Consider the following 54,367-nt stretch of genomic DNA (forward strand, 5'->3'; position numbering starts at 1 on the left):
GTCGATAGGATCAGGTCGTGATTTGACATTTGCGGCGCGGAACTGGATGGAGGATGGCCGGGCGAGGATAGAAATCGCGCCCGGCCGTTCCTGTCTACTTCTGTGCTTCGGCCGCGTCGGCCATCGCATTGGCGCCGTCCTCGGGTGACATGTCGGGCGTCGCTACGAACTCGGTAATGGCGTCCATGATCGCGCCGCGCATCTTCTGCGGGATGGTCATGTTGTGCGCCATCGAGCGGACCAGCGTGCCGTCCTTGATCGAAGCCTGCAGATCCTTCTGTGAGAGCTGCTGGCACGGATTGAAGCCCTTCGACAGATCGATATCGAGACGCGCGGGGATCGAGCCCTTGGCCTGGTTGAAGACCGTCTGGAAGTCGGGCGACAGGATCAGGCTGGCAAGCAGCTTCTGGCCGTCGATGTAATCCTGATCCTTTTGCTTGAAGAACACGACCGAGTCCGAGTTGAGGATGAAGCCGGGTTTGCCCCAATCGGTCGGTGCCTGGGCGCAGACATAGTCGGTGCCTTCCTTAAAGCCGGCGGCGGTCAGCAGGCCGATCGTCCAGTCGCCCATGATGTGGAAGGCTGCGTCGCCCTTGCCCACGAGCGCCGACATCGAATCCCAGTCGCGGCCAACCATGCCCGGATCCATGTACTTGCTCGTCATCAGGCGCATCTGCTGGAAGGCCTTGACCATCCCCGGGCTGCGCATGGATTCGACATCGCCCTCGACGAAGGCCTTGCGATAGAGACCGATGTCCTGGCCGTAGAGCACGACCTCGAACACCGTCGAATCCGTCCAGTCGGCCGTCGAATGCGAGATGCAGATCTTGCCAGAGGCGACGATCTTGTCGCAGGCTGCATTGAACTCGGCCCAGGTCTTGGGCATTTCCGTCACGCCGGCGGCCTGCATGACCTTCGGCGAGGCCCACAACCAGTTGATGCGGTGGATGTTCATGGGGGCGGCGACCCATTTGCCGGTCGGCTTCATCACCGGAAGCAATTCCGGCGCGACCACTTTTTCCCATCCTTCCGAGGCCGCCAGCTCGTCGAGGTCAGCGGTCATGCCGGTCTTGTTCCACTCGGCGATTTCCGGACCTTTCAGCTGCACGGCGGGCGGGGCATTGCCGGCGATCACGTCGGCACGCAGCTTGGCCAGCGTGTTGGCCGTGTGACCGGCGATCGAGGTCTGTTCCCATTTGCCGCCCTTGGCGGTGAACATCTCGCCGAGCTTGGCGATCGCCTGGGCGTCCGAGCCAGTCGCCCACTGGTGCAGCAGGTTCGTCTTGGGCTCGGCTAAGGCTGCTCCGGCGACAAAGGTGCACGCAACGGCGGCCGCGAGGGCGGTCATGACGCATTTCATAGTTTCACTCCCATATGGTGTTGCACGGTTCGTATCGACCGCTTATGGCCGCGGTTTGAAGCCGCCGCCGGCGAGATGCGTTAATCTCAAGTTCTTTCCAAGATGACATATTGGAGCTATCAGTCAACGATGTTTATGTTGGCCCATGACAAAACCTTCGCTTAGAACCTGGCTGATCGACAGGCCGTCCGCATCGCCGGAGAGCATGATTGTGCGCTGCCTGAGTGAACGCGGCGCCCTCTCGGCGTCGCAGATCGCACGCGTCACCGGCCTGGCGCGCTCGACGGTCTCAACCGCGCTCAATGGCTTGAGAAAATCGGGCATGGTGATCGAAGCCCCGACCAGTCGCGAGGGAATCAGAGCTATTGGCAGGCCAGCCGCGGCCGTGACGCTCAATCCGACAGCCGGTACCTGCGTCGGAATTCACCTCGGACTTCAGCAGATACGACTGATCGTTGCCGATGTCTCGCATTCCGTCATTGCCGAACAAACTATCCCCATGGCACTGGACTACCAACCGCAGCAGGCGGCCCAGATGGCCAAATCGGCAATTGCCCAATCTTACGAGGAAAATGGTCTGCCGATGGCGGGGCTCCTGGGGGTTGGGATTTCCGTCTCTGGTCCTGTCAGCCGCGATGGAGTGGTCCTGCGCGCCAGCATCGTTCCAACATGGGCCGGCGTCAACATACGAGATGTGTTCGGACCCGTGCTGGAGCGGCCGATCTTCGCCGACAACGAGAGCAACTGCTCGGCCATTGCGGAGCTGATGTGGGGCGCGGCAATCGGCCACGACGATTTCGTCCTGTTCAAGATCGATCTGGGGGTCGGTGGCGCCATTGTCCAGCATGGCCGGCTGGTGACGGGCATCGCCGGCGGCGCCGGCGAATTCGGGCACATCAGCATCGATCCCGGCGGCGATCTTTGTCGGTGCGGCAATCGCGGATGCCTGGAGCTCTATGCGAGTTTTGCCCGACCACTGGAACAGATTTCGCGTGTCATGCGGCGGCAGGTCACCATGGACGATGTCATCATGATGGCCAAGGAGGGCGACGTCAGGGCGTTGCGGATGATTGAGGATACCGCCGAGATCGCCGGCCGGGGTCTCGGCTTGATCGGCTCGGTGCTCAATCCGCCGCTCATCATCATCGGCGGCCAGATGGCGTTGGCGGGCGACATTCTGTTGACGCCGCTGATCGCGTCCTACGAACGCCACACGCTCATCAAGTCCCGCGATATCGCTCCGGCCCTGCGCACGCGAATAATCGTTGGCAAGCACACCGAGAACGATGCATTGCTGGGCGCGGTCGGACTCGTGCTGAGGCATCAGACGAAGGAACTGTCGCTCGGCTGATCAATCCAACAAACTGCCCCGCTACCCCATGCTGCGGGGAGGTGAGGAGGATCAACTCCTCGCGCTCGAAGGGGGAGCAGCTGCCCCTGGAACAATGTCGGTGTTTTGGGCCACCTTTATCCGCCAGCCCGACTGTTCTTCCTTCACAACCAAAAGCAGAATGCCTTTGCGTGTACCGGCCGGTGAGCCATCCGGAGCAAATGCACCGGTCAGGGTCCACGCATAATGTACCGATGCAAGGCCGGGAGCTAATTCAACAACCGACGAGACAAAACCCTCCAATCGGCTGTCACGAAACATCGTTTCATGCGTTGCGCGGTGCGCCCCCTCGATCTCGGCGCGATTCTTCCACCACATTCCCACGACATTGACGAAATTGGCCTCCTCGGAGAACAGCGCTGCGAAATCGTCCATATCGTGCCTGTTCCACGCATCGGCAAAGGCCGTCGCGATATCTTCAGGTTTGCTGACCACCAGTGCCATGGCGAAAATCTCCTTGCATTTCTGCTGGCTTGCGGTTTCAAGCATAGCACGGTCGCTATCAATTACAGGTCCCGCCGCACGCTTCTTCCGTGGCTGCGAGACAGAACAGCCATGGGACCTCCGCACAGTCAACTGCGAAGACCGTCACGGATGGACGAGAAATAGCGGTCGGTTCCTACCTGCCCGCCCTTCAGCGCAACCTCCAGCCCGTCAATCGCTTTGACGTGCGAATGAGCAACGCAAAGTGGGGAACCAGGCGAGGCGGGCAGAGGCATCCTGACGGTCAGAGCGTCGACGCCCATTTGTCCAAGCGCATGGCTTGACGTGTCACCGCCGGCAACGACCACGCGCCGCAAGCTCTGCTCGTCAGTCAATTGGCGCAGCAGCGCACCAAGGCCGCGGCCAAGCTTGTGGCGGGCGCCGTCCTGCCGGTCGATTTCGGCGCCCCTGTCGGCTGCAGGGCCAAGCGCGGTGTAGAGGATGACGCTTCGTCCGGCTCGCAGGCTGGCGCGGCCGCTTGCCGCCGCACGCGTGATCGCCTGCTGCGAAGCCTCCGAAACCAGTTCGACAGGATCGACCTCGATGCCGTCGAAGCCGTCGCTCAGGGCATGCCGGATCTGTCGTTCGGTGGTCGGCGAGCAACTGCCCGACACGACGGCGATCCGGTCGGCAGCGCCTGGCGGCGTGAAGCCTGGTCCGGCGCCGACGATGTCATTCGACGCCCATTCGGCCAGCAACGCATACTCGACGCCGGACGAACCGGCGACAAAAGAGCCGCCCGGCTTGCGCATGCGCCATATCTCCTTGCCTGCAAGGGCCTGGGTCTCGCGACTGTCGACGTCGACAAGCACGATGGCCGCGCCACGGTCCACGAAGCGATCGAATGCCTGCGACCGCTGCTCCGACTGCAGTGTCGCAAGGTCAATCAACCCCGACGTGAGATCCGTCTGCCGCGACAGATGGATCAGCAGGTCCGATTCATCCATCGGCGTCGTCGGGTGGCGGCTCATCACCGGATGGCGGTCGATGCGGAAATACTGGTCGCGATAGGCCGCGAACAGATGGCCGAAGGCGGTGTAGCGCTTGAGCTGCGGCGCGCCGACCAGCAGCGGCACGCTATCCTGTTTGAAGACCTCGCGGCCGATCTCGATCGCCCGGCCGATGCTGCCGATCGTCGGGCTGGAATCGAAGGTCGAACAGACCTTGTAGTGGCAGATTTCGGCTTTCAGCGTCTTCAGCCAGGCGAAGGCGTCGCGCAGATGCGTGTCCATCCAGTGCGGCGTCTCGCTGCGGCTGGTGCCGGCCAGCCCGACCGCCTGGCAATGCTTGAATTGGGCAAATAGAGCCTCGTCCGGCTGCCTCATGAACAGCACCGTCGGCACGCCGCCGAGCTCCAGCGCTTCCATGACGTCGGTCGAGCCGGTGAGGTCGTCGCCATAATAGCTGAGCAGCAGGTTATGCATGACCTCAGGCCGCCTTGCCGTCGCCGAACTTTTCGATCGACCGTGCCAGTTCGCGATGCTTCAGGGCGAAGTTCGCCAGCGGGACGCCCTCGACCGCCGCTTGCCAGGCTTGCTGGACGGCGCGCACGCCGGCGCCTGGCCCGTCCGGATGGCTGACGATGCCGCCGCCGCAGAGATAGAGCAGGTCGACCGTGCGGCCGGTTCGTTCGTAGGTCTCGGGCGCCTGCCCGCCCCACTGGCCGGAACCTGCGACCGGCAGCGAGCAATCATCAGGCGAAAAGATCGGCGTCGTCACTGCCTTGAAGGATTCGATGAAGGATGCATCCGGCTCCCAATATTTCGAAGCGATGCCGTTGATCTGGAACTGGTCGACGCCGAGCAATCGCCAGAACTGCTGCCAGACCTTGAAATCCATGCCGAGGCCGGGGTGGCGGGTGAGGATGTCCCAGCCGTTGCGATGGGCGTGCAGCACCAGGCTGGAGCGTTTCCTTAAGTAGGCCATGCCGCCGAAGCCGATGGAGTTGATGTTGATCACCGCGCAATTGCCGCCGGCCTTCGCCACCAGATCGTGGTTGCGCATCATCTCGTCCGGGTCGGCATGCGAGATGCCGAAGGCATACATCACCTTCCTGCCGGTCTTCTGCTCGTGGTCGAGGATCAGCGGCATGATCGCCTTCACCCGCTCGGCCAGCGGCGAGTAGGCCGGGCTCATCAGCTTTTCGTCGTCCTTGATGAAATCGACGCCGGCCTCAATCAATTCGCCGACCATCTCGGCTGTCTCATGCGGCCGCAGCCCCAGCGCCGGCTTGACGATGGTGCCGATGATCGGGCGTCCCACGATGCCGGTCAGCTTGCGGCTGCCGGCGACGCCGAACTGCGGGCCGGGATGGGCGCCGCGATAGTCATCAGGCAGCTGCATGTCGACGATGCGGATGCCCGACAGGCCCTTGATCGAATAGGTGCCACCGATGGCGATGGTCATCAGGGCCGAAAGGTCGGTGCCGATCGCGTCGAACGGGAATGCGATGTCGACATCGGCGCGCTTGAAAGGTCCGCCTGCCTCGGGGATGGACGGTTGCTGCGCATCGGGCAGATGCCGGATCGCCAGCACTCGCGCCGCCACGCGGGCCTTCAGCTCCTCGGTTTCGCCGGGCAGGGCGACGAAGGTGCCGGTCGACTGGTCGCTGGCGATCTTGGCCGCCAGCGCCTCGATGTTGCCTGACGTTTCGATGCGATAGGTGAAGGTGATCATGGGAAAGCCGGCCGGTCGAAAAGGGTCCGAAAAAAGTTTCGTCACGTCTGAAATCTGGTATAATGAGTACATAAGTATTGCAAGCAAATATCCCACTTCGCGCAACGGGGGCGGGCAAAGGTGCAGGCATTCCGGGAATCGCACCGGCAGTGCTAAACAGGAACCGGGCCAGGGAGTGATTCGTCACGATGAACCGTTCGGAGCCGATCGTCCGGCGCAAACTTTCCGACGAAGTCTTTGCAAGGCTCAAGCAGCTGATCACCAGCGGCGAGTTGCAGCCGGGCGACGACATGCCGTCGGAGCGCGAATTGATGGAGCGCTTCGAGGTTGGCCGGCCGGCCATCCGCGAGGCGATGCAGGCGCTGAGCAATATGGGCCTCGTCGCCATCTCGCATGGCGAGCGGGCCAAGGTGCTGCAACTCACCGCCAAGTCGATCATCAAACAGGTCGACGGCGCGGCCAAGATCATCCTGTCGTCGTCGAAGGACACGCTCGAGCACCTCAAGACCGCGCGCATTTTCTTCGAGCGTGGCATGGTCAGGGAAGCCGCCGAGAAGGCCACCGTCGAGGATGTGCAGCGGCTCAAGGCAACCGTCGCCGAGCAGCGTGCCGCGCGAGGTGATTCCGAAGCCTTCATTTCCGCCGACATGAAATTCCACACCCAGATCGCGACGATATCGGGCAACCCGATCTATGTCGCCGTCAGCGAGGCGATGCTCGGCTGGCTGAAGGAATATCACACCGAAATGCTGATCTGGACCGGCAAGGAACAGTTCACGCTGACCGAGCACGAAGAGATCATCGGCCGCATCGAGAAGAAGGATGCCGATGGCGCCGAGAAGGCGATGATCAAGCATCTGGAGCGCTCGCGCGCCCTCTATGTGATGAATTCCGAAAAGTAATCTGATTCAGCCGATCCGCGCGATCGCGTAGGGTGTCATCACAAGATGGCCTCGGTCAAACTCCGAAAGGTCGACCGCCACGTCGCTTGCCGTCAGGTTCGTCAGCCATACGACTGTCTTGCCCGAGGGTGAACGCCCGGCCAACGCCATTACCCGGGTCTCATCGCTCGTTTTGGCCGTGACATGTTTAAGGCCAGCCAGTTCGCAAAGCCCCTTGATGGCCTGGAAGATCGGCCGGGGTGACCCTTCCGCAACGGGTTCCCCAGATCCCGCCAGCACGCCGAATGGCCCGGTGAATCCCGACAGCGTCAGCATCTCCAGGCCGGCCGGCGCGACCCGCGCGGCATAGCCGATCGTCCAGGCGGCGGCGAACTGGCCATTGTGGCGCGGATCGCGGTTCGCCATGGCGATGCGCTCTCCCCGCGGATTGTCCTTGGTGGCGCCGCCATAGGGGTTCTGCCGCATGGCAATGGTCGAGGGCCCGATCCGGTAGGGCCTGTCGCCGAAGATCGCCCGCGCCGACCGGGTGATGAACGGCAACGCCTCCAGCGACTGCATGACGCTGAGATCGTCGGCGGCATGCACGATCGGGCACGTGCAATGGCTGACGAAATCGAGCAGCCCGGCCGGGACGCGCTTGCGGTTGAGCTCGGTGAAATAACTGAACATGCCGCCGCCAAGACGGATATCCGGGAAGGCCCGGCGCGCGGCGGCGTAGACATCTTCCAGCGGCGGGCAGGGCGGCCAGGCGCTGCCTGGTGGTGTCGATTGCCGATCGACCGAAGGCGAGACCGCTATGGCATCGAGCCGCAGGCCCGCCCGGCGCACCAGGTCGATGATATCGGAGAGTTCGGCATCGAGATCGCCGCTGCAGGCGACCACGCATTCGAGCGTTGTGCGGGCGGGATAAGCCGCGGCGAGCCGGGCGAAAGAGCGCAAGGCATCGAGCCCATGGCCGCCCGTCGGATCGTAATGAAGCAGCAGTTGCTGCGGGCCGAGCGCCGACAGTGCTGGGAGGTTCGCCAGCGCTGTCTCGACATCGCCGGGATAGAGGATCACGCCGACATCCGGAAGCGCCGGACCGGGCTCGCCGAGCGTAACGCGGATCGGGCCAGATGGCTCGGTGGTGGCCGGCGTCTTGTCGTCGCCGGCAATGCGTAGGCTGATCGTCTGGCGGTTGGTTTCGCCGGCCGGCAATACATAGGGCCAGGGCAGCGTCAACGGCCGTACATAGGTCTTGTAGGAAGCATCGGACCAGTTGCGCTGGTCCTCCATTTCGAAGACGTCGCCTTCCATACGGCATTGCGCGGTGACGCCGGGCCGCACTTCATGCGTGATGGCGCGCAAATCCTTGAAAGGCTGCCAGGGATCGATCAGATCAGGCAGTCTCGTCGCCACCACGCTGCCATCCGTGTGCTCGACCATTACGGGGCTGCCGGCGAGGCCGGCGATTGGATGCAGGATGCAGAAGCCGCAGCGGTTGGTCTCGAAATCGCTTTCGGGCAGCGCGTTGACGTCGAAGACCAGCTGCCCATCAGAGGAGCCTTTGATGGTGGCGTGGAAGGCGAGCCGGCTTCCGCCAGGCCCGGTGCAGCTTGCCGCGTAGCTGACGGAGAAAGCATCGGCACCCTGATCGATAGTCAAGTCCGTCAGCGCTGGCTCATAGGTGCCCCAGTCGCGGTCACGAACGACATAGGCGATGGCACGCAGCACCTCCGCGCCGCCATGGCGTATTGTGCGCAGATTGCCGTTGACGAAATCGGCACTGAGCGGGCCGGCGATCAACCGGACCGGTTCGGTCTCCGCCGCGTGCGTGCCGCAAAGGAGGAAGCGATCCTTGGTCATTCCAGCAGGTCGTCGATCCGCACCGGTTGCCGGCTTGCGGCGCCGGTATAGGCAGCCTCAACCAGCGCGAATGTCTTGAGGTTGTCGGCGCCGGAGGTCGCCGGCCCCTTGCCTGATGCAATGCAGTCGACCCAGTGCCGCTGGATCGCCAGCACGCTTTCCTGAATGTTGTGCCATGGCCGCGAGGCCCAGGGCAGCAGCGGCGGCGAGACGTCTGTGACAGTGGTTCCGCTCTTGCCGGTGACGGTCAGCTGGTATCCCTGCGCCAGCCGGAGCGTGCCGTCGCTGCCGTCGATCTCGATCAACGTTTCGGGAAACGGCTCGACGGCAAGCCTGGTCGCATAGCTGCAATCGACCACCGAAATGGCGCCGTTCTTGTGATCCATCAGCATCGTGGCGACATCCTCGCCGGCGATGGCGGGATTGATGCGCGCGGTGCGCGCGGTGAGGCTCTTTACGTCGCCCAGCAGGAAACGGGCGATGTCGAGGATATGGATGCCGAGATCCTCGACGATGAAGCGTTTTCCCGTCGCCAGGTAGGGCTGGCCGGAAAAAACGTCATAGGCCGAGCGGAAGGAGATACGCCCGAAGAAGGGCGTGCCAATTTCACGGCTGTCGAGCATGGCGCGCACAGCCTGGACCGGCGACTGCCAGCGGAAATTCTCATGCACCATCAGCGGCACGCCGGCCTCGGCGCAGGCCGCGACCATTGCCTTGGCGTCGGCCAGCGTCGGCGCGAAGGGCTTCTGGCAGATCACCGGGACGCGGTTGGCGGCCGCCATCTCGACCAGCGGCCGATGGCTGGCCACGGTGGTGGCAATGTCGACGAAGTCGAGCGTCTCGGCCGCGAACAGCGCGGCTGCATCGGTGTAGCGCCTTGCCACACCGAACTGGTCGCCGACGATCCTGAGCCGCTCCGGATCGCGGTCGCAAATGGCTACGATCGCGGCGCCCTCTATGTCATGCCAGGCATGCATCTGGTTGACGGCGAAGAAGCCGCAGCCGATCAGCGCTCCGCTCAAAGTCGCCATGATCAACCCGCCTTTGCCATCTGCATCAGGGTGACACGCTGCTGAAGCCGGCGCTGCGCCTGGTCGACGACGACGGCGACGATGATGACGAGGCCCTTGATCACCATCTGCCAGAACGAGCTCACCCCCATCATCACCAGCCCGTCCGACAGGATGCCGATGACGAAGGCGCCGACGATAGTACCGCCGATCGTGCCGCGACCGCCCGACATCGAGGTGCCGCCAAGCACCGCCGCGGCGATGGCATTCAGTTCGAAGCTCTCGCCTGTCGCCGGGTGCGAGGCCATCAGCTCCGACGAGATGATCAGGCCGACGATCGCCGCGCAGAAGCCGGAGAACATGTAGACGAACATCTTGACCATGTTGACGCGCACGCCCGAAATGCGCGCCGCGCGCTCGTTGCCGCCGACGGCGAAGATGTGGCGGCCGAGCGGCGTGTACCGGGCGAGATAGGCAGCACCCAGCGCCACCACGATCAGGATCCAGATCGAGACGGGCAAGCCGACGAGCCGACCCGCGCCGAGGAAGCCGAAGCCGGTGGTGCCGAGCTCCGGCTTGCCGACCAGATTGGGGAAGGTGCGGCCGTCGGACGACAGCAGCGCCAGGCCGCGCGCCACATAGAGGACGCCGAGCGTGGCGATGAACGGTGCGACATTGAGCCGGGTGATCAGCAATCCGTTGACGGCGCCGATCAAAATGCCGACCGCCAGGGTGATCAATGCGATCTCCACCACGTTGAAATAGATGGTGTAGCCGATCTGCAGGTCGATGCCGTTGAGCACGAGATAGCCGGCCACCATGCCGCACAGGCCGACGATCGAACCGACCGAAAGATCGATGCCGCCGGTGATGATGACGAAGGTCATGCCCATGGCGAGGAAGGCGTTGAGCGCCACATGCTTGGCCATCAGGATCAGATTGGCGGCCGAGAGGAAGTTCGGCGCCGCGATGGAGAAGAACACCAGCACGGCAATCAGCGCGATGAAGGTCCTGAGCTTCATCAGCGTCAGCAGCGCGGAGCCGCTGGAGGCCGAGGAGTGAGTCGCCCTGGCCGGAATGTCAGTCATTAGCGTTGCTCTCCAAATTCTGGGGCAAGATGTGCGGGGCGGGTCCATGGCCGAGCGCCGATGCGGCGACAATCGCGGCTTCGCTCGCCTCGGCGCGATCGAACATGCCGGTCAGTTTGCCATTGCTCATCACCGCGATCCGGTCGGACAGCGCCATCACCTCGTCGAGATCGGAAGTGGCGAAGAGGATGCCGAGCCCATCGCGCGACAACTTGCGCATGGTGCGGAAGACATCCGCCTTGGCGCCGACATCGATGCCGCGGCTCGGCTCGTCCATCAACAGCACCTTCGGTTCAGTAAGGAGCGCCTTGCCGATCACCACCTTCTGCTGGTTGCCGCCTGAAAGCGACGAGACTTCCTGCGCCGGATCGCCGACCTTGATCGAAAGCTCGCGCACCATCTGCCTGACTCCCTGCCGCTCTGCGCCGCCTCGGATATGGAACAAGCGCACGAAACGCGACAGGCTGGCCAGCGTCAGGTTGCTGGCAACGGATAAGATCGACACCAATCCCTCGCGTTGGCGATCTTCCGGAATCAGCGCCAGCCCGCGCCGTATGCGCCGCGTCGTGTCGCGTTCCCTGATATGTTTTCCGTCGATGAAGATCTCGCCGCTGGCATGGCCGTGGCGGCCCATGATGCAGTCGAACAGCTCGCTGCGCCCCGCGCCCATCAGGCCGTAAATGCCCAAAATCTCGCCGGCGCGCAGCGACAGCGAGACATGGTCGACCGCCAGTCCGCCGGTGACGCGCGGCAGGCAGATGTCCTCGGCTCGGAAGATCTCCTCGCCGGGAACATGGCCGTCGGCCTTGGCGAAATCCTTGGCGTCCGAGCCGATCATCTGCCGCACGATCCACTGCGTGTCGACGTTCTTCACCTCTTCCTGGCCGGTGATGCGGCCATCACGCAGCACGGTGATGTAATCGCCGATGCGGATCAGCTCCTCCAGCCGGTGCGAGATGTAGACGATCGCCACGCCGCGCGCCTTGAGGTCGGCGATCACCTTGAACAGGATCTCGACTTCCGCCGCACTGAGCGCCGAGGTCGGCTCGTCCATGATCAGGATGCGTGCGTCGAGCGAAACAGCCTTGGCGATCTCGACCAGCTGCTGCTGGCCGATGCGCAGATCCTCAACCAGCATGTCCGGCCGGATACCAGCTTCGAGCCGATCGAGGAATTCGCCGGCCCGCCGCTCCTGCGTCTTGCGGTCGATCTTGCGAAACCGGTTGGTGATCTCGCGCGTGGCGAAAATGTTCTCGGCGACCGTCATGTTGCCGAACAGGTTCAGCTCCTGGAACACCATGCCGATGCCGCGGGCCACGGCATCGCCGGAGGAGGAGAAGGAAACCTCGTTGCCGTCGAGCATGATGCGCCCGGCCGTCGGCTGCTCGACGCCTGCGATGATCTTCATCAGTGTCGATTTGCCGGCGCCGTTTTCGCCGACGAGCACATTGACCGCGCCCTTGCGCACCTCGAAATTGGCCTGTTTGACCGCGACGGTGCCGGCATAGACTTTCGAGACGTCTTCCAGCTTCAGGATGACGTCATGACCAAGCGCCGCGCTCATGGCTTGGGCCCGATCTCGGCCTCCGCCGGGGTCACCAACGGCAGGTCCTGGCCGCCTTCGATCGTGTAGGCGCCGAGCACCTTGGCGGTGCGGCCCTCCAGCGCTTCGCGCGGCAGCTTGGACAGCGCGGTCTTGTCGGCATAGGCATTGAACGCCTTGCCGAACTGGGCGAAGTCGATCTGGTTGGTGAAATCGTTGAACTGAACGAAATCGAGGCTGTCGCGCAGTGCGGTTCCGCGCATCGCCGGCCCGATCTGGACGCGCGCATCCGCCTTGCCGTCGCCGTCGACGTCGATATCCATCGTCGCCGCGCGCGACTGCGTGTTGGCGGCGACGATCTTGCCCTCGACGCGGACCGCGAAGGTCCATGGCGCATTCGCCTGCTTCTTGGGATTGCCGTATTTGGCGCCCGCCGCCGCCGGATCGGTCTTCGCCAGAGCATGGACCTCGGCAAATGCCCCGGCCTTCCCTTGCAAATAGGGGATGACCTTCGAAGTCCAGATATCCTCGACCATCTTGTCCGGGTTAAAGCCGGACGCGTTGCCTGCAACCCCTTGCGCCGATGGCGTCGGCAGGACCTTGCAGGCGCTGAGGCCGACGCCGGCGACCAGCGCGAGGATCGGCCAAGTTGCCTTAATCGGCCGGATCGGCTTACTGAGCATGGCGGTCAAAGCTTCCCATTGAAATGGAGGCGAGGGACGAACCAAGGTTCGCCCCTCGCTGTTTGCGTTGCGCCGGCTTAGTTCTTCAGCGCGAAGGTTTCCAGCTTGGCGGCATTGTCGCCATTGATGAGCACGCAGTCCATCAGCTGCTTTTCCTTCTCGGGCGACTTCTTGTTCTTGATGAAGTCGTTGGCCTGCTCGACCGCCATCTGCGCTTGGGCGTAGGCCGGCTGCAGCACCGTCGCCTTGATGCCGCCTGACGTGATGGAGTCGCGCACGTCGTTGGAGCCGTCGAAGCCGACGACGATGACATCCTTGCGGTTCGCCGCAGCGAGCGCCGCATTGGCGCCCATCGCCATCGTGTCGTTGCCGGAGATCACGCCCTTGATATCGGGATTGGCCTGGAGGATCGATTCCATCTTGGAATAGGCCTCGGTCTGGCTCCAGTTGGCCGACTGCTGCGCCACCATCTTGAGGTCCGGATAGTCGTCGATGACGTCGTGATAGCCCTTGGAGCGGATGCCGGCATTGGTGTCGGATTCCTTGCCCACCAATTCGACGAAGTTACCCTTCTCGCCCATCAGCTTGACGAATTCCTGCGCGCCCAGTTGGGCTCCCTGGTAGTTGTTCGAGACGATCTGCGCCACGGCGACGCCGGTGGCATTGATCTCGCGGTCGATCAGGAAGGAGGGGATGCCGGCGTCCTTGGCCTTCTGCACCGCAGCGACGGTGGCGTCGGCGCCGGCATTGTCGAGGATGATGGCCTTGGCGCCGCGTCCGATCGCGGTGTCGATCAGCTCGGACTGCTTGTTGGCGTCATCGTCATGCACCAGCACCAGCGCTTCGTAGCCGAGTTCCTTGGCCTTTGCCTCGGCGCCGACGGCTTCCGCCTTGAAGAACGGATTGTCGTGCGAGGGGGTGATGATCGCGATCAGGTCGGCCGCGAAGGCCGGCGCAGCCGTGCCCAGTGCCAGTACGCCGGCGAAAGCCGCAAGTGTCATTCTGCGAGTAAGTTTCACTAAGTCCTCCCGTTAAGAACATGGGCCTCGACCAGTCGAGGCCACTGTCTTCATTTGAAATCGTCAGACAGGGCGGGGCAAAACGCCGCCTGCATCGGCAAAGCCGTTTGCCGGCTTTTCGACCGAACCGATTTTCGCGCCCGTCCCCGCCATCCTCCGCTCGTTCCGATGCCTCCTCCCAGCGGAGAAGGATCAGTCCCGAGTGCGTCAGCAGCTTAGCCAACTGGTATAATGAGTCAACCACTAATTCAGATGATCTGTATCTAACCGCGCACCTTGCTGCGGCGAAGGGAAATGCGCGCCTCAGGTGATGCGCTGGATGCTGGCGGCGATTTCCTCCGGCTCGAAGACGCGCTTCCAGTCATCGCGCATCAGCACCGGCTTGCCGAACTCGATGGCCTTGTTGCAGGCATCGGAGAACACGCCCTTGGTCTCGCCGAAGATGACGGCGCCGAGCACATTCATGTGGCCGAGCAGGAAATCGAGCGCGGCCTGCCGGTCGACGCCGCGCGCCACGACCTCGTCGAGCGCTTCCTTCATGACGACGAGCAGCGAAGCGCAAACTGTCTCCGAAAGGCCGGGCTCCAGCAGCGCCATCTGCTCGACCGTGACCCGGTGCGAGCGCATCACCGGCGCCCAGATGATCTGCGCGATCTTCTCACCCTTGGCGTAGTCTTCCTCTGGCCCCTGCATCAGGGCGCTGACGAAGTGCTGCTTGGCCTTGACGCCGCCGAAGAAGTCCTTCTTGGCGGCCATGTCGGTCTCGTCGTTGAAGATCGGCGGATGGCAGGGATGGGTCACGAAATAGGTAAGGTCGGGACGATCAGGCAGATGGCCGGCGAAAGGGGCCGCCGCATCGAGCACGATCACCATCGTGCCGGACGAAAGCTTGCTTTCGATGCTGGCGGCGACCTTGCCTATATGCGTGTCCGGCACCGCCAGGATCACGACTTCGGCGTCCTTAAGCGCCTCGTCGGCGTCGACCGCATCGAAGCCCAGACCGGTTTTCAGCCGCTCCTTGCCGGCCTCGCTGATCTCGACATGGCGGATCGTGTAGTCCGATCCGCGAAAATTGGTCGACAGGCGGTAGCCCATTTTCCCGCCCGCACCAAACAGCGCAATCGTTGTCATCTGGCCTTGCTCCTTGAATTCTGGACGATCGTCGCGCGATCGTCATCTTATATACTGGTATGATCACTCTACCATATTTTGGCAAGCGGAATTGTCGGCCTGCTGGTCACTCCGGCAACGACGCGGCCGCCTTTGCCTGCGTCTTCGGCGTCGCTCCATCTGCAGGCTCGGCAGTGGTGCGCCGCGCCAATGCCTGTCGGCCGGCAAGCGCCAGGACAAAGATGACGACGATGCCCTGGACGATGTCCTGGGCGCCAGGCGGCAGCCCGATAATCTGCATGGTCGTCACGATCAGGATGAGCAGGATGCTGGCCCACAGGGTGCCGAGCGCGGTCGCCGAGCCGCCAAAGATCAGCGTGCCGCCGAGCACCACGGCGGCGATCGACTGCAACAGATAGGGCTGGCCCATTTCGAGGAAGGCGCCGCCGATATAGGCGCCGAGCAGCAGGCCGTCGAGCGAGGCCAGCACCGACGAGATGATGAAGGCCGCTGCGATCACCCGGCCATTGCTGATGGCGGCGAGCCGGGCGGCCGCGCGGTTCTGGCCGACCGCCGACAGGAGCTGCCCGAACACGGTGTAGCGCAGCACGAAGGAAGCCGCCGCTACGCCGAGGATGGCGATGATGGCCATGATCGGGACGCCCGAGATGCGGCCCGTCGCCAGATCCTTGAGCGCCGGGCTGACGGCAAAGCCGGGGATTGCCTTGTTCGACAGCAGCGTCGCGGTCGCCAGTACATAGCCGGTGGCGAGCGTCGCGATGATCGCCGGAATGCCGAGGCCGACGACCAGCAGCGAATTGAGCAACCCGACCGCGAGGCCGAGCAGGACGGCAGCCGTGACGCCAATAGCAAGGTTGGCATCCTGGCCCTTGATGGTGAGCAGCGCGACGAAGGCGCTGAGCGTGATGACCGAGGCGACGGAAAGATCGATATTGCCGCGCCCGGTGGTGACGACGAACATCTGGCCGATGCCGACGACGGTCAGGAACGAGGCCGACAGCACGATGCCCGACAGGCTGGACAGGCTGAACCGGTTGGTGACCACGGAGAGCACGAGCCAGAGCAGGAGCACGCCGATCGCTGCCCAGATCCAGCGGTTTTTCTGGGCCCAAACAGTGAAGGCGGACAGCGCGTTCATTGTTCGCTCCTGCGGTCCGCGGTCAGGCCGCGCAACGTCAGGAGCGCGATCAGGATCAGCCCTTGCGTCGCGGCGTTGAAGTCGCTGCTGACATTGAGCGTGCCGAGCAGTGCGCCGATCAGCGACAGCGTCACCGCGCCGGCGATGGCGCCAACCGGCGAGACGATGCCGCCGAGCAGCGAGCAGCCGCCCATCACCACGGCGGCGACGCTGAGCAGCGTGAACGAATTGCCGGAGTTAATGTCGCTCGCCGTGTTGATCGCCGTCAGCGACAGGCCGGCGGCCGCCGCGAACAGCCCGGCGATGAGATAGCGCACCAGCGCGTAACGTGTTGGCGACCAGCCCGAGCGGATCATTGCCGTCGGATTGTTGCCGAAGCCTCGCAGCACCACGCCGAGTGGCAACCGGTCGATCGTCAAGACCACCAGGGCAACAGCCGCGATGAGGATGATCGATGTCGGCAGGAAGTCGAGCGACCAGCCGAACAGCGCCGTAAGCCATTCAGGGCTGGCGCCGCCTGGCGTCGGCTGCAGCGCATAGCCCAGCCCCACCCAGATGAAGGAGGCGCCGAGCGTGACGACGATAGCTGGGATCTTGCGTGCCTGGATCAACCCGCCGAGCCCGGCATACACGGCCACCGCCGCCAAAACAGCCAGCGCACCGAGCCATGGCTGGTCGTAGAGCAGCGTCGCGCTGAGCACGCTGATCAGCCCGGCGAACGCGCCGACGCCGAGATCGATTTCGCTGCCGCCGACGATGAACATCTGTGCCGCCGTCACCAGCACCAGCGACAGCGCTGGCATCAGCAGCAGATCGAGGCCGAAGATCGAGGCGACCGCCGGATTGGCCGAGATCATCACCGCCAGCACGGCGGCGAGGCCGATGAAGGGGGCTGCGTTCACCAGCCTGCGGACAAGCCCGGCGGCGCCGGCCTTGGCCTGCGCGGCGTCGATGCGCTTGTCCGCCTGTTGGACGAAAGACGCCCCGACGATCGCCGCTTCGGTGATCGCCTCACCGGTCAGTTCCTTGACGATCCGGCCGCCGGCAAAGATCAGCACGCGGTCGCAGGCCAGCAATTCGGCGTCCTCGGTCGTGTGCCAGACGAGTGTCCGCCCGCCGCGTGCGATGTCGTTGCAGAGCCGGTAGAAATCTTGCTTGGTGGCGATGTCGACGCCGCGCGTCGGATCGTCGAGCAGGATGATCGGCGTATCGGCGACGAGCGCGCGGGCAACCAGCGCCTTCTGCTGATTGCCGCCGCTCAGCTCCAATATGTTGGACCCGAAGCGATTTTCGTCGAGCCGCAGCCGACCTGCGGCGTCGGCCGCGGCCTCGCGGTTGTGGCGATCCGAGACCAGGCCCAAGGACGGGCGGCGCGCAAGGCTGCCGATGGAGATGTTGCCGAGCACGCTCCACAGCGGGAACACGCCTTCCTTCTGTCGGTCGCCGGCAATGAAGCCGGCCTCGCCGGTTCTCGTGACGGCGGCATCCTTTGCTGGATTGGGCTTGAAGATGGCATGCAGCAACTCCTTCTGGCCGCTGCCCTCGAGCCCCGCCAGCCCGACGATCTCACCGCGCGCGATCTCGATGTCGCGGCCGAGTTCGGATGTCAGCGACCCGGACAGCCGCACCAATGCGCCCCCGGTGCTGGCGACGATGGCGCCATGCTGGTGGATCGAGTTGGCGTCGCCGCCCATCAACTGCACCAGCTTGCTGAACGACGTATCCGCCACGTCGCCGCGCCAAGCCGTGCGTCCGTTGCGCAGCACGACAACCTGCGCGGCGATGTCGATGATTTCCTGCAGCTTGTGGCTGATGAAGATGAAGGCGAGGCCAGCCTTGGCTCGCTCGCGGATGAAGGCCCTTAACTGCCTGGAGCGATCGAGATCAAGCGAGGAGGTCGGCTCGTCGAGAACGATGAGCCTGACGCCGGGCGTGGCGGCGGCGCGTGCGATCTCGACCATCTGCCGTTCGGCGATGGAGAGTTGGCCGACTTCCGCGTCCACATCGATGCCATTGCCGGGGAATACGGCATCCAGCGCCGCGCGTGCACGGCCAAGGTAAAGCTTCCGCCAGCCGGGCCGGCTTGTCGCGTCCTGTGGCGTCTCCAGAAAGAAGTTCTCGGCCACGGAGAGGTTGGCACACAGCGACAGTTCCTGATGCACCATGCGGATGCCGCGCCCTTGCGCTTCCGCCGTGTCGTAGTCGGCGAAGCTCAGCGTCTGGCCGGCGAACGAGATCGAGCCGAGGGTCGGCCGCATCGTGCCGCAAAGAATGCGCATCAGCGTCGATTTGCCGGCGCCGTTGCCGCCGACGAGTCCGATGATCTCGCCGGCCGAAACGGCGAGGTCGATCTCGGCGTTCGCCAGTGTCGGCCCGAAGCTCTTGGTGATCTGTGAAAGCGAGACGATTTCCTGCCGGATCGAAGCGGCGGGTGCCATGGCGGCTGCACGCTTCTGATCGGCAACGGCAAGGTGGGACATTCGTCCTCCGTTTCTTCACGGCCAGGGATCGGGCGCTTTCGGCGTCCGATCCCTTATTCTGGTCGGGTTACTTGCTCAGCAGGTTCTGCTTGACCCAGTCGAGCGAATAGCTGGGGCTGATGATCTGGCCGGCCGGCAGCTTGGCGTATTCCTTGAGGTTGCTGGCATCGACGGTTGCGACGGGCATGATCATCATCTTGGGCGCCTTGGCGCCCTTGAGCAGGGAGAGGCCGAGCCAGAAAGCGGCGCCGCCAATGCCAGGCGTGGTGTTCATCGAGACCGTCTGGTAGCCGTTCTTGGCGTTCTCGTCGGCCCACCATTTGACGAAGTCGGTACCGCCGCCGCCCTCGATGATCGGCATCTTGTCCTTGTACTCGCCGCCATACTGGACGAAGGCCTGAGCGATGCCGACATCGTCACTGCCGCCCTGGCCGAGCACCGCATCGACATGCGGCAGCGAGGGCAGCACATTGGCGATCGCCGCTTGCGCCACCGAGGCCGTCGCCTGGCCATAGACGGTCGCGGCAACCTTGATGTCCGGATATTTCGCCAGGACCGACTGCTGCGCGTTGAACATGTCATTGTCGGGCGCCGAGCCCTTCACGCCACGAACCTGGATGACGTTGCCCTTGCCGCCGAGCATCTTGAACACGGCTTCGGCCTGGGTCGCCTTGTAGCCCTTGAAGTCGAAATTGAGCTGGTAGTTGCAGGGTGCCGAGGCGACTGAATCGAAGGAGACGACGATGATGCCGGCCTTGCAGGCTTTTTCGATGACGCCGTTGACCGCGGTTTCCGAGGCGGCGTCGACGGCGAGCACGTCGACCTTCTTGAGGATCAGTTCGGCGATCTGACTGTTTTGCTGCGCCACCGAGCCGTCGCCGTTCATGACGATGTAGTCGGCGATCTGTCCCGCGGCCTTGGCTTCCTTGGCCGAAGCCTCGAACGCTTCCACCATCTGGTGGCGCCAGGTGTTGCCGTAATAGGCATTGGTCAGCGCGATGACCGGCTTGTCCGACGACGCCATTGCCGGCAGCGTCACAACACTGATCAGCGCGGCGCTGGCCAGCGCCGCCACGATTGAACGTTTCATTGTATCTCCTCCCAGAAAGACCATAGGACGCAGCGCATCTGCTGAGGATCACGCTATGTCAGGTACATATTATACCAGCATACCAAATAGACAAGCGCTTTGCTGCCTGCTGGGGTTCGGAGGCTGAAAAGCGTAAGGCCCACCAATTTCGTCGAATTGGCATGTCGTCTGGTCAGACAATCCCGGATCCCGAGGGTCAGGTCGGAACTTCCTCCCATGCGAAACGTCCGCTTTCGCCATCCCGAAGTCGCGAAGCTCTCATTCGGCTTGCGTCGTCAGGCCATGGCTTGAACAGCGGCTGCGGCCATGATCGAACCGCGCCAGACCGGCGCCAAGCGACGGAACCATTTCGGCGGACAGGTCGCCATTTCGAATTTCAATGGTGCGGATCATCAACCTCAGATGGATCGGCATTGGCGGTGGGGACGCGCTGTTGGTGGCGGCCCTTGCGGGCGATAGCGAGAAGGTCGTTCGAGGCGATGCCGATCAGCGCTTTCATCTGGTCGTGAGCGTCGTCGACCCTACGCATGCGGATTGCTTCCAGCACATCGCCATGTGCGCTGAGCGTCTGCTGATAATTGGCGGTGGCCGATGTGGTCAGTCGGAAAGAGAAGCTGAGTGCGGCTGCCAGCATATTGCCGAGATTGGCGAAAACCGGGTTGCGGCTGGCGCGCAGGATAGCGGTATGAAAGCGGACATCGGCATCGAGACAGGCCGCGAGGTCGTCCTCCGGCGCAATGCGCATGGCCTCGTAGGCGGCTTCGATCACCGCGAGATCGCCCGAGGTCGCCATCCTGGCCGCAAGCTGGGCGGCAGCCGGCTCGATGACCAGCCGCGCCTCGATCAAGCCGCGGACGAAATCGAGATCAGGCTCGATATCGCGCATCCATTCGAGGACCTGCGCGTCAAGCCTGTTCCATTCGCTCGACGCGCGCACACGCGTGCCAGCCCGCTTGCGCGCCTCGATCAGTCCCTTGGCCGAAAGTGTCAGCAGCGCATCGCGTAGCGCCGTGCGGCTGGCGCCGTAGATGACGCACAGTTCAGCCTCCGTCGGCAGGACCGCGTGCTGCGCGTAGGTGCCGGCGAGAATGCGCTGTCCGAGATCGCGCGCGATGCGATCCTTCAGGGACAAATTGGCGCCATCCCCGGCAGGAAGGTCCTGCTTGCCTTGATCGCTTGCAGCGGTCGCCGCGTCCATCGTCATGTCCTGTTCAAGTGGTACTCGGCAATGACCACAGCAAGGATCAGCAGTGAGCCTTTTGCAAGCAATTGATAGAAGGTCGGCACGGACGTCAGTATCATTCCGTTGTTGAGCACGCCAATGATGGCGACGCCGAGCAGCGCGCCGACAATCGTGCCCTTGCCGCCCTGCAAGGCACAGCCACCCAGCACGGCCGCGGTGATAGCCTCGAGTTCCAGGCCCTGGGATCCGGATACGGGCTGACCCGAACCGGTACGGGCAGCCAGCAGGATCCCGGCCAATCCGGCGGCGACACCGCTCATGATGTAGATGCCGACGCGGTAGCGGTTTATGTTGATGCCGGAGAAGCGGGCGACAACGGGATTGCCGCCGAGCGCGTAGATGTTGCGGCCGACAATCGAACGCGCGAGGAAGAGGTGGAATGCGATCGCCGTCAGCACCAGAATCCAGACCAGCAACGGCAGGCCGAGGATGCGTCCAATGCCTATGAACCGGAACGTGTCGCTGAAGATGGCGATCGACTGGCCGTCGGACATGATGAAGGCAATGCCGCGAAAGATCGCCATGGTGCCGAGCGTGGCAATGACCGCGTTGACTCGCCCATAGGTGATGATGATGCCGTTGACCAGACCGGCAAGACCACCAAGCATCAGGCCGGCAACGATGCCGGCCGCCGGCGACCCGGTCGCCTGGATGGCCATTGCCGTCGAGACCGTGGTCAGACCGACGGTGGCGCCGACGGCGATATCGAGACCGCCGCCGACGATGACTACGGTCTGGCTCATTGCCAGCACGCCGAGAATGGTGATGCCGAGACCGATGTTGAGCAGGTTCCGGCTGGAGAAGAACACATCACCGCGTAGCGAACCGAAGATGACAACGAGAATGGCGAGTGCCACCAGAAGGCTGATGTTGTGAACGCCAAGGCGCTCCACAAGGCGCGCGGAAGCGCCCCTGGCATCGGTCTGCGCTTTCGATGCGCGAAGCTCGAGGCTGTTCATTGAATGTGGTCTCCGGGCGCTGGTGCGGATTGCGGCATGGCGTGTTTGAGGATCGTCGCTTCGTCGATGTCGGGGCGGGACAATTCGGCCGTGATGCGGCCGCCTGCCATGACAAGAACCCTGTCGGCGAGACCGATCAGTTCCGGCATTTCCGAGGAAATCAGGATGATGCCAATGCCGCTTGCCGCGAGTTCATCGATCAGCCGATAGATTTCCGCCTTGGCGCCGATATCGATGCCGCGCGTCGGTTCGTCGAGAATGAGCAGCATCGGCTGCCGGGCAAGCCAGCGCGCCAGAACGACCTTCTGCTGATTGCCGCCCGACAGTTTCGAAACCTGCTCGTCGAGGTTGGGTGCCTTGATCGACATCTTGGCTGCCAGCGGCGAGACAATCTCCAGTGCCTTGCGCCGGTTGAAGAAGCCGAAGCTCGACGTCTTGTCGGGCACGCAAAGCGAAGCGTTGTCGAGAATGCTTCTGAACAGGAGCAACGCCTCGTGCTTGCGGTCTTCGGGAGCAAAAGCGATGCCCGCGACGATTGCCGCATGCGGACTGTTGGGGAGAACGGGCACGCCATTCATGGCTATGGTGCCGGCGATGCGCTGGTCATAGCCGACAATCGCCTTTGCCAGTTCGGAGCGGCCCGCACCCATGAGGCCGGCGATGCCAAGCACTTCGCCGCGACGAACCCTGAGGCTGACATCGCTGACGCGGTCGGTGGTCAATCCCGCCACGTCCAGCAATTGTTCGCCGGACCGCCAGGTCTCGCGGGTGAACAGATCGGCGATGTTGCGGCCGACCATGAGCTTGGCGATGGTCTGCTCGCTGGCGCCGGCCGCCGGCGAATCGTCGACCAGCCTGCCGTCACGTAAAACGACAATGCGGTCGGCAAGGTCGATGATCTCGTTCAGCCGGTGCGAGATGTATATGATCGACGTGCCTTCCTCGCGCAGCCGGCGGATGACGGAAAACAGGCGACGCGCTTCGTCATCGGTCAGTGACGAGGTCGGCTCATCGAAGGCGATCAGCCGGCCGCCGGCACGGATGGCGCGCATGATCTCGATCATCTGGCGTTGTGCCGGGCCGAGCGTGCCGCAGAGTTGGCGTGGCCGCATGTCCTGCTGCATGCCGAAGGTCGCAAGCACCCGGTCGGTCTGCTCCTCCAGTTTGCGCCAGTCGAGCAGGACGCCTGCCAGGCGCGGCAATTCGCCGACGAAAATATTCTCGGCCACCGTCAGGTTCGGCACGATCTCCGGCTCCTGATGGATGACGCGGATTCCGGCCCGGTGGCTGTCGCGCGGTTCGCCGAAAACGATCGGCGTCGCGCCGTGCCGCACAGTGCCGTTGTCGGGCCCGAAGACGCCCTCGAGAATGCGCATCATCGTCGATTTGCCTGCCCCGTTCTCGCCGACCAGAGCGAGCACCTCGCCTGGTCGGAAGGCAATCGAGACGTTGTCGAGCGCCTGCACGACGCCGAAGCGTTTCGATATGCCATCGAGCGAGAAGAAGTCCGATTGCGTCAAAGCTCACTCCCGAGGATCGATCCGTGTTCGGTGGCATCGCAGCCAGCGAACCTGCCAACTGGAAGCGTCATGCGCCCTGGGGACGCATGACGCAGGTTCGGCTCAGTGGCAGAGCTTGGCCTTGTAGTCCGATGCAAAATTGCCGGCGGTGATGTATTCCGGGTCGGTGAAGGACTGAACGGGCAGCTTCGTTCCGTCCTTGATCGAGGCCAGCAGGATCTTCACCGCCAGCGCGCCATGGTTTGCCGAATTGAGCCACATCGTACCACGGAATGCCGAAGGCTTTCCCGATCCGAAGGCTTCGCAGGCGCGGCTGCCGTCAATGCCGATGCCCATGCCTTGGTCCGGGGCATAGCCGGCGTTTTCCAGCGCTCGCGCCGCTCCCAGCACGCCGTCATCATTGCAGGAATAGAAGATCCAGTTGGTGACGCCGGGATTGGCCGTCAAAGTGGTGGTCATGACGTCGATGGCGTTGACCATCGTGTTGTCATAGGGGACGCGAAGGATATTTGCCGGCTTGAAATCGGGCACCGCCTTCAGGAACGCTTCCTCGGCACCCTTGTTGCGCTGCATGCAGGTGTCGGCCTTGCGGTCCTCGATCGAGGCGATACGCACCTCCTTGCCGGCCCAGCCATCGGCCTTGTAGAGCTTGGCCAGTTCCTCGCCCACCCGCGCACCGATATTGTAGGCATTCATGCCGACATAGGGGACCTGGGTGCCGTCCTGGTAGTAGATATCGTCATCGACCGCCACCAGGGGGATTTTCGCCGCCTTCGCCTTCTCGGCGATGACCGGTCCCAGCGCCTTGTCGGGAACGACGATGGCGATGCCCTTGACGCCGTCGCCGACCATTGTGTCGAAGGTGGTGATCGTCAGATTGGAGTCGAACTGGACGTCCTGCGACACGAAGGCGGCGCCGGCCGCCTCAGCCGCTTTCTTGGCGCCGCCGACTTCGGCGACGAACCATGGATGCTCGCCCATCTTGTTGATGTAGCCGATCTTGATGTCGTCGGCGCTTGCCGCGCCGGCCATCAGTCCGGCAGCCAGTAGCGCCAATGTTGCCAGAGCCTTTGTCGTCGTTTTCATGTGGATCCTCCCTGCTTGGTTGTCAGTCGTGGTAGAGAACCGAGCGTCCACCATCGATGATGATCGTCTCGGCATTGATGAACGGCGCCTCGTCCGAAGCGAGGAAAACCGCCGTCATCGCAACTTCGTCCGGCCGGCCAATGCGCTTGGGCGGATGAAGGTCGTAGGCCCGCCGCTTCTCTTCGGCTGGGTCTGGAAACGTGTTCCAATAGGCTTCCGCGATCGGCGTCTCGATGTAGCCGGGGGCGATCGCATTCACGCGAATGCCGCGCGCCGCATATTCGATGGCGAGCGAGCGGGTCAGCCCGACAAGCGCATGCTTGGCGACCGGATAGGGGAATGTGTGGGGAATGATCTTGAAGGCGTGGCAGCTGGCTATGTTGACGATCGATCCCGACCCGTTCGCCAGCATCGTCGGCAACACCGCCTTGGCGCAGAACCATGCGGCCTCAAGGTCGAGCCTGAGACAGCGTTCCCATTCCTCGTCCGGCATCGACAAGGGTTCGTAAAAGACGTTGGCGCCGGCATTGTTGACGAGAACATCGACGCTGCCATAGGCCGCGATCGTCTTCGCCACCATGTCGGCCACTGCCGCTGTGTCGGTGACGTCGGTTTCGACGAAAAGGGCGTCGGCGCCCTTGGCACGCAATTCGTCGGCGATCGCCTTGCCGGTTGCCGCATTCAGCTCGGCAATCACGGTCTTTGCTCCCTGCATCGCAAAGGCCCGCGCGGTGGCGGCGCCAATGCCCTGGCCGGCGCCGGTGACGATTGCAATCTTTCCCTGAAGCCTGCCTGTCATGGCGCTCACCAATCGACCACGGTGCCGTCGGGCATGACGGCGTTGCGCGCATGCAGCACTTCCTGCTTGAAGGGGTGTCGCGCAATGACATCTTCATTCACGGTGACGCCAAGGCCCGGCAGATCGGGCACGTCCCAGCGGCCGGGTTTGCGATCGATCGGCCAGGTGACGACGTCGTCGTACCAGGCGACCGCGCCCGACATCTCCTCCTGGATGATGACGTTCGGCGTCGATATGCCGAAGTGAAGTGCTGCGACGCCGGCGATCGGGCCGAGCGGGTTGTGCGGCGCAAGGCCGATGCCGGCGGTTTCGGCCAGCGCCGCGATCTTCTTGGTCTCGAGCAGACCGCCAGTATGGCAGATATCGGGCTGGGCAATGTTGAACGCACGCGCCGCGATCGATTGCGTGAACTCGCGGCGCCCGATCAGCCGTTCACCGGATGCGATGGGGACCGCCGATCGCGCGGTGATATGCGCTAGGCCGGCGACATCTTCGGGCGGCACCGGCTCTTCGGCGAACATGATGCGGGCCGGTTCGATCGCCTTGAGATAGTCCATCGCCGCGTTGACGGAGGCCGGGCGCCCGTGAAAGTCGACCATGATGTCGATGTCGGGACCGACGGCCTCGCGCAGCGCGCCAACCATGTCGGCAACGGAATCGACCGCCTTCGCCGGCGAGACATAGTGGGTGTAGGGAATGCAGACGACCTTGACCGCGTCGTAGCCGGCCTGCGTGACGATGCGTCCGCGCTCGACGATCGTGTCCGCCGACCCGCTCTCATAGACCGCCTTCATGTCGCCGAGGCCGAGATGCGTATAGGTGCGCAGATAGTCGCGGACTTGGCCGCCGAGAAGCCGCCAGACCGGAACGCCCAGCGACTTGCCCAGAATGTCCCAGAGCGCGATCTCGATGCCGCTCACGGCCGACATTCCCTCGACGCCAAGACGCCAGAAACCGTGGCGCGTCAGGATCTGGTAGCACTGCTCCACATTGCGCGGATCCTGCCCGATGAGCAGTGCCTCGAGATCCTGAAGCGCGCCAACGACGGCACGCGTCTTCCATTCCAGCGTTGCCTCGCCCCAGCCAAACAGACCGGGCTCATCGGTTTCGACCCGAACGAAAACCCAGTTGCGCATTTCCGCATTGCAGACGAGCGCCTTGATGGCCGTAATTTTCATGGATGCTCCCAGGTGCGTCGTCTTTTTAAAAGTTATTATGTATGATTTATTATGAATCATATGAGCAAGTCAAGCGCGGCATCGGGCGATGATGCTCGCCGACCGCTTCGTGGTGCCGAACAAAGGCCGCATCGAACAGATCGGAACGCCCTCCGAACTCTAAGAGAACCCGGCCAATCTGTTCGTTGCGAGCTTCATAGGATCGCCGGAAATGAACATCATCAGGGCCATGTCGAGAGTGGCGTGTTCATCGCCGGACAAGGCCTGCGCCTGCCACTGCCGAAGGAGGCAGGGATAGGGAACAGGCAAGGCGTGGTTTACGGGATTCGCCCCCAGCACATCGCTGTCGGTGGCAGTCACGCAAAGGCGAGGGTCCAAGTGGTCGAGCCACCGGAAGCTCAGGAAATCACCCTAACTGCTGATGGCGTCGACCTGATGGCCGAAATCCGGGAACAGCCACTTTTCAGACCGGATCAAGAGGTGAATCTGGAGATTGTCGTGCACAAGGTGCATCTGTTCGACGCCCAGAGCGGCATCAGGATAAACTAGGGGCGCTTGTTCTCTCGATACTATCCACCTTCGCCAAGGCGATGCGCCCGCTCGGCGGCTCATCCCCATCGATGAGAATGCGCTCCGCCGCTCCATCAAGATCCTCATACTGGCCGCTTCTCAGGGCCCACAGAAAGCCGCTCAGTCCAAGCGCTCCGAGGAAGAGCGCCACGGGGATGAGATAGACGAGCGTCGTCATGGCTGTTGGACCAACATGCCTGGGCGTCCGCGCCGGTCGCGCGAAGCGCGTTCAGGCGATGCGCTTTTCGTGAAACCTTGCAGCCGCATGGCGTTTCCGATCACCAGCAGCGACGAGGCGGACATGGCGATCGCCGCAATGAGCGGCGTCACGTGCCCCGAAATGGCGATCGGCACCGCGAACGCGTTGTAGACAATGGCAATGGCGATGTTCTGTCGAATGAGCCGGCCTGCCTTTCGCGAGATATCCAAGGCCAAGGGCACCGCCAGAAGGCTTTCGCGCAGGAAGACGAAATCGGCGGCATTGCGACCGACATCGGCCGCTGTGGCCGGGGCCATCGAGACATGCGCCGCGCCGAGCGCCGGCGTATCGTTCAGTCCGTCGCCTACCATCAGCACCTTGTGGCCTTCCCTGGACAGCGCCTCGATCCACTCGACCTTGCCGGACGGGAGCAGGGCCGGAACGAAGTCCTCGATCCCCAAGGTCTTGGCGACGTCGCGACAGGCGTTGGCGGTGTCGCCGGACAACATCTGGACCGACATGCCGGCATCCTGCAATTGCCCGACCGCCGCCTTTGCGTCGGCGCGCGCGGCGTCTTCGAAGGCAAAGGTGGCGACGATGATCCCGTTCTTCGAAAGCACTGTCCCGCCATAGCCGCCATATTTGCCTTCGCCGCCGGTCCGCGCCTTCCATCCAGCCCATCCGCGCCGGCCGAGGCGCCAGGTGTTGCCTTCGGTGACGGCTTCCATGCCGAAGCCTGGGTGTTCGCTGACGGACTGGAGCCCGGGTTGGCTGGAAGAGCCCGCGAAACCGGCTATGGCCTTCGAGAATGGATGGCGCGACTGCGCGGCCATGTCGGCCGCGATCGCCAGCATGGCCGGGTCGATGGACGGCCCATTGATCAGCCTTGGCTGTCCGAGCGTGAGGGTCCCGGTCTTGTCGAACAGCACCGTATCGATCGCCGCCAGTCGTTCCGTGGCCGAACCGTCCTTGACCATGACGCCGGCCTCGAAAAGACGCCGCGCCGCGACGACCTGCACGATCGGCACGGCCAGGCCGAGCGCGCATGGGCAGGTGATGATGAGAACGGCAATCGCGATCGTCATTGCCAGATGCCAGTCGCCCGAAGCGATCATCCATCCAAGGAACGTCAGCAAGGCAGCGAGATGGACCACCGGAGCGTAGAGCGCCGACACACGGTCGGCGATCCTGCGGTAGTGCGAGCGGCCGCCCTCCGCGGCTTCCATGAGCCGGACCATTTCGGCCAGGAAAGAATCCTTCGCCGCGGCCGTCGCCTGCATGGTCAGCGGGCCGGTGAGATTGAGCGTGCCTGCCTGAACCTGGGCTCCCGCTCCCACGGTCCGGGGCGTGCTTTCCCCGGATACCAGTGAACAATCGAGATCCGAAATACCGCTGAGGATATTGCCGTCGACCGGAATTCGCTCACCGGCGGCGATGTGCAGCGCCATGCCCGGTTCGATCTCGCCGACCGGCAGGTAATCGCGCACGCCATCGCCGCGCAGCACGATGGCGCCGCGCGCCGCCAGCCGCGACAGGCCATTCACGGCGGTGCGGGCCCGTTCGCGCATGACGTGGTCCAGCGTGCGGCCGATCAGGAGGAAGAACAGCAGCGAAACGGAGGCGTCGAAATAGGCGTGGTCGCCATGATTGATGGTTTCGTAGAGGCTCATGGCGTAGGCAAGCGACACGCCGACCGCAATCGGGACGTCCATGTTCATGCGCCCGTGGCGCAAGGCATTCCAGGCCGAGCGGAAATAGATGCCGCCGGCAAAGGCCAGGGCGGGGATGGCGATCAGCGCCGAAACCCAGTGGAACAGGTCGCGGGTCGCGCCTTCGGCGCCGGACCAGACCGAGACCGACAGCAGCATGATGTTGCCGGCGGCAAAACCCGCGACCGCGACCGCCCGGATCAGTTCCGAAAGCGTCTTGTCCTTGTTGCCGGTCTCCGGATCGAAGAGATGCGCTTGGTAGCCCAGCCGCCCAAGCGTTGCGAAAAATGGCGGAGCCTCGTCGCCACGCCACTGGACCGAAACTCGTCTGGTCGACAGGTTGACGCGAGCGCTCTCGACGCGATTGAGCTTTCCCAATGCCGTCTCGATCGTCTGGATGCAGGCCGCGCAGTGGACTGTCGGTACCGACAGATCGGTCTGGCAAAGGTTGTCGCCGATCGATCGGCTTACCAGCCTGATCTCCTGGCTGGACGGCAGGACCGATGGGGCGCCGGCCAGATCCAGCGTCATTTCAGCGCCAGGTGCACAACAGCTCATTTCATCGCCCCATGGGAAATCATGATCCTGCGGACGTCACGATAGGCTTTGTCCAGACCGGCATCGGCGTCGACTTCGACGATCCAGACCCCGTCCTTCGGCGTATGCTGCGCGGCGAAGTCCTGGCCCGAGGCGAGGGCGAGCGTGATGGCCTTATCCTCCTTCTCATAGGCGGGGTGGCGAAACAGCACCTTGACGCCATGCAAGGCGACCGGCTTGCCGCCGGCATCGGTAAGGCTATAGCGAACCTCACCCGCCGCGATGGTCAGTTTGCCGGTCCAGCCGAGGGCCGCCTGCGCGCGCCCCTCTTCGGCTTTCTTGTTGAATTGCTGGCTCGCCACATAGGTGTTCTCGACCACCAGGCCGGTCCAGCTTGTGCTGGCGAGCGTTGCCATGGTCAGATTGACCGCGATGACCACGCCGAAAAAGGCAAGGACGGTGGCCAGCATGTGCCTGCCGGTGAATTCGCGGGATTTTTGCGCCTTGGCGGTCATCTGGCGATCTCCGGTGCGTTGAAGGTGGCGGTGTATTCGTCGGACTCGAAGCTCGCTCTGTCCTCGGCCCGGAACTTGAAGGTCTGTGCCGTACCCTGGATCTGGCCCGCCGGCTGGCGTACGAAGACCTTGAGCATCTTCAGCCGGTCGGGTTCGACCGAGATGGGAACGGAGCGACCTGCCGGCTGATCGATGCCGACCACGCTCATCTCTGCTCCTTCCAAGCCCTGAAGGGTGACGACGATGGTCCTGGGCTCGGGGATCATGTTGAGCAGCTTGACGGTGTAGCCGTTGCGGATGGAGCCGTCGGACAGGGTGACGAACTGCGGATTGCGGTCGTGCAGCACGTTCACTTCGAGCCGGTCGCGCGTCAGCAGCGAATACAGCAGGCCCAGGCCGATCAGCGACCACAGGGCCATGTAGACATAGGTGCGTGGCCGAAAGATCTTGCGAATGTGGAAATGGGCCACCTTGTCGGAGAACAGGCCGTCAGCGGTTCGGACCAGCGAAGGATTGACTGAACCCGAGCCCCCGGCGGTCGCCAGCATCATGTTGGCGTTGTAGTCGGAGAGCGTCGTGTAGGAGATCAACCCATGCTCCCTGCCGAGTTTGTCCATGACGCTGTCGCAAGCGTCGATGCAGAGCGCGCAGGTGATGCATTCGAGCTGCTGGCCGTCGCGGATGTCGATCCCCATCGGGCAGACCGCGACGCAGGCATTGCAGTCGACGCAGTCGCCGACAGGCTGCCCCGCGGCGAGCACCTTCTTGGCGTGGCGCGAGCGCGGTTCGCCGCGCCAGTCATTGTAGGTGACGGTGAGGGAGGTCTCGTCGAGCATGGCCGCCTGTATGCGCGGCCACGGGCACATATAGGTGCAGACCTGCTCGCGCATCAGCCCGCCGAACGTATAGGTCGTCGCCGTCAGTACGGCGACGGTGATGTAGGCGATGGGAGCCGCCGCGCCGGTGAAGAGTTCGCCGGCTAGCGTCGGCGCATCGGCGAAATAGAAGATCCAGGCGCCGCCGGTGGCCGCGCCTATGACCAGCCAGATGGCGTGTTTCGAGACCCGCAGCACGAGCTTGCGTGCGGTCCAGGGTCCGGCATCGAGCTTCATGCGAGCGTTGCGGTCGCCCTCGATGGCGCGCTCGACGACCAGAAACAGATCGACCCAAACGGTCTGCGGGCACGTATAGCCGCACCAGGCGCGCCCGACCGTCGACGTGATCAGGAAGAGGCCGACGCCGGCCATGACCAGCAGGCCGGCCACATAGTAGAATTCCTGCGGCCATATTTCGATGAAGAAGAAGTAGAAGCGCCGATTGGCGACATCGAGCAGTACGGCCTGGTCCGGGGCAAACGGGCCGCGATCCCATCGCAACCACGGCGTCAGGTAGTAAATGCCGAGCGTGATCGCCATCACGAGCCATTTGAACTGGCGAAAGCTGCCCGATGCACGCTTGGGGAAAACCTTCTTGCGCGCAGCATACAATGGCTGGCGCACTTTGGCGGAGTTGACCGCCTCAGCTTCGAGCCGTTCTACCTGCGTATTGTCCAGCACCGGTCTCTCCCGTCATGCAGCTTGTAATTTCGCCCTGTGGCGGCGACGAAATGCAGCGTCGACCGGGACCTTGCCTCCGACTGGATCGCGCCGCGTTGATGCAGGTCAATCGTCGGCACCGCAAATCAGTCGAGGCCCGGCAGGGCCGGGCCTCGTCGCCTGGACGGAGAGGGCAGGAGAATAGGCCCCCGTTGCTATTCTCCACCGCCAAGCGAATGCACGTAGACTGCGAGCTCCTTGACCTTGGTCTCGCCGAGACGGTCAATCCAGGCTGGCATCACGCCGTGTTTCGGCGTGCGGACCTGGGCGGCGACTGCTGCTTCGCCAGACCCGTAGAGCCAGATGGCATCGGTCAGATCGGGAGCGCCGAACTCCCTGTTGCCTTTCGCGTTGGCGCCATGACAGGCCACGCAGTTTTCCGCGAAGACCTTGGCGCCGGGCTCGATCAGACTTGCGTCCTGGACCTTGCCGGAGAGGCTCGCCACGTAGGCGCTGACCTGTGTGATCTGCTCGGGCGTGATGATGTCGCCAAAGGCCGGCATCTCGGAGATGCGCGTATCCGGGTCGGACGCGAACCGGATGCCGTGCGTGATCGTCTGCTGGACCTGGTCGGCCTTGCCGCCCCACAGCCAGTCGTCGTCATTCAGGTTGGGAAAGCCCTTGGACCCCTGTGCGCCCGAGCCATGACACTGAACGCAATTGACCTTGAATGTGGCTCCGCCGGCCGCGACCGCGAATTCACGCAGAGCATCGTCGGCGGCAATCTCGGATACGGTCTTCGATTGAATTGCCGCGACATACTTGCCCTTCGCAAGTTCGGCCGCCGCCAGCTCGTTCTTGACGTCATTTCGGCTCGAATAGCCGAGCAGCCCACTCGTCGCGGAGGACAGCATCGGCCATGCCGGATAGGCGATGGTGTAGCCGATCGCCCAGGCGATGGTGATGTAGAAGGTTATCACCCACCACCGGGGAAGAGGGTTGTTGAGTTCCCTGATGCCGTCCCACTCATGGCCGGTCGTCGAGATGCCCGACACGTCGTCGATATGCTCTGTGCTCATGATCAGTCATCCTTGAGGGGAATGCGGGCGGCTTCATCGGCCTGGCTGCGGCCGCCCGGCCGAAGTGCGAAGGCAATGCACCCGACAAAAAAGAGCGCCATGGCCAGCAAGCCCCAGCTGTCGGCGAATTCCCGCATCAGATTGTAGTCCATGGGTCGTGCTCCTCAGCGGTAACCGGCGGCTTCGTCGTAGTGTTTGAAATCGACCAGCGTGCCGAGCATCTGCAGATAGGCGACAAGCGCGTCCATCTCGGTGACCTGCTGCGGATTGCCGTCGAGATCTCCGACCTTCGCTTTCGGATAGCGGGCCAGGAGGCCGGACGTGTCGGCGTTGGGATCGGCCTGCGCCATCAAGTCGGCGTTGGCGTGCGCGATCATGTCGTCGGAGTAGGGGACGCCAACACGCCTGTTCGCAACAAGATGCGTCGAGAAGTCCTTCACCTGGATTGGCGTGTCCTTCAGGAACGCGTATTTCGGCATGATCGATTCCGGCACCACCGAGCGCGGATCGCTGAGATGCTGGACGTGCCAATCGTTCGAGTAGCGGTCGCCGACCCGGGCGAGGTCGGGGCCGGTGCGTTTCGAGCCCCACTGGAAGGGGTGATCGTACATCGACTCGGCAGCCAGGCTGTAGTGACCATAGCGCTCGACCTCGTCCCGGAATGGCCTGATCATCTGGCTGTGGCAGAGGTAGCAGCCCTCACGCACATAGATGTTGCGGCCGGCGAGTTCGAGCGGCGAATAAGGCCGCATGCCTTCGACCTTCTCGATCGTATTGTCGAGATAGAAGAGCGGGGCGATCTCGACGATGCCGCCGACCGTCACCACCAGAAGGGAACCAACGAGAAGAAGCGTGGCGTTCTTCTCGATGATCGCGTGTCTGTCCATCAAGCCCATTTCTGGCTCCTATTGTGCAGGCTGGAGGGCGGGAACAGAGCCCGGTAACGGTTGCTCCTGGCGCTGGTGGCCGAGGATCGTCATGGTGATGTTCCAGGCCATGATCAGCGCGCCGGACAGGTACATGGCTCCGCCGACGGCGCGCATGATGTAGTAGGGATGCATGGCGGCGACGGTCTCGGCGAAGGAGTAGACCAGGAAGCCCTGCTCGTCGTATTCGCGCCACATCAGGCCCTGCATGATGCCGGACACCCACATGACCGCGGCGTAGACGACGATGCCGAGCGTCGCCAGCCAGAAGTGCCAGGTGACCAGCCGCAGCGAATAGAGGCGTTCGCGGTTCCACAGCTTCGGCACCATGTAGTAGATCGCGCCGAACGAGATCATGCCGACCCAGCCGAGGGCGCCGGAATGGACATGGCCGATGGTCCAGTCGGTGTAGTGGCTAAGCGAATTGACCGACTTGATCGACATCATCGGGCCTTCGAAGGTCGACATGCCGTAGAAGGCGATGGCGATCACCATCATGCGGATGATCGGGTCGGTGCGGATCTTGTCCCATGCACCGGACAGCGTCATCAGGCCGTTGATCATCCCGCCCCAGGACGGCATCCAGAGCATGATCGAGAACACCATGCCGAGCGTCTGCGCCCAATCGGGCAGGGCGGTATAGTGGAGATGGTGGGGGCCAGCCCAGATATAGAGGAAGATCAGGGCCCAGAAGTGGATGATCGAAAGGCGATAGGAGTAGACCGGGCGGTTGGCCTGCTTGGGCACGAAGTAATACATCATGCCGAGGAAGCCGGCCGTCAGGAAGAAGCCGACCGCGTTGTGGCCGTACCACCATTGCGTCAGCGCATCCTGGACACCGGAAAATGCGGAGTAGCTCTTCGAGCCCAGGAAGGAGGCCGGCATCGACAGGTTGTTGACCACGTGCAGCATCGCGATGGTCACGATGAACGAGAGGTAGAACCAGTTGGCGACGTAGATATGCGGCTCCTTGCGCTTCAGGATAGTGCCGAGGAACAGGAGGAGATAGGCGACCCAGACGATGGTCAGCCAGATGTCGACATACCATTCAGGCTCGGCATATTCACGGGATTCGGTGATGCCGAGCAGATAGCCGGTGGCCGCCATGACGATGAAAAGCTGATACCCCCAGAACACGAACCAGGCGAGATTGCCGCCGAAAAGTCGGGCGCGGCAGGTGCGCTGCACCACATACAGGGACGTGCAAAGCAGAGCGTTGCCGCCGAAGGCAAAAACGACGCCGGATGTGTGCAGCGGCCGCAAACGCCCGAAATTGAACCAGGGCTGGATGTTGAGATCCGGGTAGGCAAGCTGCAGCGCGATGATCACGCCGACAAGCATGCCGACCACGCCCCAGAACATGGTGGCGATGGCGCCGTAGCGGATCGGCCCGTCCATATAGGCGGACGGATCGATCGGAGCCGCCGGCGCGAAACTGGTCTTGCGCAGAAGAACAGCGACAAAGCCCAGCAGCACGATGAACAGCACCCACATATGCTGGCGGAAAGGCTCATCCACGCCAAAGCCGGCGGCCACCAGGGCCGCGAATGCAAACAGGCTTAGAGCCACAGTTTCAGTGCCGAATTTCATGACATGTCCCCGACCTCGGATTCCGTGCGCGGAAAGCAAATCCGCAGCGGCACAATTCCTCAGCCGGGTTGCCGGTGCCTTGATCCAGGTCAAAGCCCACCGCGTTGTCATTGGGCAGCGTAAGCCTTGCAAAAGACCGGAGGCTGACATTGGACTCGGAGAAAGTGCGAGGACCGTCGCTGTTTGAAAACCGCCGTGAAATCGCCACGCTGGCCGGGCGGGAGGCCGTCCCGACCGCGGTGATGCGGCGTGCGCATGACGAGAAACTCCGCCTTTGCGATGCTCTGGAACAAATCGCGGACGCTCTGCCAGGTGTTGATCGGATGATATGCCTCAGCACAGCCAACTCGATCGTGCCGCTTCTGCGCAGCATCCATCAGTACGAAGAGGCCATCATTTTTCCGGCTTACGAGGAGGCGGTGGTCGACAGCGAGGCGAACCTTGCCTCGACCCGACGATTGCGGGCCGAGCATGTGGAAGACGAATGCTTTGCCGGTGAGGTGACTGAAATCCTGCTGGCCATCGGACATGGCGAGACAGTCGAGAATCCCGAAGCCATCGGGTTCATGTTGCGCGGCCTGTTCGAGAATTTGCGCCGGCACATCGCGTTTGAACGCGAGCACGTGCTGCCGATGATCGGGATCGCTGATTGAGGTCAGGCGCCGGAGCGACTGGCCAAGCGGTTAAGGCTGGTCACCGTCACATGTCGATTGTTCTCGATCCGGATCAGCCCGTCTGTCCGCAGCCGGGTCAACTGGCGACTCACCGTCTCGATCGTCAGGCCGAGGAAATCGGCGATGTCGGCGCGTGTGAGCGGCAGCTCGAAGCTCGTCGCGTTGGTGGCCGGATCGAGCGTGGGATCGATGTTTCTGGCAATCATCAGCAGAAAGCTCGTCACTTTTTCCGCGGCCGTCTTGCGCCCCAGCGTCACCATCCAGTCGCGTGCTTCGTCAAGCTCGTTCAATGTCTGCTTGAGCAGGCGATGCTCGAGCTCTGGCGATTCCCTCATCATTCTCTCGATGGACGCTCTTGGAAACGAGCACAGGGAGACGGCCGTTGCCGCTTCGGCGTTGATAGCGCTTTCCACCTTGAATGGCCGCCCCAGAAAATCGGGAGCAAACTGAAGCCCGACAATCTGTTGGCGCCCGTCCGAAAGGCTTTTCGTCAGCTTCACCACGCCGGAAAGCACGTTGGAATAGCTGTCGACGGTCTCGGCGTCGCCAATCAGCTCCACGCCCGGATCAATGGTGTGCTTTGACGAAAGCTTGGCGAGTCCGACCAATTGATCGGGGTCGAGCGCACCGCATACGCCGCGATGCCGCGCCTCGCATGATTGGCAAAGCACGGGAATGCCGGCGCTATGAACATCTTGACGTACTGTCATCACGATCGTCCGAGGACCCTCAGTATCGGCAAGATAAGTGTCGGCCATTGAAAAAGCCTTGTGACAGTTTGTCCGGTGCAAAGGCTTTGACCGAAATCAAGGCATTGGCGCGCGGTTGCGGCCATTGCCTTGACCTTGCAAACACAGAGGGAGCGACATGCAACCGGAAGTGGCCGCAAGGCTTGGCGAAAATGTGCCGCGGTACACGAGCTATCCGACAGCGCCTCATTTCCACCCGGGGGTTGATGCGGCTGTCTGTCGGACTTGGCTCGAAGCGCTCGAAAGCGATGACGAGATATCGCTCTATCTGCATATTCCCTACTGCGACAAGCTGTGCTGGTTCTGCGCATGCCACACCAAGCACACCCGGCACTATCAGCCGGTGGCGACCTTTCTGCATTCCTTGCATAGGGAGATCGAGACGGTTGGCCGCCTCGTGCGCGGCAAGGGCCGGGTGCGCGCCATCCATTTCGGCGGCGGCTCGCCGACGATGCTGAATCCCGAGGACATCCTGTCGCTTGGAAAAGCGCTGCGGGATCGTTTCGATGTGCTCGACGATGCCAGCCTCAGTGTCGAAATCGATCCGAGCGACATGGACGAGGCCCGGCTCGACGCCCTGTCCGCGATCGGCATGACGAGGGCGAGCCTAGGCGTTCAGGATTTCGATCCCAAGGTGCAGAAAGCCATCAATCGCGAGCAAAGCTTCCTGCTGACCAAGAGCGTGGTGGACGCCGTGCGGGCGCGTGGCGTGAATTCGGTGAACCTCGACCTGCTCTACGGACTGCCGCACCAGACCCTCGAGAGTGTTGCTCGCACCGTCGCCCAGGCGTTGACGCTGCAGCCCGACAGGCTGGCGCTGTTCGGCTACGCGCATGTGCCTTGGTTCAAGAAACATCAAACGATGATCGACGAAGCATGGCTCCCCGATTCCGCCGGACGGTTGGCGCAATCGCAGCTCGCCGCCCGGCTGATCGTGGACGCCGGATACGAGGCCCTGGGGCTGGACCATTTCGCCAAGCCGGACGATACGCTCGCCATCTCGGCTCGCACCGGCAAGATCCGCCGCAATTTCCAGGGCTATACAGAGGACAATTGCGAGACGCTGATTGGGCTCGGGCCTTCCGCGATCAGCCGATACCGCCAGGGCTACGCCCAGAACATCGTCGCAACCGGCGCATACGAGAAGGCCGTGGATTCCGGACAGCTGGCAGTGGCGCGCGGCATCGAGCTCAGCGTCGACGATCTGGCGAGAGGCTGGATCATCGAGCGTCTGATGTGCCATTTCGCCTTCTCGGCGATCGAACTGGTCGAGCGCTTCGGCGACGTCGGCCAGAGTCTCCTGGCCATGGCAAGTCGACTTGCGATCAGCGGCGGCGGGCTGCTGCTTCGGCTCGACGGCGAAAACTTCGTCGTGCCGAAGGACAACCGCCCGCTTGTCAGGACGGTGGCAGCGAAGTTCGACAAGTACCTCGAAGCCGGCACAGCCAGGCATTCAGTGGCGGTCTGAGCGCCAGTCCGGTCAGAAGTGCTCGCCAACCCTGAACGGGCCGATGCGCGTTCCGGCAGCGACCAGGTAGGCGGTCGACCAGCCGATGAGCAGAAATCCGTTCACGCCCTCGAGCGCCGCCAGCACGCGCCAGCCATGGGCGGGAACCACGTCGCCATATCCGACCGTCGAAAAGGTAATGGTGGAAAAATAGAGCGCGGTCTCGAAGTCCGGCAAGACGCCGAGTTCAAGATACACGCCGGCCCACAGCCACACCTCGGCTGTGATAACGGCAAAGAGCCCCATGACGACGCTGATCATCGCGACCACTCGGCTGCGACGGCCGTGCATGCGGAAGCGAGCCACGAGGTGCGCCATGGCGTGGGTAATCGCGATGAGACCGAAGGTATGGATGAGGACCGTCAGGCTGATGACGATCGTGCCGGCGAACAGATTTATGACCATATGCTGATCGTAGCGGCGCAGCGGCGCTTTGCATTGTGCAAGATCAAACCGATGGAGGATGAGAACCGAAGCACGCGCTTCTTGCAGCCTGTCGGTTGTCCACGCGTCTGTTTTTCTGGTGCGTTCCTTTCACTGGGACAAAGGGCAAGCAGCCCGATGCACCGACATCACATCTGGACGGCGCAGATCGTCGACCGCGTCAGGAACCGCTTCTCACGACCATTGTCGAGCGAGAACATGCCGCCGCGGCCAGGCACCACGTCGATGATCAAATCGGTGTGCTTCCAGGCCTCGAATTGCGACGCGCCGATGTAGAAGGGTACGTCTTCGATGTGGCCGAGCAGTACATCGTGGTCGCCGACGACGAAGCCGGCGCGCGGATAGCACATGGGCGAAGAGCCGTCGCAGCAGCCGCCGGATTGGTGGAACAGCACCGGCCCATGCTCGGCAACGATCTCCGCGACCAGTTCGAGGGCGGCCGGCGTCGCCGTGACCTTTGCGTGCATGGTCTTTCCGATCTCCAGTCTTGGGCGCGGCCCCTCGCGGAGCCGCGCCTGTGCGACAAACAGCCGATCAGAAGAAGCCGAGCTTCTTCGGGCTATAGCTGACCAGCATGTTCTTGGTCTGCTGATAATGGTCGAGCATCATCTTGTGCGTCTCGCGGCCGATGCCGGACTGCTTGTAGCCGCCGAAGGCCGCATGCGCGGGATAGGCGTGGTAGCAGTTGGTCCAGACGCGGCCGGCCTGGATCGCGCGGCCAAAGCGATAGGCGCGGTTGCCGTCACGTGTCCAGACGCCGGCGCCGAGCCCGTAGAGCGTATCGTTGGCAATGCTGAGCGCTTCGTCGTCGTCCTTGAAGGTCGTGACCGAAACCACCGGTCCGAAAATCTCCTCCTGGAAAATGCGCATCTTGTTGTGGCCCCTGAACACGGTCGGCTTGACGTAATAGCCGCCCGCCAGGTCGCCGGGCAGAACATTGCGGGCGCCGCCGGTCAGCACCTCGGCGCCTTCCTGGCGGCCGATGTCGATGTAGGACAGGATCTTTTCAAGCTGCTCGGACGAGGCCTGGGCGCCAATCATCGTCGCGGGATCGAGCGGGTCGCCCTGCACGATCGCTTCGACGCGCTTGAGGGCACGTTCCATGAACCTGTCGTAGATCGATTCATGGATGAGCGCGCGGCTCGGGCAGGTGCAGACCTCCCCTTGGTTCAGCGCGAACATGACGAAGCCTTCGATCGCCTTGTCGAAGAAATCGTCGTCCTCGGCGACAACGTCCTTGAAGAAGATGTTGGGCGACTTGCCGCCCAGTTCCAGTGTGACGGGGATGAGGTTCTGGCTGGCATATTGCATGATCAGCCGGCCCGTCGTGGTCTCGCCGGTAAAGGCGATCTTGGCGATGCGCGGCGACGACGCGAGTGGCTTGCCGGCCTCGAGGCCGAAGCCGTTGACGATGTTGAGCACACCTGGCGGCAGCAGATCGCCGATAAGATCGGCCCAGAGCAGGATGGCGGCCGGTGTCTGCTCGGCGGGCTTCAGCACGACGCAGTTGCCGGCCGCAAGCGCGGGCGCGAGCTTCCAGCATGCCATCAGCAGCGGGAAGTTCCAGGGAATGATCTGGCCGACCACGCCGAGCGGCTCGTGGAAATGATAGGCGACCGTGTCGTCGTCGATCTGCGAAAGGCTGCCTTCCTGGCCGCGCACGGCGCCAGCGAAATACCGGAAATGGTCGATGGCCAGAGGCAGGTCGGCCGCGGTCGTTTCCCGGATCGGCTTGCCGTTGTCCCAGGTTTCGGCGCAGGCGAGCAGATCGAGGTTCTCCTCCATGCGGTCGGCGATGCGGTTGAGGATAAGCGACCGCTCTGCCACGCTGGTGCGTCCCCACGCGTCCTTGGCGGCATGGGCCGCATCCAGGGCCGCCTCGATGTCCTGGGCATCCGAGCGCGCCACCTCGCACAGCAGCTGGCCGTTCACCGGGGAGTGGTTCTCGAAGTAGCGGCCGGAGCGGGGTTCGGTCCATTTGCCGCCGATGAAATTGCCGTAGCGCTTGTCAAAAGGCGCCTTGACCGGGCGTGAGAATTCAACCTTGTTCATGTGTCTTCCTCCCAAAGCTGACGTCGCGGGATGCGACGCTTCGGAAGAGAGTTGCGATTTAGGCCGCCAATGTCACCGCCCCGGGGACAGCGGGCGGGCGGGATGTGTCGCAGAATTGCGACAGCCGTATGAGGTTTCGAATGGTCAGTGCGACCTGTGGACGTCCAGGCGGTTGAGCTTGCGGTGAAGCGTCGCGCGGCTGATGCCCAGCGCCTGGGCCGCGGCCGAGACATTTCCGTCCGCCCGCGCGAGCGCCCGCTGCAGAACACCGCGCTCCGCCTCGGCAAGCACTTCTGGGCCGGCCCAGCCGAGCAGATCGGTCGCCGGCATCGGCTTGTCCAGGCACTGCTGGGTGATTCCAAGCGCAAGGCGAGCCGACCGCGTCGCGCCGACCACCAAATCGTCTGTATCCACGGCGATCAGTGCGCCGGAGCCTTTGTCGGCCACCGGCGCCAGCAGAATGCGGGCCTTGGGGAATGCCATTTTGAAGTTCTCTGCCTCGATCCGACGCACCGCGTCGATAACGGCTAGCGAAATAAGGTTGGCAAAAGCTTCGGTCAGGTCAGCGCGGCAGGACGACACGTCGAGCGCGGCCACCAGATCTCCCTGGTGGTCGTAGATCGGAGCGGTGGTGCAACTGAGCCCCGTATTGCGCGTATGGAAATGCTGGTCGCGGTGGATCGTCAGCGCGCGCTGTTCGACCAGGCAGGTGCCGATACCGTTGGTGCCCTCGCTTTGCTCGTTCCAGACGGAGCCAGTCCACAAACCCCAGGAATGAAACGTTTCGTCATCCACAGGCGCGCCGCGCCGTTCGACGGGCACGCCATCACGATCGGCGAGGAGGACGCAGCACCCGACGCCGCCCACCGCGAGATAGAGCCGGTCCAGACTCGATTGCGCGGCCCGGACGAGTGGTTCGATACGTTGGCGGGCCTGCCCCAGCTCCGTCTCCGTGAGGTAGCGTGGGGAACTGCAGTCGGTTGGATCGAGCCGGTGCAAATTGGAAGACCGTCGCCAGGACGCGACCAGCGCGGATTTCGCCGCCGCGTCCGAAGCGATCGCGGCCTGAATGCGGTCGGCATGATGACCGGATAGGTCCTCGCCCATGCTTCCTCCCAAAACCAGTCTTTCCTTCAGCCCCCGGACCATCGCTGCTTCAAGACAAGGTAGCGCTGGTGCCATGCCAGGTTCGGCTTTCAATCACGACACTGTCAATTCGACAGAAGAATCAGAGGCGGAGTCATCGAACTGCGATATCCGGCCAAGCCATAGCCCTCCTCGGCGAGAACATTCTTTGCTCCCAGGCGCCCTTCAGCTGGTTCAAAATCTAGCACAATGAACTGGGGCTTCCTTGATCGAGAGCAAAGATCTGCTCACTACGGCCCGGTCGCTGAAATCGCCGCCAAGGCATACAGATAACAACCTCGCGAACGTCCCGGCCCACGAAAAAATCAATAAAATCAAAATTATAAATATACCGTCCGGCCCGCCACTATCTTTCTGGGGGAATTTTTACCTGACTAAGAATCCGTTTCTGTTCTGCATGCAGTCACCGTGATCACGATCCGAGACGCGCAGATATGCTATTTAATGCCACCTTTTGCACTGGCGCGGGCTCATGGCTTTCTTTCTTGTCTATTGACAGAAAGACAAAAAGATCATTCGACTGAGACAGCGGCGGCTTGATGCCGGTATCAAAAACGAGGCTTTGCCATGAAGCTGGTCTTTGTCGAAGCTATTGGCAGCAAGGTTTCAAGTATCGGCTTTGGCTGCGCTTCGCTTGGCTCTCGTATCGGAGTTCGCAAGGGCATCGAGACCTTGGAACGCGCCTACGAAGCAGGGGTGACCTGGTACGACGTAGCGCCTTCGTACGGCGACGGCATGGCTGAATCGATCTGGGGTGAATTTGCGTCCAGGAAACGGGATAGCGTCTGCGTCTGCACCAAGGTTGGCATGCGTCCGCCGAAGACCTCCGCCACCATGCGACTGCTGAAGCCGTTGTCGCGGATCGCTGTTGCGACGGTTCCGGCGCTTAAGCAGCATGCTTCAAGAGTGCGCCCCACGCCTTTCAAGGTGCCGCTGTCCGCGGCGTTGATAAGATCCAGTGTCGAGGAAAGCCTGAGGCGTCTTCGCACGGATTATGTCGATGTCCTCGCACTGCATCGTCCGACCGCCGAAGAGCTTGTTCGCGAGGATATCATCCGGGCCGTGGAGCGCGTGATTCAGGACGGGAAGGCCCGGGCCATCTCGGTCGCGGGAGACCTCGAGGCCGGAATGACGGCTCTCCAGGAATCGCTGCCTTATCGGTTCGTGCAGATTGCCAATACCCCGCTGGAGTCAAACCTCGCCAAGTTGAAGGCGCGCGTTCACCGGCACAGAACGTTCGTAACGCACGGGACATTCTCAGGCCTCAATCGAATCGTCGCGAAATTCAATGCGCGCAAGGGAATACTGGTCGCTCTTGGTGACCTCGGATACCGCGGCAGTCCCACCGAAATTGCTATCGCATTTCTCGCCGATTACGCATTCGCAACGAATTCGGCCGGCGTCACCCTGGTCTCCATGCTCAAGAAGGAACACCTCGATTTCAATCTGCGGCGATTAAAGAACGATCTAACACCCGAGCGCCTGAATGCCGTCATTGCCGCGCTCGACATGGGTGTCAAAGACTGATCGGCTGGCAGCTTGCCGGGGTTCTCCAACCACAGGTTTGACTGGCGCAGGAATGCCGAACAGCTATACTGGAAACATTAAGCCAGCGGGTTCGCCATGAGCAAAGAGTTCAGTGTCGCCGACGCCTATGGCACGGGCCGCGCCATTTTCATGGGACTTGAGTTGCTCGTCGCGCCCGGTGCGCTCGTCCCCCGGCCAGAGACGGAATTGCTGGGCAGGACGGCCCTTGGTGTTTTGCATCAAATGAACCTGCCGGCGCCGCGCATCGTCGACATGTGCTGCGGCACTGGCAATCTGGCGTGTGCCATCGCCCACCGCATTCCCACCGCACGTGTCTGGGCGAGCGACCTCACCGATGGATGCGTCGAGGTGGCACGCCGTAACGCCGCCCATCACGGCATGGCTGACCGCGTTTCGGTGCTTCACGGCGATTTGTTCGACGCTCTCTCGGGCCTTGGGCTCGACGGAACGATCGACATTATCGTCTGCAATCCGCCCTACATTTCGGAAAAGCGGCTTGAGGGTGACCGCGCGCATCTGGTCGAACTCGAGCCGCGCGAAGCGTTCGCGGCCGGCCCGTACGGCCTGAGCATCCATATGCGGGTGGTGAAGGACGCGCCACGATACTTGCGGCCTGGCGGCACCCTGCTCTTCGAGGTCGGCCTTGGCCAGGACCGGCAGGTGATGGGACTGCTGGAGCGCGGCAAGGCATACGAGAACATCCGCGCTGTGTCGAACGAAGCGGGCGAGGGCCGGGTGGTCCTGGGACAAGCCAAGTCGCAGGCATGAGCGTGCGGAAACCCAGAGCAATTGCGCGAACCGGTCTGGGCTTTACGCCGGCAATCAATTCATCTTGCGGATGATGTATTGCTCGATCCCTTGAATGGAATCGAGGTTTTCAGGCAAGAGCTCGCTGTCTTCGACGATGATGCCAAAGGTCTCCTCTATGAAGCCTATAATCTCAAGCACTCCCGTCGAGTCGACGATGCCCTGGTCGAGCAAGGACGTTTCGCTCATCAATGCCTTCACGTCGCTCACGTAGAAATTCGAAACCAAGAAACTGCGGATCTGCTCGCTGTAGGTTCCGGTGCGGTCTTTGATCGTCAACATGAATTCGCCCTCTGTAAGACACAATAAAATAAGCGACCTCGTCCCCGCGCCCACCTCATGACAGGGCCGTTTTCTTGAGTTTGCCGGTATCCGTCATCGGTAGGCTGGCCACGACGACGATGGACTTCGGAACCATGAAGTTTTCCAGTCGTTTCTGGCACTCCATCTGCAGCTGTTTTTCGCCGATGGTTCTTCCATTCTCCATCACGACAAACGCCTTAACCGCCTGCCCAAGGAGTTCGTCGGGAACACCGATGACCGCTGCTTCCCGGACGCCGGGAATATCCATAAGGACGTTCTCCACTTCCTTCGGCGCCACCTTCTCGCCTCGCGATTTTATGATCTCGTCACCGCGGCTGACGAAGTAGAGGTAGCCCTCCGCGTCCATCCGGCAGTAGTCGCCGGTATATAGGACCTGCTCGCCGGGCAACGGGCCGGGTTTGAGCTTCCTGGCCGTCGCTTCGGGCTTGCCCCAGTAGCCCTTCATGACTGTCGCGCCGCGAATGACGAGCTGGCCAACGACGCCGGGGCCGACCCTTCTGTCATGTTCGTCGACGATCCACATTTCCGTATTCGGGATCGCGATCCCGACGCTCAACGGCTTTCGCGCGAGATCCTCCGGCGGCAAATAGGTGCAACGCTTGCATTCGGTGAGGCCGTACATCGAATAGATGCGTGCGCTCGAAAACAGATCCCGAAGCATGAGAATATGCTTGAGGGGCAGGGCCGCCGCGGTGTTCGTGACGTAGCGAATGCTTGAGAAATCCTGGTCCTTGAGGGACTTGAGCTCGGAGAGTGCCGCAAAGATGGTCGGCACGCCGGGGAAACCCGTAACCCCCTCTTGCCTGATCAGCCCAAGGACCTGCGCCGGGAAGGCGAACGAACGTTCGAGCACCAGCCGGGCGCCGGTGCGAAACGCCATGACCATCTGGTACAGGCCGTAATCGAAGGCGAGGGGTAGGACATTGAGGATCACCTCGTCCTCTGCAAGCTCGAGGTAGGAAGCGATCGACGCGCACGCGGTCATCATGTTCCTGTGCGTCAGCATCACGCCCTTGGGTTCGCCCGTCGAGCCGGACGTGTAGATGATGGCGGCAAGATCGATATCGATGCAGCGCCGCGCCGGCGGCGCGTCGCCGGCGGCGACCGCGATGTCCCAGCGTATGGCTTGCGGCAATCGGGAGAGCTCGTCGTCATCGATCGATCCGGAAACGATCGTCCGCAGAAGTGACGGGCAGCTGCGCGCCGGTTCGCGGAAGATCGAGTGCAGATGCGCGTCGGTGATCAGCGCCGCCGGTAGGCAGTCGTTGAGCAGATAATCAAGCTTGTCGCTCTTGGTCAGCGGGTTGACGATGCACACCACCGCATTCGCCTTGAGTACAGCCCAGAAGCTCACCACCGTCTCGACCGTGTTGTCGGCGAAGATCATCACGCGGTCGCCGCGCGCGACCCCTGATGCGGCCAAATCCGTGGCGATTGCATTGGCGCGCGCCTCGAGCTCGCCATAGGTGACACGTTGCTTGCCGCACACCAGCGCTACCTTGTCGCCGAGCCGGCCGGCGGAGTGGGCGAGGTAGTCATGCAGCAGGGGTACGGCATCATGCAACATGCAAGCGCTCCTCCCGATGTTCGCGGTCGACGTCGACGCTGAGCCCACGCATGTGGGTTGCACCGGGACAGCTCGCGACAAACTGCTGGTGCAGGAGCTGGGTCGACAGCACGCCGACAAGCGCCATGTTGTCGGCATTGGAAAGATCACCGTCACCGGTCCTGGCCTGGCACTTGCCGAGCAGGCGTGTGACCGAAGCCGGATCGAAAACATTCGCCTTGCGTATCGCCGTCTCCGAAAGCGCTTCGCGAATGTATTCAGGTGCGGCGTCGTCAGCGAAGCAAAGCGCATTGGGCGCCCGGAATGGCTGCTTCTTGCGGGTTACGATCTCGGAGGGCACGATCGGCTCCGCCACGCGTTTCAGCACGTGCTTCTCATCCAGGACACGCAGCTTGTAGGAAGGCGGAAGTGAATTCGCGAGCCTCACAAGTTCATCGTCGAGGAACGGAAAGCGCCCCTCGACGGAGTGAGCCATCAGCATCCTGTCGCCCTGCGAGGAAAGCAGATAGCCCGACATCAACGTCTGGACCTCGAGATACTGGTCCTGCGCAAGAGGGCTCCAGCGCGAAAACGCCGCGGGCAGACTGCCAAGCAACTCCGACACGGCGTCGCGGCGCTGGGAATCGGCGCGCAGATCCGCGGAGAACAGGCGCTTGATGGCGCCGGTGCTGCGCCAGCGCGTGTCATGGGCAAAGCCGGGCGCGTCATGCGCCTCGATCCCGCGTCCGAAGAACTGGCGCGCCATCGCTTGCTGTTGCACCGGCGAGCGGGTGAGATACGGGTAAAGACGCTCCAGGAGGCGTGAGCGTCGTGTCGACGCCGGCTGGCGTCCCCAGAATCGGCGGACCTTGGCTTCACGGAACAGGTCGTAGCCGGCGAACATTTCGTCGGCACCTTCGCCGGTCAGCACGACCTTGATGCCACGCTCGCGCACCAGCCTCGATAGCAGGAACAGCGGCGCCGGGGCGGTCCTCAGTATCGGGCGCTCGGTATGGTAGATCACCTCAGGAAAGATTGCCGCGATATCGCCGCGCGAAACCACCACCTCATGGTGCTCGCTGCCGGTTGCTTCGGCAACCAGGCGCTGGAAGCGGGTCTCGTCATATTCGGCGTCGGCAAAACGCAAGGAGAAGGTCTGGAAGCGTCGGCCGGCGAAGCGCCTTCCCAGTGTCGCCACAAGCGAGCTGTCCAGTCCTCCCGAGAGGTAACACCCGACAGGCACGTCGGCGCGCACCATTCGGAGTGCCGTCGCGGCCTCGAGGGCGTCACGCACGCGGTCCACCGCGTCATCGCACGACCCGCTGAACTCGCCGTGCTGCGCTCCGATATTCTCGGGGTAGGAAGGCTGCCAAAAGACCTGCTCGCGAACGGTGCCATCCTGGTAGATGCGGACATGCCCCGGTACGAGCTCGTGGATTCCCTGAAATACCCCTTGCGGTGGAACGACAGTCCAGAGCGTGAAAGTCTGATCGAGGCCGGCAGGATCAAACGCGCGAGGGATGGCTGGATCGGCTGCGAAAATGGCCTTCACTTCACTGGCGAAATAAAGGCGGCCCGCATGCTCGCAAAAATGCAGGGGGCAAATGCCGAACCGGTCGCGCGACAAGACGAGACGACCTGCTATTGAGTCCCAGATTGCGATTGCCCATTGGCCGTTCATCCGCTCGAAGGCCGCTTCGCCCCATGCGCGATACGCATGCAGCGCGACCTCCGTGTCGCTGCGGGTCCGGAAGCGGTGGCCAAGTGCAATCAGCTTTTCCCGCAGCTCGACATAGTTGAATATCTCGCCGTTGAACACGATCCAGGTCGTATCGCCTGTGTCCGCAAGCGGCTGCTGGCCGCTGGAAAGATCGACGACGGACAGGCGGGCATGCGCCAGCCCTGCACGCTTGTCGCGGTAGATGCCGCGCTCGTCCGGCCCGCGATGCGCCAGCGTGCCCACCATCCGCATCAGCGCCTCGCGTGAAGGAGAAGCCGCCGCGGCGTTCAGGGTCACAATTCCAGCGATGCCGCACATTCCCGGTCAATCCTCGCCAATTTCCACGGAGAGCAAAGGCCGCGCGTGAAGATAGTGGGCGGCCCGCCGTTTCGCGTCGATGTCTTTGAAGACTTTCTGCAGCTGGGGCTCGGTGAGGCCGGCAACCGCCGCGACCTCATCGCTGGCGATCCCATGGTTTAGGCCGTAGAGGCATAAATCCATCAGATGATAGGGCAGCGCGAAGTAGAACTCCTCCTGGCTTTGCGCCATGGAGAATGTGTCGGTGGTCGGTGCCCGCTGGCGGATTTCCTCGTCCACCCCGAGATATTCCGCGAGCTGATAAACCTGGGTTTTGTAAAGGTGGACGATCGGCATCACGTCGGCGGTTCCGTCGCCCTGCTTGACGAAAAACCCCTGGTCGTACTCCAAACGGTTTGGTGTCCCCGCAACCGCGTATTTGAGGCGGTCGGCGTGGTAGTATTCCGTCATCTTGCGCAGACGCTGCTTATAGTTGGTTGCGGCGACGATCTGCAGATAGGCGGCAGGCGACAGACGCACCGTGTCGACCTTGCCCTCCGGATCCTGGACGGTGAGTCGGGTGATGTTGAGGCCGTTGCTCTCGAGAACCGGTTCGATCACCAGCTTGCATTTCCAGCCGTCCCCATAGTCGGGAACGACGGTCCGGATCGCCTCGATCTGCCGACGGTAGGCGCCGACGGCTTCCACTGCCGGGCCTATGTCTTCCAGGATATTCTCAATGCCAAGCTGTGCCGCGACACGGCGGCCAAGTCTCAGGGAGTCGCCGGAGGAATCGCGCTCCGGCATGAACAGGCCCAAGACCTTGTCTTTGCCGAACGCCCGTGTGCACAGGGTCGCGACGACGGAGCTGTCGATGCCGCCGGAAAGGCCGACAACCACTCCGCGACGGCGGAGCGTGCCAAGAACCTGCTTGCGCAAGGTGTCAACGATGCGATCGACCTCCGCACGAGCATCGAGCACCAGCATGTCCTTGCTGAAGTGTGAGATCACGTCGATGACAGATCCTCCCTTTTGCGAGACTCGGCCGGGGAGTAGGTCCGCACGACGGCCGTCTCGATGAGCGGGCGGTTGGTGGCAAGATTGGGCTCTATGACAAGGTCGATGTGGTTGCCCATGATCGGAACCACGTCCAAATGCGCCAGAGCGCTTTCCCAGCCCAGGGCCCGAGGCATTCCCTCCCGACGGCATCGGAACAAGGTGCCGGAGATGGGCAGGGCCGGTTTGGGTGCCGCGAGCCACTGGAAGAAAGACCGCGCCCGCAAGACTTCCTGCAGTTCCAGTTTGGTTCTGAAGCTTGTCGGGCTGAACTCTCCCTTGCCAAAGCGGTCGAGAATCCTGGCGAGATACGCCTCGCAGCCCATGGCGACGGTGATCTTGGCAAGAGCTCGGCAAGCCATCCGGTGGGCGGATATGCGATTGGTGCGAATGCGATGGAATGTGCGGGTAAGTGTCTCCCAATGGTTGCTCGGCTCGTCCAGAAGGCTCGTATCGAGGATACCCAAAAACCTTACCGATCGACCGGCCGCCAGAAGCCGTGCCGCGACCTCGAACGCAACCGCGCCACCAAGCGAATGGCCGAGAAGTCGCACAGGGCCGTCAGGCTGGGCGCGGTCTATCTGCTCGACTGCGGCGGCAGCCATGGCGGAGAGGCTGTTATGTCCGTCCAATATCGCGGCGAGGCCAGGATACCGAATGGGGTTCACGCGGGCGACTTTGCCCATGGCGGCTGCGAACGCAGCCAGGCTCGGACCATAACCGACGGACCCTGGGAACAGGAAAAGAACCGGAGGGTGATGTTTCTTCGCGTGTCGTTCGCCCGCCTGTGCGGAGACGACAGCCTCAACCATCTCGTCGAAGCTCATACCGACGGTGAAGGCCTCGAGGCCCAGCTCTTGCCCTATGGCGCTCTCGATCGCCATGACGCAATGCAGCAGCTGCAGCGAATCTCCCCCCGCCTCATCCCAATTTCCCACCGCAGCGCCCATGTTGAGAACCTGCATCCACGCGTGCTGCACCACTTGCCTTGTATTCAGTTGGCCTCCTGCGGGGAGCGGTCGGGCAGCGGGCGGCTGGACGGCTGGCGCGGTCTTTCTCTCCGTACGATCCATTTCGGTGAGCGTTGCCAGGTCTACCTTACCTCCCGGCAAGCGTGGGATCTCCGCGATGGTGTGCAACCGCAACGGACGCAGCGGCGCCGGCAACGTCGTTCTGACGAGCTGACGAAGCTCCTCCGCGAAAGCAGCCCCGGCGAAGCGCTGGGCAACCGCGAATGCGATGAGTTCCTCGGCCGGCGTCACGATTGCCACGGCATCCGCCACCGAAGGCGCGCAACGCAGGACCCGTTCGAGCTCGGCGGGCTCGACGCGTCGACCATTGATCTTGATCTGGCGCCCCTTGCGGCCGACGATGCGCAACAGGCCATCGTCGTCCAGCCGAACGAGGTCGCCCGTCGCAAAAACCCGCACACCGGGATCGTCCGGGTCCGGCCGCGCGGGAATGACGACGCCGTTCTCCCAATGACCAAGCAGAACATAGGGGCTTTTGATCAGAAGCTCTCCACTCTCGCCTGTCCCGACATCGTGTCCTGCGTCGTCGACGATAGCGAATGCCATCCCGGGAAGCAGCCTGCCGACGGGGATCGATGCGTCTTGCTCCGGCCAATCCTGCGGCAGGAACCATTGCGAGCCGGTGGTCTCGGTTGACGAGTAGCCGATCTGGATCAGGCACTGGTTCGAAACGGCTTTGCGCAGCAAGGCGATGTCCGTCCACGACACCTTCTCGCCACCGATCCGTGCCACTCTGAGCGACTGGAAAGCGTCAGCAGGGGCCTCGGTCAACAGTGCCCGAAGCAGCGCCGGCACAAGATAGGCGATCGTCACACCTTCGGCTTGAACCCGAGCGCGGACAGCGCGGAGGCCGACCGCCTCCACCTCGAGAAGGTGCAACGTGGCGCCAGTCAGCAGTGCAGTAAAAATCTCCCGGCAACCGGCGATCGTGGCAGGCCCGGTCAGCGGCAGGAAAACGTCATCCGCGTTGATATGGCACGCGTCGACATATTGCCGGACGCGCCACAGCAGGCTGCGTTGGCTGTTGACGATGCCCTTGGGGCGTCCGGTGCTACCTGATGTGTAAAGCACCATTGCGGGCGCATCGACGGAAACCGAAGGGAGCTGTGGCTGCTGTGATGCCTGTTGACCGTTCGGCGCGACGCCAGCCGCAATATCGATCCATAGGACTTCCTGCGGCAAATCGATTAGGCGAACATTTCCAGCGCCTATGATGGCGCCGAGCCGCGCGGCATTCACGATCTCGATGATCCGAGAGCCCGGATCTCTCATGTTGAGCGGAACCGAAGGCCGCCCGGCCGCCATACTGGCCAGTATCGCCACGGCGTACCAGGCCGAGTTGGCCTGAAGGATTCCGACCGCCTGTCCTTCGGGAACGACGGTAGCGATACGGTGCGACAATGTCTCGACAGCCCGGAAAAGCTCGGAATAAGTCAGGCGATTGGCGCCGTCGCCGATCGCGACCTTGTCGGGATATTGCCTTGCGACGTTTCTAAGGTGATCGAAGACGGGAATGTCGGCAAACCCGGCGCCCATCCGCTGATAGGGGCGCCAGAGGGGTCCCCCTTCGTCAAGAGCGTATTCGGGAATATCTGACCATCCGCGGGTCGTCGTCGGTCGACAATCCACCCGCAGATCTTCATTCACCGCTTCAGACTGCAAATACGCTGAAGACATTCAGGGCCCCACCAAGCTGAAGGTCGACCATCACTCGCCACCGAAATCTTTTCATCAATCATTCGGATGATGCCTCGATCTTGATCAGACAGTGCTTTCCCGCTCCCGGCCTCGAAGACGTTCTCCAATTCCCCTTCGGTAACGGCCGGTCCGCCCGGAGGTCCCCGATCTTGAGACGCTTGCCAAGGGCCAATCCCGCGTGCCTCCGGCATATATGAAAGATCATTCAAATGAACGTTGGTGTGGCTCGTAATCCGGCTAAGCTTTGATACGCAGGCGAATGACTGCTTGCTCGGAGACATTTGGGTATTGCGTGATGATCATCGAGTTGTTCGGGCCGCCTGGTGCAGGGAAGACCACACTTCTTCGCGGCCTCTGCCAGGGGATGGCGAAATACGACATCAACGTGAAGACAGTGAACGGGTATCGCCTGATTGAATATGGGTCGGCCCAGGAAGACGGTCCGGAAGTTCGCCATGGCATTGGGCGCATTGGCAAAAAGATTGCCACCTCCGGCCCAGTCTTGCTGTCGACCCTGCCGAAGGATGGTGTCGCGGCGCGGCTTCTGGCGTCAATCCCACTACGAAGCCGCACATGGTCGTGGCGCATGAAGGTCGATATCGCCCTGCTGTGCGAGTCGTGGCGTCAAGCGCAGCAATCGGAAGGTTATTTCATTTTCGAAGAGGGCCTAATCCAGGCTTTATGCGCGCTGGTTTTGCTGGCGCGAAATCCAAGCATTGACGTGGTTCGTGACTGCCTGGCGTTCATGCCGCGACCAGACCTCCTTATCCAGCTCGATGCGCCGCAGGAAACATTGCGCCGCCGTCTCATGGATCGGCATGCGCAGCAACCGCTGCTGGAGGTCCTGCTGTTCGAACTCGGCGTGGACAGGGGCTTGAGGCAGGCCGATATCTCAAGGGAGATCGGCAAGTGCTTGCGCCAGGATGGATGGCCCTTGATACAAGTCAACGGTGCTGAACCTCACGACCTCGACAAGATCATCAGGCGAGCCTTGAAAGAGCACGAGACCGTCCCGGTTTGACCAAGGCGATAAGAGCCAAACCACTGGATTGGCTGGCGATCAAGGACTTGGTGGCACTCTCTTCGGCGAAGCCGTCGGCGTGTCGGCCATGGACCCGTGCGACGTTGCCAATGTAACCGGCCGCGCAATCATTTCGTGTCGCGTTGGTCGAGCACTTCAAGCATGGTGGTCAACATGCTTCCGACTTCTTCCGAGATTTCCTCGGGGCGAATTCCCGCCTTGATGGCGTCCGCCGTCACTTGCTCGGCGAGCTTCGCCGCAAGGGTCGGATCGGATCTCGAATAGGGTGGCAAATTATCCTCCACCCATTTCTGCAGGAATTCGATGCCCCGAGCGCTCATGATGGACCAACGAGCGTTGGAGCGATTTCGTTCCGCCGATATGTGTTCAAGAAAACGTCAGACCCTTGTGATCGGGGTCTGACGTTTCCCAAGGCTCACGCTACGATGAACGAGGACGCCGTCAAAGACAGATGCGGAGACAGGGTGGCAAACTGGATCTGATGTGCGCCACCCTCGCCGTCGCTGTCGAAAGACAGGGCGCCGGTCGAACTGTTGTAGATGATGTGATCGCCACTGTCGTGCGCACCCCTGCCTTGGTGGAACGCCGAGGTGGGAAGGGCGCCCGCTTGAAGGCCGGTGAACACATGGTGGTCGAGCGCGATCTTGTCCTGTGCCACGTTAAAATCGGTGATCTTGTCGACATTGCCGGTCTTGAGGGCGGCATTGAAGAAAAAGTAGTCCTTGCCCCCATTTCCCGTCAGCACGTCCTTTCCGCCACCGCCGTTGATGATGTTGCTGCCGGCATTGCCGTCTATGGTTTGGGAGAACCCGTTTCCCTTGAGGTTCATGGGCGTAGTGCCGGACTTGCTCGTGATGGCGAGGTGCTCGATCTCCGAGCCGGCCGACAGCGCGTAACTCACCGATGCCAGCACGGTATCGTTGCCGCCGCCCAACAGTTCCACCACCTTGTCGCCGACGTTGTTGACATAGTAGGTGTCGTTGTAGCCGCCACCGACCATCGTATCGGCGCCGGTGGTGCCGTGAAGCACATCCGCGCCGCCCGTGCCGTAGAAAGTGTGATCGCTGCTCGAAGGCACGGTAGTGGTTGGGGGCACCGTGCTGGTGGGCGGAGTCGTTGCGCCGGTCGAAGTTACGCTGGTGGTGCTCTGATTATGCTGAAGGAAGAGGGCCTGCAGCGCCGGCGAGTCGCCAAGCGCGGTGTCGCCCTGTTGAGAGCCCCAGGCATAGGCATAGTCGAAGGCGGGCGATGGCGCTACCTTGGCCCAGTGGTCCAGCATGGTCTGCTCCTGGGCGACGCTGGGAAGGACATATTGGCCGCCCGTATCGGTGGTGTAGTTGCCGCCGCCGAACGTCTGATAAACCGGAACGATCTGGCTGAGCGGAACGCCCGAGGCGACCGCCGCGGCCACGGTCCTGTCGATCATGTTGTAGTCGACCGTGC

Annotated in this window: 47 protein-coding genes and 2 pseudogenes; 9 read left to right on the forward strand and 40 right to left on the reverse strand. The window is 62.6% G+C overall.

Annotated features, from left to right (window positions below):
• Positions 1-94: 94 nt before the first annotated feature.
• Entirely contained in the window at positions 95-1,348 is a 1,254-nt protein-coding gene (locus CK228_RS32515; protein ID WP_245438166.1) for an ABC transporter substrate-binding protein, read from the reverse strand.
• 217 nt (positions 1,349-1,565) lie between these two features.
• On the opposite strand from CK228_RS32515, the gene CK228_RS32520 reads away from it, so the two are divergent.
• Positions 1,566-2,711, forward strand: a complete 1,146-nt coding sequence (locus CK228_RS32520; protein WP_179296117.1) for an ROK family transcriptional regulator — start codon at positions 1,566-1,568, stop codon at positions 2,709-2,711.
• A gap of 51 nt (positions 2,712-2,762) precedes the next feature.
• Here CK228_RS32520 and CK228_RS32525 read toward each other — a convergent pair whose 3' ends face one another.
• The 3 genes from CK228_RS32525 to oiaX form a co-directional block, all read right to left on the reverse strand.
• A complete protein-coding gene (locus CK228_RS32525) occupies positions 2,763-3,194 on the reverse strand; it encodes an SgcJ/EcaC family oxidoreductase (RefSeq protein WP_095790517.1) in 432 nt (143 codons plus the stop codon).
• A 128-nt stretch (positions 3,195-3,322) separates the two neighbouring features.
• Entirely contained in the window at positions 3,323-4,657 is a 1,335-nt protein-coding gene (locus CK228_RS32530) for a four-carbon acid sugar kinase family protein (RefSeq protein WP_095790489.1), read from the reverse strand.
• Between the two features lie 4 nt (positions 4,658-4,661).
• A complete protein-coding gene (gene oiaX, locus CK228_RS32535) occupies positions 4,662-5,909 on the reverse strand; it encodes a 3-oxo-isoapionate-4-phosphate decarboxylase OiaX (RefSeq protein ID WP_095790490.1) in 1,248 nt (415 codons plus the stop codon).
• Between the two features lie 188 nt (positions 5,910-6,097).
• Between oiaX and CK228_RS32540 the strand changes: the two genes are divergently transcribed.
• Entirely contained in the window at positions 6,098-6,811 is a 714-nt protein-coding gene (locus CK228_RS32540; protein ID WP_095790491.1) for a transcriptional regulator NanR, read from the forward strand.
• Positions 6,812-6,817: 6 nt separating this feature from the next.
• Here the strand turns inward: CK228_RS32540 and CK228_RS32545 are convergent, their stop codons facing one another.
• The 16 genes from CK228_RS32545 to dgoD form a co-directional block, all read right to left on the reverse strand.
• The gene (locus CK228_RS32545; RefSeq protein WP_095790492.1) at positions 6,818-8,656 is read right to left on the reverse strand and encodes a hypothetical protein; all 1,839 of its coding nucleotides are present in this window, start codon (positions 8,654-8,656) and stop codon (positions 6,818-6,820) included.
• Positions 8,653-9,687 (reverse strand): Gfo/Idh/MocA family oxidoreductase, encoded by a 1,035-nt coding sequence (locus CK228_RS32550; protein WP_095790493.1) that lies wholly within the window; start codon positions 9,685-9,687, stop codon positions 8,653-8,655. Before CK228_RS32550 ends, CK228_RS32545 begins: the two co-directional genes overlap by 4 nt.
• Before the next feature lie 2 nt (positions 9,688-9,689).
• The gene (locus CK228_RS32555) at positions 9,690-10,754 is read right to left on the reverse strand and encodes an ABC transporter permease (protein WP_095790494.1); all 1,065 of its coding nucleotides are present in this window, start codon (positions 10,752-10,754) and stop codon (positions 9,690-9,692) included.
• A complete protein-coding gene (locus tag CK228_RS32560; RefSeq protein WP_095775515.1) occupies positions 10,747-12,318 on the reverse strand; it encodes a sugar ABC transporter ATP-binding protein in 1,572 nt (523 codons plus the stop codon). The genes CK228_RS32555 and CK228_RS32560 overlap by 8 nt, the downstream gene beginning before the upstream one ends.
• Positions 12,315-12,980, reverse strand: coding sequence for a DUF2291 family protein (locus CK228_RS32565; RefSeq protein WP_095790495.1), 666 nt, complete (start codon positions 12,978-12,980; stop codon positions 12,315-12,317). The genes CK228_RS32560 and CK228_RS32565 overlap by 4 nt, the downstream gene beginning before the upstream one ends.
• Before the next feature lie 77 nt (positions 12,981-13,057).
• Complete coding sequence (locus CK228_RS32570; protein ID WP_095775517.1) at positions 13,058-13,999, reverse strand: D-ribose ABC transporter substrate-binding protein; 942 nt, start codon at positions 13,997-13,999, stop codon at positions 13,058-13,060.
• A 303-nt stretch (positions 14,000-14,302) separates the two neighbouring features.
• The gene (locus CK228_RS32575; RefSeq protein ID WP_095790496.1) at positions 14,303-15,130 is read right to left on the reverse strand and encodes a phosphogluconate dehydrogenase C-terminal domain-containing protein; all 828 of its coding nucleotides are present in this window, start codon (positions 15,128-15,130) and stop codon (positions 14,303-14,305) included.
• Between the two features lie 106 nt (positions 15,131-15,236).
• Positions 15,237-16,268, reverse strand: a complete 1,032-nt coding sequence (locus CK228_RS32580) for an ABC transporter permease (RefSeq protein WP_095790497.1) — start codon at positions 16,266-16,268, stop codon at positions 15,237-15,239.
• On the reverse strand, positions 16,265-18,748 hold the full coding sequence (locus tag CK228_RS32585; RefSeq protein ID WP_095790498.1) for an ATP-binding cassette domain-containing protein: 2,484 nt from the start codon (positions 18,746-18,748) through the stop codon (positions 16,265-16,267). The genes CK228_RS32580 and CK228_RS32585 overlap by 4 nt, the downstream gene beginning before the upstream one ends.
• Positions 18,749-18,815: 67 nt before the next feature.
• Entirely contained in the window at positions 18,816-19,838 is a 1,023-nt protein-coding gene (locus CK228_RS32590; RefSeq protein ID WP_095790499.1) for an ABC transporter substrate-binding protein, read from the reverse strand.
• A 376-nt stretch (positions 19,839-20,214) separates the two neighbouring features.
• Positions 20,215-21,036 carry a FadR/GntR family transcriptional regulator gene (locus tag CK228_RS32595; protein ID WP_245438167.1) on the reverse strand — a complete coding sequence of 274 codons (822 nt, stop codon included), beginning with the start codon at positions 21,034-21,036 and terminating at the stop codon, positions 20,215-20,217.
• A 2-nt stretch (positions 21,037-21,038) separates the two neighbouring features.
• Entirely contained in the window at positions 21,039-22,040 is a 1,002-nt protein-coding gene (locus tag CK228_RS32600) for an ABC transporter permease (RefSeq protein WP_095790501.1), read from the reverse strand.
• Positions 22,037-23,560 carry a sugar ABC transporter ATP-binding protein gene (locus tag CK228_RS32605; RefSeq protein WP_095790502.1) on the reverse strand — a complete coding sequence of 508 codons (1,524 nt, stop codon included), beginning with the start codon at positions 23,558-23,560 and terminating at the stop codon, positions 22,037-22,039. Before CK228_RS32605 ends, CK228_RS32600 begins: the two co-directional genes overlap by 4 nt.
• 102 nt (positions 23,561-23,662) lie before the next feature.
• Complete coding sequence (locus tag CK228_RS32610; protein WP_095790503.1) at positions 23,663-24,646, reverse strand: substrate-binding domain-containing protein; 984 nt, start codon at positions 24,644-24,646, stop codon at positions 23,663-23,665.
• A 22-nt stretch (positions 24,647-24,668) separates the two neighbouring features.
• Positions 24,669-25,445, reverse strand: a complete 777-nt coding sequence (locus CK228_RS32615) for an SDR family oxidoreductase (RefSeq protein WP_095790504.1) — start codon at positions 25,443-25,445, stop codon at positions 24,669-24,671.
• A 5-nt stretch (positions 25,446-25,450) separates the two neighbouring features.
• Positions 25,451-26,623 (reverse strand): galactonate dehydratase, encoded by a 1,173-nt coding sequence (dgoD, locus tag CK228_RS32620; RefSeq protein ID WP_095775527.1) that lies wholly within the window; start codon positions 26,621-26,623, stop codon positions 25,451-25,453.
• Between the two features lie 85 nt (positions 26,624-26,708).
• Here dgoD and CK228_RS36180 point away from each other — a divergent pair.
• Positions 26,709-26,846: pseudogene (locus tag CK228_RS36180) on the forward strand (glycerol-3-phosphate ABC transporter ATP-binding protein); the annotation flags it as partial.
• A gap of 20 nt (positions 26,847-26,866) precedes the next feature.
• Positions 26,867-27,172 carry a hypothetical protein gene (locus tag CK228_RS35065; protein ID WP_142886957.1) on the forward strand — a complete coding sequence of 102 codons (306 nt, stop codon included), beginning with the start codon at positions 26,867-26,869 and terminating at the stop codon, positions 27,170-27,172.
• Positions 27,173-27,230: 58 nt separating this feature from the next.
• Here CK228_RS35065 and ccoS read toward each other — a convergent pair.
• The 8 genes and pseudogenes from ccoS to ccoN all read right to left on the reverse strand — a co-directional run.
• Positions 27,231-27,371 (reverse strand): annotated as a pseudogene (gene ccoS, locus CK228_RS32630) (cbb3-type cytochrome oxidase assembly protein CcoS); the annotation flags it as partial.
• Positions 27,368-29,659: a cation-translocating P-type ATPase gene (locus CK228_RS32635; protein WP_095790505.1), complete on the reverse strand. Its 2,292-nt coding sequence runs from the start codon at positions 29,657-29,659 to the stop codon at positions 27,368-27,370. The pseudogene ccoS and the gene CK228_RS32635, both read right to left, overlap by 4 nt.
• Positions 29,656-30,153 (reverse strand): FixH family protein, encoded by a 498-nt coding sequence (locus CK228_RS32640; protein WP_095775531.1) that lies wholly within the window; start codon positions 30,151-30,153, stop codon positions 29,656-29,658. Before CK228_RS32640 ends, CK228_RS32635 begins: the two co-directional genes overlap by 4 nt.
• Complete coding sequence (ccoG, locus tag CK228_RS32645) at positions 30,150-31,709, reverse strand: cytochrome c oxidase accessory protein CcoG (protein ID WP_095790506.1); 1,560 nt, start codon at positions 31,707-31,709, stop codon at positions 30,150-30,152. The genes CK228_RS32640 and ccoG overlap by 4 nt, the downstream gene beginning before the upstream one ends.
• Before the next feature lie 194 nt (positions 31,710-31,903).
• Positions 31,904-32,767, reverse strand: coding sequence for a cytochrome-c oxidase, cbb3-type subunit III (ccoP, locus tag CK228_RS32650; RefSeq protein WP_095775533.1), 864 nt, complete (start codon positions 32,765-32,767; stop codon positions 31,904-31,906).
• A 2-nt stretch (positions 32,768-32,769) separates the two neighbouring features.
• Positions 32,770-32,919 carry a CcoQ/FixQ family Cbb3-type cytochrome c oxidase assembly chaperone gene (locus CK228_RS32655; protein ID WP_019860163.1) on the reverse strand — a complete coding sequence of 50 codons (150 nt, stop codon included), beginning with the start codon at positions 32,917-32,919 and terminating at the stop codon, positions 32,770-32,772.
• 12 nt (positions 32,920-32,931) lie between these two features.
• On the reverse strand, positions 32,932-33,663 hold the full coding sequence (gene ccoO / locus CK228_RS32660; RefSeq protein WP_095775534.1) for a cytochrome-c oxidase, cbb3-type subunit II: 732 nt from the start codon (positions 33,661-33,663) through the stop codon (positions 32,932-32,934).
• A gap of 9 nt (positions 33,664-33,672) precedes the next feature.
• Entirely contained in the window at positions 33,673-35,283 is a 1,611-nt protein-coding gene (ccoN, locus tag CK228_RS32665; protein WP_095775535.1) for a cytochrome-c oxidase, cbb3-type subunit I, read from the reverse strand.
• A 242-nt stretch (positions 35,284-35,525) separates the two neighbouring features.
• On the opposite strand from ccoN, the gene CK228_RS32670 reads away from it, so the two are divergent.
• Positions 35,526-35,936 carry a hemerythrin domain-containing protein gene (locus tag CK228_RS32670; RefSeq protein WP_095790518.1) on the forward strand — a complete coding sequence of 137 codons (411 nt, stop codon included), beginning with the start codon at positions 35,526-35,528 and terminating at the stop codon, positions 35,934-35,936.
• 2 nt (positions 35,937-35,938) lie between these two features.
• On the opposite strand, the gene CK228_RS32675 is transcribed toward CK228_RS32670, so the two are convergent.
• On the reverse strand, positions 35,939-36,667 hold the full coding sequence (locus CK228_RS32675) for a Crp/Fnr family transcriptional regulator (protein WP_179296119.1): 729 nt from the start codon (positions 36,665-36,667) through the stop codon (positions 35,939-35,941).
• A 157-nt stretch (positions 36,668-36,824) separates the two neighbouring features.
• Between CK228_RS32675 and hemN the strand changes: the two genes are divergently transcribed.
• On the forward strand, positions 36,825-38,174 hold the full coding sequence (gene hemN / locus CK228_RS32680) for an oxygen-independent coproporphyrinogen III oxidase (protein ID WP_095790508.1): 1,350 nt from the start codon (positions 36,825-36,827) through the stop codon (positions 38,172-38,174).
• Between the two features lie 12 nt (positions 38,175-38,186).
• On the opposite strand, the gene CK228_RS32685 is transcribed toward hemN, so the two are convergent.
• From CK228_RS32685 to CK228_RS32700, 4 genes are all read right to left on the reverse strand, one after another.
• The gene (locus tag CK228_RS32685; RefSeq protein WP_095775538.1) at positions 38,187-38,618 is read right to left on the reverse strand and encodes a potassium channel family protein; all 432 of its coding nucleotides are present in this window, start codon (positions 38,616-38,618) and stop codon (positions 38,187-38,189) included.
• 167 nt (positions 38,619-38,785) lie between these two features.
• Positions 38,786-39,124, reverse strand: coding sequence for a DUF779 domain-containing protein (locus CK228_RS32690; RefSeq protein ID WP_095790509.1), 339 nt, complete (start codon positions 39,122-39,124; stop codon positions 38,786-38,788).
• Positions 39,125-39,191: 67 nt separating this feature from the next.
• Entirely contained in the window at positions 39,192-40,709 is a 1,518-nt protein-coding gene (adh, locus tag CK228_RS32695) for an aldehyde dehydrogenase (RefSeq protein WP_095775540.1), read from the reverse strand.
• Positions 40,710-40,853: 144 nt separating this feature from the next.
• Entirely contained in the window at positions 40,854-41,816 is a 963-nt protein-coding gene (locus CK228_RS32700) for a helix-turn-helix domain-containing protein (RefSeq protein ID WP_095790510.1), read from the reverse strand.
• A 606-nt stretch (positions 41,817-42,422) separates the two neighbouring features.
• Here CK228_RS32700 and CK228_RS32705 point away from each other — a divergent pair.
• Both CK228_RS32705 and CK228_RS32710 read left to right on the forward strand, forming a co-directional pair.
• Positions 42,423-43,382, forward strand: coding sequence for an aldo/keto reductase (locus CK228_RS32705; RefSeq protein ID WP_095775542.1), 960 nt, complete (start codon positions 42,423-42,425; stop codon positions 43,380-43,382).
• 96 nt (positions 43,383-43,478) lie between these two features.
• Complete coding sequence (locus CK228_RS32710; protein WP_095790511.1) at positions 43,479-44,171, forward strand: class I SAM-dependent methyltransferase; 693 nt, start codon at positions 43,479-43,481, stop codon at positions 44,169-44,171.
• A 54-nt stretch (positions 44,172-44,225) separates the two neighbouring features.
• Here the strand turns inward: CK228_RS32710 and CK228_RS32715 are convergent, their stop codons facing one another.
• Genes CK228_RS32715 through CK228_RS32735 form a run of 5 tightly spaced genes read right to left on the reverse strand, consistent with a single transcriptional unit; the run spans position 44,226 to position 51,861 of the window.
• Positions 44,226-44,492, reverse strand: coding sequence for an acyl carrier protein (locus CK228_RS32715; RefSeq protein WP_095790512.1), 267 nt, complete (start codon positions 44,490-44,492; stop codon positions 44,226-44,228).
• A 55-nt stretch (positions 44,493-44,547) separates the two neighbouring features.
• Positions 44,548-46,101, reverse strand: a complete 1,554-nt coding sequence (locus CK228_RS32720; protein WP_179296118.1) for an AMP-binding protein — start codon at positions 46,099-46,101, stop codon at positions 44,548-44,550.
• Entirely contained in the window at positions 46,091-48,118 is a 2,028-nt protein-coding gene (gene asnB, locus CK228_RS32725) for an asparagine synthase (glutamine-hydrolyzing) (protein ID WP_095790513.1), read from the reverse strand. Before asnB ends, CK228_RS32720 begins: the two co-directional genes overlap by 11 nt.
• A gap of 6 nt (positions 48,119-48,124) precedes the next feature.
• The gene (gene nadE / locus CK228_RS32730; RefSeq protein ID WP_095790514.1) at positions 48,125-49,108 is read right to left on the reverse strand and encodes an NAD(+) synthase; all 984 of its coding nucleotides are present in this window, start codon (positions 49,106-49,108) and stop codon (positions 48,125-48,127) included.
• Complete coding sequence (locus CK228_RS32735) at positions 49,105-51,861, reverse strand: AMP-binding protein (RefSeq protein ID WP_095790515.1); 2,757 nt, start codon at positions 51,859-51,861, stop codon at positions 49,105-49,107. The genes nadE and CK228_RS32735 overlap by 4 nt, the downstream gene beginning before the upstream one ends.
• Positions 51,862-52,177: 316 nt before the next feature.
• Between CK228_RS32735 and CK228_RS32740 the strand changes: the two genes are divergently transcribed.
• Entirely contained in the window at positions 52,178-52,903 is a 726-nt protein-coding gene (locus tag CK228_RS32740; protein ID WP_095790516.1) for an AAA family ATPase, read from the forward strand.
• 128 nt (positions 52,904-53,031) lie between these two features.
• On the opposite strand, the gene CK228_RS32745 is transcribed toward CK228_RS32740, so the two are convergent.
• Positions 53,032-53,244 (reverse strand): DUF768 domain-containing protein, encoded by a 213-nt coding sequence (locus CK228_RS32745; RefSeq protein ID WP_095775549.1) that lies wholly within the window; start codon positions 53,242-53,244, stop codon positions 53,032-53,034.
• Between the two features lie 95 nt (positions 53,245-53,339).
• On the reverse strand, positions 53,340-54,367 hold a 1,028-nt coding region (locus CK228_RS32750), incomplete at its 5' end, for a calcium-binding protein (protein ID WP_095790520.1).

This window comes from Mesorhizobium sp. WSM4312 (genome assembly GCF_002294875.1).
Lineage (GTDB): Bacteria > Pseudomonadota > Alphaproteobacteria > Rhizobiales > Rhizobiaceae > Mesorhizobium.

Excerpts from the sequence above, each read along its gene's own strand:
- CK228_RS32515 (WP_245438166.1), bottom strand. The coding sequence starts at position 1,348 with ATGACCGCCCTCGCGGCCGCCGTTGCGTGCACCTTTGTCGCCGGAGCA.
- CK228_RS32520 (WP_179296117.1), top strand. The coding sequence starts at position 1,566 with ATGATTGTGCGCTGCCTGAGTGAACGCGGCGCCCTCTCGGCGTCGCAG.
- CK228_RS32525 (WP_095790517.1), bottom strand. The coding sequence starts at position 3,194 with ATGGCACTGGTGGTCAGCAAACCTGAAGATATCGCGACGGCCTTTGCC.
- CK228_RS32530 (WP_095790489.1), bottom strand. The coding sequence starts at position 4,657 with ATGCATAACCTGCTGCTCAGCTATTATGGCGACGACCTCACCGGCTCG.
- oiaX (WP_095790490.1), bottom strand. The coding sequence starts at position 5,909 with ATGATCACCTTCACCTATCGCATCGAAACGTCAGGCAACATCGAGGCG.
- CK228_RS32540 (WP_095790491.1), top strand. The coding sequence starts at position 6,098 with ATGAACCGTTCGGAGCCGATCGTCCGGCGCAAACTTTCCGACGAAGTC.
- CK228_RS32545 (WP_095790492.1), bottom strand. The coding sequence starts at position 8,656 with ATGACCAAGGATCGCTTCCTCCTTTGCGGCACGCACGCGGCGGAGACC.
- CK228_RS32550 (WP_095790493.1), bottom strand. The coding sequence starts at position 9,687 with ATGGCGACTTTGAGCGGAGCGCTGATCGGCTGCGGCTTCTTCGCCGTC.
- CK228_RS32555 (WP_095790494.1), bottom strand. The coding sequence starts at position 10,754 with ATGACTGACATTCCGGCCAGGGCGACTCACTCCTCGGCCTCCAGCGGC.
- CK228_RS32560 (WP_095775515.1), bottom strand. The coding sequence starts at position 12,318 with ATGAGCGCGGCGCTTGGTCATGACGTCATCCTGAAGCTGGAAGACGTC.
- CK228_RS32565 (WP_095790495.1), bottom strand. The coding sequence starts at position 12,980 with ATGCTCAGTAAGCCGATCCGGCCGATTAAGGCAACTTGGCCGATCCTC.
- CK228_RS32575 (WP_095790496.1), bottom strand. The coding sequence starts at position 15,130 with ATGACAACGATTGCGCTGTTTGGTGCGGGCGGGAAAATGGGCTACCGC.
- CK228_RS32580 (WP_095790497.1), bottom strand. The coding sequence starts at position 16,268 with ATGAACGCGCTGTCCGCCTTCACTGTTTGGGCCCAGAAAAACCGCTGG.
- CK228_RS32585 (WP_095790498.1), bottom strand. The coding sequence starts at position 18,748 with ATGTCCCACCTTGCCGTTGCCGATCAGAAGCGTGCAGCCGCCATGGCA.
- CK228_RS32590 (WP_095790499.1), bottom strand. The coding sequence starts at position 19,838 with ATGAAACGTTCAATCGTGGCGGCGCTGGCCAGCGCCGCGCTGATCAGT.
- CK228_RS32595 (WP_245438167.1), bottom strand. The coding sequence starts at position 21,036 with ATGGACGCGGCGACCGCTGCAAGCGATCAAGGCAAGCAGGACCTTCCT.
- CK228_RS32600 (WP_095790501.1), bottom strand. The coding sequence starts at position 22,040 with ATGAACAGCCTCGAGCTTCGCGCATCGAAAGCGCAGACCGATGCCAGG.
- CK228_RS32610 (WP_095790503.1), bottom strand. The coding sequence starts at position 24,646 with ATGAAAACGACGACAAAGGCTCTGGCAACATTGGCGCTACTGGCTGCC.
- CK228_RS32615 (WP_095790504.1), bottom strand. The coding sequence starts at position 25,445 with ATGACAGGCAGGCTTCAGGGAAAGATTGCAATCGTCACCGGCGCCGGC.
- dgoD (WP_095775527.1), bottom strand. The coding sequence starts at position 26,623 with ATGAAAATTACGGCCATCAAGGCGCTCGTCTGCAATGCGGAAATGCGC.
- CK228_RS32635 (WP_095790505.1), bottom strand. The coding sequence starts at position 29,659 with ATGAGCTGTTGTGCACCTGGCGCTGAAATGACGCTGGATCTGGCCGGC.
- CK228_RS32640 (WP_095775531.1), bottom strand. The coding sequence starts at position 30,153 with ATGACCGCCAAGGCGCAAAAATCCCGCGAATTCACCGGCAGGCACATG.
- ccoP (WP_095775533.1), bottom strand. The coding sequence starts at position 32,767 with ATGAGCACAGAGCATATCGACGACGTGTCGGGCATCTCGACGACCGGC.
- CK228_RS32655 (WP_019860163.1), bottom strand. The coding sequence starts at position 32,919 with ATGGACTACAATCTGATGCGGGAATTCGCCGACAGCTGGGGCTTGCTG.
- ccoO (WP_095775534.1), bottom strand. The coding sequence starts at position 33,663 with ATGGGCTTGATGGACAGACACGCGATCATCGAGAAGAACGCCACGCTT.
- ccoN (WP_095775535.1), bottom strand. The coding sequence starts at position 35,283 with ATGAAATTCGGCACTGAAACTGTGGCTCTAAGCCTGTTTGCATTCGCG.
- CK228_RS32670 (WP_095790518.1), top strand. The coding sequence starts at position 35,526 with ATGCGGCGTGCGCATGACGAGAAACTCCGCCTTTGCGATGCTCTGGAA.
- CK228_RS32675 (WP_179296119.1), bottom strand. The coding sequence starts at position 36,667 with ATGACAGTACGTCAAGATGTTCATAGCGCCGGCATTCCCGTGCTTTGC.
- hemN (WP_095790508.1), top strand. The coding sequence starts at position 36,825 with ATGCAACCGGAAGTGGCCGCAAGGCTTGGCGAAAATGTGCCGCGGTAC.
- CK228_RS32685 (WP_095775538.1), bottom strand. The coding sequence starts at position 38,618 with ATGGTCATAAATCTGTTCGCCGGCACGATCGTCATCAGCCTGACGGTC.
- CK228_RS32690 (WP_095790509.1), bottom strand. The coding sequence starts at position 39,124 with ATGCACGCAAAGGTCACGGCGACGCCGGCCGCCCTCGAACTGGTCGCG.
- adh (WP_095775540.1), bottom strand. The coding sequence starts at position 40,709 with ATGAACAAGGTTGAATTCTCACGCCCGGTCAAGGCGCCTTTTGACAAG.
- CK228_RS32700 (WP_095790510.1), bottom strand. The coding sequence starts at position 41,816 with ATGGGCGAGGACCTATCCGGTCATCATGCCGACCGCATTCAGGCCGCG.
- CK228_RS32705 (WP_095775542.1), top strand. The coding sequence starts at position 42,423 with ATGAAGCTGGTCTTTGTCGAAGCTATTGGCAGCAAGGTTTCAAGTATC.
- CK228_RS32710 (WP_095790511.1), top strand. The coding sequence starts at position 43,479 with ATGAGCAAAGAGTTCAGTGTCGCCGACGCCTATGGCACGGGCCGCGCC.
- CK228_RS32715 (WP_095790512.1), bottom strand. The coding sequence starts at position 44,492 with ATGTTGACGATCAAAGACCGCACCGGAACCTACAGCGAGCAGATCCGC.
- CK228_RS32720 (WP_179296118.1), bottom strand. The coding sequence starts at position 46,101 with ATGTTGCATGATGCCGTACCCCTGCTGCATGACTACCTCGCCCACTCC.
- asnB (WP_095790513.1), bottom strand. The coding sequence starts at position 48,118 with ATGTGCGGCATCGCTGGAATTGTGACCCTGAACGCCGCGGCGGCTTCT.
- CK228_RS32735 (WP_095790515.1), bottom strand. The coding sequence starts at position 51,861 with ATGTCTTCAGCGTATTTGCAGTCTGAAGCGGTGAATGAAGATCTGCGG.
- CK228_RS32740 (WP_095790516.1), top strand. The coding sequence starts at position 52,178 with ATGATCATCGAGTTGTTCGGGCCGCCTGGTGCAGGGAAGACCACACTT.
- CK228_RS32745 (WP_095775549.1), bottom strand. The coding sequence starts at position 53,244 with ATGAGCGCTCGGGGCATCGAATTCCTGCAGAAATGGGTGGAGGATAAT.